The following is a 54,535-nucleotide window of genomic DNA, read 5'->3' as shown; positions in this document are numbered from 1 at the left end:
ACCGTGGCCATTGCCAACGGCACGCTGGCGGCTGCCGTGGGGCTGGGTCTGCAATTGTGGATACCGGGCGTCGTGCTGTGGATCGTCGGCCACTCTCTGGCGGTCTGGGGCGCGCGGCTGGACCCGCAGTTCATGCAGGTGTTCGCGCGCCACATTAAGCACAAATCGTTGCTGGACGTATAAGAGGATACCGTCATGCTGAACCTTGCCGAATATCGCCAGCGTCCCGCCTTGCTGGCAGACTGGCTGCCCTGGGCCGGATTGGTTGCGCCGGGCATCGTGCTGAATAAGGATGGTTCCTTTCAGCGCACGACTCGTTTTCGCGGACCTGATCTGGATAGCGCGACCCAAAGCGAGCTGATCGCCACGACGGCGCGCTTGAACAATGCACTACGGCGCCTGGGGTCGGGCTGGGCGCTTTTCATTGAGGCCGAGCGCCGCCCGGCGGCGGGCTACCCCCATTCGGACTTTCCTGAAGCCCTGTCCTGGCTGGTCGATCAGGAGCGCCGCGCCGCCTTCGAAGAGGCTGGGAATCACTTCGAGAGTGCCTATTACTTGACGTTCGTGTTCCTCCCACCCGAGGAGTCTCGCGCCCGCGCAGCGGGGCTGCTCTATGAGAACCGTCCCGCCGAAGGCGTGGACTGGCGTGAGCGGCTGGCCGCATTCGTAGCGGAAACGGATCGCGTCTTTGATCTACTTGATAGCGTGATGCCAGAAATCGGCTGGCTGGATGACAGCCAGACGCTCGCGTACCTGCATTCCACCATCTCGACACGGCGTTACGGCATCGGTGTGCCGGAAGTGCCGTTCCATCTGGATGCGCTGCTGAGCGATTGCGCACTGGTGGGTGGGCTGGCACCGACACTGGGCGACGCACATCTGCGCGTGGTATCGGTGCGGGGCTTCCCGACGTCCACCTGGCCGGGCATTTTGGATGACCTTAACCGGCTTGGTTTTGCCTATCGCTGGAGTACGCGCTTCATCTGTATGGACAAAGCCGAGGCGGAAAAGGAGCTGCGCCGCCTACGTCGTCAGTGGTTCGCCAAGCGCAAAAATGTCGTGGCGCTGCTGCGGGAAACGATTTTCCAGCAGGAGTCGCCTCTGGTCGATACCGATGCCAGCAACAAGGCCGCCGATGCAGATGCTGCCTTGCAGGAGTTGGGCAGTGATCAAGTCGCCTTTGGCTACGTCACCACTACCGTGACGATGCTGGATGCCGAACCCGCTGCGGCCGATGAAAAGCTGCGCATGATTGAACGCGTCATCCAGGGCCGGGGTTTTGTGACGATTCCTGAGACGCTGAATGCTGTGGATGCCTGGCTCTCGTCCATCCCCGGCAACGCCTACGCAAATGTACGGCAACCGATTGTGTCTACATTGAATCTGGCGCACATGATGCCGGTATCAGCAGTGTGGGCTGGACCGGAGAAAAACAACCATCTGGACGGCCCCCCGCTGATTATCACGCGCACCGAAGGCGCCACACCATTCCGGCTGGTGACGCATATCGGCGACGTGGGCCACACCCTGGTCGCAGGACCGACCGGCATGGGCAAGTCGGTGCTGCTGGCCGTCCTGGCCAAGCAGTTTCGCCGCTATCGCGGTTCACGTATTTTCGCCTTCGACATGGGCCGTTCAATGCGCGCCACCATCTTGGGCCTGGGCGGGGAGCACTATGACCTTGGCAATGATGGTGAGATTGCCTTTCAGCCGTTGGCGCGCATTGACCACGACGGCTACCGCACTTGGGCCGCAGAATGGATCGAAGGTCGCTTGCTGCACGAAGGCATGGCCGTCAGCCCCGACGATAAAGTCGCCATCTGGTCGGCGCTGGGGAGCCTCGCAGGTGCGCCGGTGGAGCAGCGCACGTTGACGGGTTTTTCCGTGCTGCTGCAATCGAACACATTGCGCCAAGCGCTTGCGCCCTATGTCCTGGGCGGCTCACACGGCAAGCTGCTGGATGCCGACCATGACCGGCTGGGCATGGCCGACGTGCAGGGCTTCGAGATGGAAGAATTGATGCACAGTCCGGCCGCCGTGCAGGCGGTGCTGCGCTATCTGTTTGCCAGGTTTGATGAACGCTTCGATGGTGCTCCCACCCTCCTGATTCTAGATGAAGCATGGTTGTTTCTCGATGAACCGTCCTTTGCCGCTCGTATCCGGCAGTGGTTGAAGACCCTGCGCAAAAAGAATGTCAGCGTCATCTTTGCCACGCAAAGCTTGGCTGATATCAAGGATTCGAGCATCGCGCCAGCCATCATCGAAAGCTGCTCCAGCCGCATCTTCCTGCCCAATCCACAGGCGACCGAACCGCAGATTCGCACGATCTACGAAGGCTTTGGCCTGAATAGCCGACAGATCGAGATTGTCGCCACCGCCCAACCCAAGCGCGACTACTACTACCAATCGCGTCTGGGCAATCGTCTGTTCGACCTTGACCTGGGACCGGCGACGCTGGCCTTTGCGGGGGTGTCCACCCCGCAAGACCAGCGCGACATCGACCGAATCCTGCTAGACGCTGGGGTCCCCGGCTTTGCGGGCGCTTGGCTGCGCCATCGCGGTCTGGGCTGGGCTGCCGATCTGCTGCCCGATTTTCCCGGTCTCTCGCCCGTTCCCGAGCTTTCCCCTTCATCCCTGGAGAACCTGCCATGAAAACCCGCGCGCTATCCGTATCGCTTGCCGTCGTGCTTTCGATGTCGTTACTCGCTGTTTCGCCCGCCTGGGCCTGGAAAACGGTCTTTGATCCGTCCAACTATACGCAAAATACGCTGACTGCCGTCCGCACGTTGGAGCAGATCAATAACCAGATTAGCCAGCTTCAGAACGAGGCGCAGATGTTGATGAATCAGGCACGTAATCTGGCGAGCCTGGATTTCAACGTCGTGAACCGTCTGCGTACCGCGCTGGCCGCCACCGACCGTTTGATCGGCCAGGCGCAGGGGCTCAGTTACGAGGTGGCGCACATGGATCAGGAATTCGCCCGCCTGTATCCCGACCAGTACGCCGCAACTGTCAGCGGCGACAGTATGGCTCAGGATGCGCGGGCGCGCTGGCAGAACACGCTTAATGGCTTGTACACGGCCATGCGGGTGCAGGCGCAAGCCTCGCAGAACCTGCGCGACGATGAAAGCGCGCTGGCAGATCTGGTGAACCAAAGCCAGTCGGCGCAAGGCGCGTTGCAGGCCATGCAGGCGACCAACCAGCTTCTGGCTTTACAGGCCAAACAGAGCATTCAGGCGCAGCAGCTTCAGATTACCCAGGATCGGGCTGCCGCCTTGGAGCTGGCCCAGCAAGCCGCCGTGACCGAGCGCGCCCGTGAAGTACGGCGGCGCTTCCAGGGCAGCGGCACGCCATACACGCCACAGGCCGTGACCTTCTACGGCAACTGACCGGAGCGCTTGAGCCATGAACGACGTGGCGGTGATCGACCGTTTTCTCGCTACCTTTGCGCAGTACATCGACTCGGGGTTCGGGCTGCTGCAAGGCGACGTGGCGTTTCTCACCGCCACCCTAGTTGTCATCGACATGACGCTGGCCGGCCTGTATTGGGCAATGGGTCACGCCAGCGGCCAGGGCGATGACGTGATCGCCAAGCTGCTGCGCAAGGTGCTTTACGTCGGCGCCTTTGCCTACATTATCGGCAATTTCAACGCGCTGGCTGGGATCCTGTTCCGCTCGTTCGCGGGATTGGGGCTGATGGCCTCGGGCTCGTCGTTGAGCATGGGTAACTTTCTGCAGCCAGGGCGGCTGGCCAAGACCGGCATTGATGCCGCCGCGCCGATTCTGGAGCAAATCGGCGACATGGCGGGCTTTCCCCAAGTATTCGCCAACATCGACCCCATCGTGGTGCTGTTCCTGGCCTGGATGGTGGTGGTGCTGAGCTTCTTCGTGCTCGCCATCCAGCTTTTTGTGACGTTGATCGAGTTTAAGCTGACCACGCTTGCCGGCTTTGTGCTGGTGCCGTTTGCCCTCTGGAACAAAACCTCGTTCCTTGCTGAGAAGGTACTGGGCAATGTGGTGTCTTCAGGGGTAAAGGTGCTGGTGCTGGCCGTGATCGTCGGCATTGGCAGCGGCTTGTTTGCCGAGTTCCAGGTGCATCCCGATGAGCCGTCCATCGACTATGCGCTGGTCATCATGCTGGCCTCGCTCTCTTTGCTGGCGCTAGGAATATTCGGGCCGGGCATCGCTACGGGGCTTGTCTCCGGCGGGCCGCAGTTGGGCGCGGGCTCCATGGCCGGTGCCGCCGTGGGTGCTGTCGGGACTGCGGTTGCCATCGGTGCGGCCGCCACAGGGGTGGGTGGTGCGGTGGCGGCAGGCGCGCGCATGGTCCCGGGTGCCGTCCGCATGACATCCGGCGCAGCGCGCTCCATCGGTTCAAGTGTGGGCAGCATCCGGTCGGCCTCTCAGACAGGTCCTACAGCGGGTAGCGGCCTTAAAGGAGCGGCGGGGGTGACTTCCGCTTCTGGCGCCGGGATAGGTGCGTCCGGTGTTGCGTCATCTGAACCAGCCGGCACCGCACAACCGGCCTGGGCCAAGCGCCTGCACCGCAGACAACAACTGACGCAAGCCGCCACGACTGCCGCCCATGCTCTACGCGGTGGGGATGGAGGCGGCACGGGCCAAGGTCCGAGCCTTCGTGATGCCGATTCATAAGGAGAACAACCATGCGTTTCAAACGACCGCAGGTGCGCTATGCCGAGACACCGCAACCTGCAACCCCATATCAATCCGCCGCCCAGGTCTGGGATGACCGGATCGGTTCGGCTCGCGTACAGGCCAAAAACTGGCGGCTTATGGCCTTCGGCTGCCTGCTGCTCGCGCTATTCATGGCCGGTGGCCTGGTGTGGCGCTCGATGCAGTCCACGATCGTTCCCTATGTAGTGGAGGTCGATAGCCTGGGGAATACGCGGGCGGTCGGCAAAGCTACAGAACCCTACAGCCCGAAGGAGGCTGAGATCGTTACGCATCTTGAACGCTTCATCAAGCTTGTTCGCTCGCTTTCTATTGACCCCGTGGTCGTGAGGGAAAGCTGGCTTGAGGCCTACCGCTACACGACGGATCGCGGTGCCGCCGTGCTGAACGAATATGCACGGCAGAACAGTCCTTTCGCAAAAGTGGGTAAGGAGTCCACAACTGTGGAGGTCTATAGCGTGGTTCGAGCCAGCGACATGACCTTCAACATTCGCTGGATTGAACGGCACTACGCCAACGGCGCTCTTGCGTCCACGCAGCGCTGGTCTGCCGTCATCACGCTTGTCCATAAGGCGCCGAAAACAGAGGACGAACTGAGAAAGAATTCCTTGGGCCTGTATGTCCATGGATTGTCCTGGAGTCGAGATTTGAACGTGTCGGAAGGAGCACAGCCATGATTAATGTTGTCCGCATGTGGGTTGCCCCCTTAACCCTGATCATCCTCGCTGGGTGCGCTACGCACGGCAAGCCACCACCAGCCATTTCGCTCGATGAGCCGGTAGCCGCCGAGCTGCTGCCCGAACCACCCAGCCCGGTCGAAGTGATTGCCGTGCCCGAACCGCTGGCGCTGCCGGCGCAACTGAAACCCTTGCCGGACACGGATGCGGGCAAGTCCACGCCCGAACCCACCGATGAAACCGTCCGGGTGTCCCGCGCCAATGCCGAAGCGCGGATTGCGCCCACACGCGAAGGTTATGTCAATGCCATTCAGGTCTGGCCCTATAGCGATGGGGCGCTTTATCAGGTCTATACCGGCGTGGGCCGCGTAACGGTGATTGCGCTGCAGCCCGGCGAGGAGCTGGTGACGGTGGCAGCCGGCGACACCGTGCGCTGGATCGTGGGCGACACGTCCAGCGGCAGCGGCGCGGACTTGCGCGTGAATGTGCTGGTCAAGCCTATCCGCTCAGGCCTGAAAACGAACCTCGTCATTACCACCAATCGCCGAACCTATCTGCTGGAACTGACGTCCACCGAAAAGACATGGATGGCGTCGGTGTCTTGGGAGTACCCGAAGGATCGGATGCTAGCCTTGCACCGCCAGAACCGGGCCGCGCAGGCTGGCGCGTCCGTCGATACCGGGCTGGCGCTGGAGAGCCTGCGCTTTCGGTATGCAGTCAGCGGCAGCAATCCGCCCTGGAAGCCGCTGCGCGCCTTTGATGACGGACAGAAGGTCTATATCCAGTTTCCTGCAGGGATTGCTCAAGGGGAGCTGCCACCGCTCTTTGTGATCGGTGCTGAGGGCGACGGTCAACTGGTCAACTATCGCTTCCGTTCGCCGTACTACATCGTGGATCGACTCTTTGGCGCAGCCGAACTGCGCCTGGGTGGTGATCGAGGCGACGTGGTGCGCATAGAGCGTACCGATGGCGTGGCGCGGAGGAACTGAGTATGAGCGAGGAACACAGATCCGAACAAGCCACGCCACAGGCGACGGATAAGGTGGCCCCCGAAACCGTGGCGCTGCGCGCACGGCCACGGCCCGTCACGCGACTAAACCGTCGCATGCTCGCCCTCCTGGTGGCAGGGCTGTCGGCGGCGGTCTTGGGTGCCACCATCTGGTCACTGCAACCGCAGCGGCGCGGCGCGGGCGAGCACACCGAGCTGTACAACGTCGACCGGGTGTCCAAGTCGGAAGGGTTGGACATCTTGCCCGCTGACTATTCCATGCTGTCGGCCCCGGACGTGCCGTCCGATGTGCCGGAGCTCGGGCCGCCCCTGCCGGGCGATCTGGGGCCGGCCATCGTGAATAGTCAGCAGCCGGCGGTTGCCACCTATGCGCCGCCGGGGGTTGACGCGCAAGCTGCCGAACGCGAAGCGCGGCGTAAGGAAGCAGAAGCAGCAGCCGCTTCACCTGTATTCTTCCGCACCGGCCAGCCCACGGTAACGGCTGCGCAGGCGATGCCTGTCGCGCCCGGAATGGATGATTCCTTAGCTGCGTTCGACCCGTTGGCCGCAGGGCCAGCCTCGACGGAGGCGCAACCTACCGATCCCACTGCGGCACAGAACCGGCAAGACCAGAAAGAAGCCTTCCTGCAATCCGGTTCTACGCAAACCCGTAATTCTGGGGATTTGCAAATGCCGGCCTCGCCGTATCAGGTTATGGCGGGGACTGTAATCGCCGCTGCGCTGGTTACGGGCATCAAGTCTGACCTTCCGGGGGATGTGATCGGCACCGTGACTGAACCCGTCTATGATTCCGCGACCGGCAAGCACCTGTTGATTCCCCAAGGTTCGCGCATCCTGGGGCGCTACAACAGCCAAGTCAGCTATGGGCAAAGCCGGGTGCAGGTCGTATGGCATCGGGTCATCCTGCCTGATACGGCCTCATTGACGCTGGATAACCTAGTTGGTGCCGACCCGACCGGGTTCGCCGGCCTGGAAGACGATGTGGACTGGCATTGGAATCGCATCATAGGCGGTGCCGTGCTGACGACGCTCTTGGGCGTCGGAGCCGAGTTGGCCGCGCCGGAAAACCGGCAGGACGGCAACCGCGTCATCATCGCCGGACGCGACAGCGCCCAGGACAACATCAATCAGGTCGGCCAAGAGATGACCCGGCGCAACATGAACATCCAGCCGACACTGACTATCCGTGCAGGAATGCCGGTGCGCATCATCGTCAACCGCGACCTGGTGCTGCGACCGTACCAGCCGCTTTTCTTCAACAAGGGAGCGTCACACAATGACCACCACCCGAAAACTGCGGCTGGGACCGCTTCCCAAGACTGAAACTGTCAAGGTAACCTTCGTATGTCCGGCCAGCCTGAAAGCCGATCTCGACCGCTATGCAGCGTTACACACGCAGACTTACGGGAAAACCGTGAGTACAGTGACGTTGATCCCGCACATGCTGGAGGCGTTCATAGCGGGAGATCGTGGGTTTAGAAGAGGTGGCGAATGGAGCAGCAGGGAGAAAAATGGCTGATTTGATGCCTTTTGCGAGTGCAGTGCGCCAGTCACATAGAAACGTCGGAAAGCCAGGAGCGTGGTGATAAGATGCCTGGAGGCAGACGTATCTAGCCTAGCCGGCCACAGCCTTACGATTCCATGGCATACGCATCAACAGGCGGGCCATCCCGCAGAATCCAGATACACCAGCAAACACCAGGCCAGCGCCGATGGTTGCCGACAGCGCATGAAACCAGGGCGAGACTGTGGCGCCCAGCACAGCGCCCAACAGGACCAGCGAGCCTGCCGTAATCTGCACCTGGCGCTGCAACTCCATCGGCTGGGAAGTATCTGTCACCACGGGCAGCCCGGCCTTCTTCCAGGCATCGAGTCCCCCGTCCAGTACATAAGCCTCGCAGGCCGCACATGCGCTGAGTGTCTGAGCATTGATACGTGTGCGATTGCCGGAACGGCAGTGAAAGATGAGGCCCGCCGTGGCGTCGAGCGGTGCTGAGCTTTTCAGATCTTCCATGGGGACGTGGCGTGCGGCGGCGATGTGCTCGCGAGCATATTCGTTCGCTGCACGGATGTCGATCAGGATTGCGCCGTGATTCATAAGGTCTCGGGCTGCTTGGGGGGAAATAGGCTTTAAAGACATGAAAATTGACTCCGGACAGTCGGGTTCAGGGGCAGAAAATAGCCTTGAGTGTGGCAATGAGGGTGGCCACGTTTGGGTTGTCGATCCGATAATGCAGCGTTTGTGCCTCTCGGCGGAACGTCACTAGGCCCTCTTCGCGCATCTTGGCCAGATGCTGGGACAGCGCGGATTGGCTCAAGGGTACGTATTCATGCAGCGCACCTACCGTCATTTCCCCATGCTCGATCAGTAAACAGAGGGTCAACAGGCGGTGCTCATTGCCGACGGTTCGTAACATGGCAGCCGCCTGCTTCGCTCCGTCTTGTAGGAACTGCTTGTCTTTCATAGTCACAATCACAATTTATTTCGTATTTTTCTAATTTAGCATAAACTAATATATATTCAAGACTCCGTACCCCTGGATGGACAAGTTATGTTTCCTGCCGCTGACATTCAGTCCTTCTTCGATGAAGCCACCAATACGGTGAGCTATCTAGTTTCTGACCCATCCACCCGCCAAGCCGCCATCATTGATCCGGTGCTGGATTACGACCACCGCAGCGGCAAGGCTTCCACCACCTCTGCTGATCGCATGCTGGCCGCCGTCCATGCGCGTGAACTGCAGATTGCATGGATTCTTGAAACCCATGCGCATGCGGATCACCTGAGCGCAGCGCCTTACCTCAAAACTCGTACAGGTGCGCCTGTCGCTATCGGTGAGCATATTCGCGACGTACAGCGGATTTTCCGTCCAGTGTTTAACCTGGACGATGTTTTCTGCGACGGCAGCGAGTTCGACCGGCTGTTTCGCGATGGCGAAACCTTCCACATCGGTGCGCTGACCGTAGAGGTTATGCATACGCCAGGCCATACGCCCGCCTGCGTGTCGTACCGTATCGGTGACGCTGTGTTCGTGGGGGACACCTTGTTCATGCCTGATTACGGCACGGCTCGCGCTGACTTTCCAGGCGGTAGCGCATATATGCTGTACCTGTCGATTCGTCGGCTTCTGGCGTTGCCGCCAAAAACGCGTCTGTGCATGTGCCACGACTACAAGGCTCCGGGGCGCACCGAGTATGCGTGGGAATCGACCGTTGCCGAGCAGTGCCAGAGCAATGTGCATGTGCGCGATGGCGTGGGCGCCGAGGCATTCACCGAGATGCGCCAGTCTCGCGATGCCACACTTCCGGCTCCCACGCTGCTGCTGCCTTCCATTCAGGTCAACATCCGTGCGGGCCGCTTGCCGGAGTCTGAATCCAACGGCGTGCGCTACCTCAAGATCCCCGTCAGTTTGGCCGAGGCATAGGCCGGTTTGCTGCATCGGATGTGATCGAGTGAGGTAGAAAAGTGACGAGCGTGTGCGGGCACATGTAGCATAAGTCAGCGGCACTGCTATTGCAGACCTGACTTCGCCAACGGAGCAAGCTCGACCTTGACGTTAAGCTCCAATGCGTGGAGGTGCCAGTGATGTAGTCCTTCGCAACTGCTTGGGTGACCGTTTTAAGTCCAAATGCGGTCAGCCCGTCCATGACTGAGCTCGCTGCAAGGCAGACATCGCCCACAGAAACTAGAGCGATAGCAGCGGCTCGCAACATGAACATCCAACCTACGTTGACCACCCGCTCAGGGTTGCCAGTGCACATCATCGTCAACCGTGATCTGGTGCTGAGGCCTTACCAACCGCTTTTCTTCAACAAGGGGGTGTTCACAATGAGCGCGACTAAAAAAACAGCGGCTTGGGCCGCTGCCGAAGACCGAAACTGTTAAGTTAACCTTCCCGTGTCTGACTGGCCTGAAGGCCGATCTAGACCGCTACGCAGAGCTGCACGCACAAACCTATGGGGAATCGGTCGATGCCGTGACACTGATTCCACACATGCTGGAAGCGTTCATGGCGGGGACCGGGGGTTCACGAAGGGCGGAGGACGTCGTGTTGTGTTTGCATCAGAGGCATTGCCGCGAACGGCTTGGCCCCAGTTTCTGTCGGCCTTTCCGGCGTTTGCGTGAGGAGGGCTGGTTGGGTTAGAATAGTCTCAACACACCCGCCACACGTCCTATCTTCGGGTAGGGTTCTGCTAACGCAGACGTGCAAAAGGCGGGTTTTTTGCGCCCATATTACGCCCATGGCAATAAATCGCATTCCATTTAGCAAACCAGCGTCCTCGCCGGAGCAGCTTCTCCAGAAGCTGGAGCGGCAGGGGTTGGTCGTGGATGATTTTAAGCGTGGGCAAGCGCGTAATTACATGCGTTTCGTGGGCGGATATCGTCTCAAAGGGTACTGGCATCATCTGGTCGATCCAGTCACGAAAAACTTTCCCGCTGGATATCGGTTCGAACAGATTGTCAGCCGCTGCGAGTTTGATAGAGAGCTGCGAGCCCTGACCATGGCTGCCGTCGAGCGCCTGGAAATTGCGGTGCGGGTCGTGATGGCAAACCATCTGAGTCTGAAGCATTCTCCGCATTGGTTCCTGGATGGTAACTTGTTCAGGCAAGGGCGGCGGCAGGGCGCAGCTGAGCTTGTGGCGAAGATCGAGGCCGAGGTAGATCGAGCCCGCGACAAGACATTTGTGAAGCATTATTTCTCGCGGTACAGCGAACCGCATCTTCCGCCCAGTTGGTCAGTATGCGAGTGCGTAACCTTTGGGCTTTGGTCCAGAACCTATCAGTTGCTGAAGAATCCCGATGATCGCAAAGCAATCAGTCGGCGCTTCAATGTCGATGCGACTGAAGTATTTGAATCGTGGATTCATACTCTGACAGTTGTACGGAACATGGTGGCTCATAGCGGGCAACTGCTTCGCGTGACGCTTGGCGTTGCTCCCAGAGATTATCGTAAGGCAGACATTCGGTTTTCCGATTCAAAATCGTTCTATGCCGTGGCAACGGTTATCAATTACCTATTGCGACAAATAGGCCTACCGCTGGAATGGTCAGAACAGTTGAAAGCCCTGTTTGCCAAATACCCAGAGGTGCATTTGGCAGAAATAGGCTTCCCGATAGATTGGGGAAATCGACCAGGCTGGCTGTAATTAGCATCGGATTTTTCCGTTCAATAATTCTCCACTATGCGACGGATATGAGAAGCAGGCATTCCATACGGCAGGGCAATACAGCGTACCTCAGCGAAGCGCTGCAAAGTATGCCTGCATACCCTTGAATATGCTCCACGTTGATGACCAAATTCTTGGGACAAATTTGGGACAATTCAGTCGCTAAATCATGCCAATCGATGCCCATATCAAGCCAGAGACAAGTAAGGCGTAGTTTTATTAACTAATTGATTATAAAAGATAATTTCGCCTTTCTGTCCCCGACAGCAACTGCTCCTCCTCCACCATGGGGGTGTGTGTCGAGAGATCAGACTTTTGCATTGAAACCGATGGAATTCTGATTTTAAAAGTTGCACTTCTTGGCTTATGGGAGTGGCTACAGTCCCAGGTAGTGCGCAGGACTATTTAACCATGCCTGGTAAATGATGCGCATCCGGTCAGTTACCTCCCTTTACCTGTGCAAATTGTTGGCTGCACAGGTCTTTCAGTATCCGCGCGAATTTTTCTTCCGCCTCCAGAGGAACATCGCGTACGCGGCGTATCAGGCTTAGCGGCGGCAGTTCCCAATCCATCTTCCATGGCAGGACGCTTATGCCTCCGCGCCGCATCATATCCCGCGCGATGTCTTCGGGCACTACGGAAATGACGCCTTCGTTTTTGCTGAGCACCCCGTGCATGACATCGATGGAATAGGTTTCGATGATGGGTACGGGCACGGCGACTTGTGCTTGAGTGAACAGTTCGATCATTCTGGCTCCGACGGGGGTCGCCGGCATCCGGTCGGCGGCAGCAAGAATAAATCCGGTACCGCCTGGGGAAAACATGTGTTGCATGAGCGCCGGCTATTCATAGGCCAGGGCGAGGATGCTATTCGGCAATCCTTCGACGACCACACAACCATTCACGACCTGGGCCTGAGGTCGGTCATCAATGTGCCCGTCGTCGCGTGGGACACATGCTTGGGAACGTTCAACTTTCTGATGCGGGCCGATACCGTGGATGCACCCATGATCCAATGGGCGCAACTGGCGGGTCTCTTGGCCATCCCCGGTTTTCTGGCGCTGAACTCCGGCCGCTGAGAAGCCGCGGGCAAGTCTCCGGCATGGGGCATCGGCAGGCAGCGGCATGCTGCTTGCTGGCCAGCGGGCTGTCGTCCGCAGGGACGATACCTGTTCCCCCATCGTCAAGGAGGAAGCCGTAATGGCCGTCATCATTGAACCAAGATATTCCGAAGCGATTTATCCGCTGCATGCGCTGTTGCTGGCGGGAATCATCCCTCTATTCCTGGGCGCGGCGCTTAGCGATGCCGCCTATGCCTCGACCTATGAAATCCAGTGGAACAATTTTTCCTCATGGCTCATTGTCGGCGGCCTGGTTTTTTCCGGAATTTCGTTGATCTTCGCGATCGTGGACCTATGCCGCGCCCATCGCCGTGCACGGGGCATTGTCCTGTATTTCGCGATACTGCTGCTGACATGGGTGCTGGGTTTCTTCAATGCCCTGATGCACGCCCGGGACGCCTGGGCCAGCATGCCCACGGGCCTGGTCTTGTCGGTCATCGTCGCTGTACTCGCCTGCGTGGCGGCATGGTTCGGCTTTGGCACGCCGCGCGTCGGGAGAACGAGATGAAATACATTCGACTGCTTGCAAGCCTCGCGCTTTCGGCATTGTTGGCGGCCTGCGGAAGCGGCGATACGGAACCCGCGCAATATGGCGCCGCGCCGGAGCTCCCGCAGCCCGAACGCGGGCTCATGCCCGACATGGTCATAGCCAAGCCCGCACAGTGGGGCGATAAGCTGCCCACCGTGCCGCAGGGCTACACGGTCAGCGCCATCGCCAAGGACCTGAAAATTCCCCGTCAGACCCTGGTGCTGCCTAATGGAGATATCCTGGTGGCCGAGGGCCGAGGCGGCAGCGCGCCCAACCTAAAGCCCAAAGACGTTATCGCCGGCCAGATCAAGGCCCGGGGCACCAGTCCGGTAAAAGGCGGCAATCGCCTTACCCTGTTGCGCGATGCGGATGGCGACGGCGTCTATGAAATGAAGACAGTGTTTGCCGATAAGCTCAATGCGCCGTATGGACTGGCATTTGTCGATGGCAAGCTTTACGTCGCTGCTCAGGACGCCTTGCTGCGGTTTGACTACCAGGATGGCCAGACCGAGGCCAATGGGGCGCCGGAGAAGGTCACCGACCTGCCGTCGGCGATCAATCACCATTGGACCAAGTCCCTGGCCGCCAGCCCGGACGGCCAGACCTTGTACGTCGGTATCGGCTCGAACAGCAACATTACCGAGCGCGGCATGACGGCCGAGGTCGACCGTGCCTTGATATGGCAAGTGGATGCCCGCAGCGGGGCGCATAAGCCCTATGCCACGGGCCTGCGCAATCCCACCGCCTTGGCCATCCAGCCTGGCACCGGCCAATTGTGGGCGGTCGTGAACGAGCGCGACGAGATCGGCCCCAACCTGGTGCCCGATTACCTGACCGCTGTCCGCGAGGGCGGCTTCTATGGCTGGCCGTACAGCTATTGGGGCCAGAATGTGGATGATCGCGTTCGGCCGCAGAACCCGGACAAGGTCGCCTCGGCGATCAAGCCCGATTACAGCCTGGGATCGCATGTGGCGGCGTTGGGCGTTTCCTTCTCCGCCCCGTCGATGGGGCCGGAGTTTGCCGATGGCGTTTTCGTCGGCGAACACGGCAGCTGGAACCGGAAGGATCCCGTGGGCTACAAGGTTGTCTTTGTCCCGTTCAAGGATGGGCGTCCGGCTGGACCACCGGTGGATTTCGCCACCGGCTTTCGCGACAGCGACGGCACGACCCGGGGCCGCCCCGTTGGTGTGACCGTGGATCCGCGCGGGGCCCTCATCATTGCCGACGATCTGTCGAATACCATCTGGCGTGTGACGCCGGCCGCTGGCGGAAAGCCATAGCCGCCGCCGGCTGGAACAAGGCCGGTTTCCCTCGGGGCTTATGCAGGCGCTTGCTATTCAAGCGCCGCTTTTTCCCTCGGGCCAGTAATACTCGTCGCCGTAGATGCGGCCGCCGAATATGGCGGTGCCGATGCGCACTTCGGTGGAGCCTTCCTCGATGGCGATTTCAAAGTCGCCGCTCATGCCCATGGAAAGCCGGTTCATTTCGATGCCTTCGATGGCTTCGTCCTTCATGCGGTCGTGCAGCTGGCGCAGATTGCGGAAGCAGGCGCGCACGGCATCCTGATCGGGCGCATTGATGGCCAGGGTCATCAGGCCGCGCACCCGCAGCGTGGGGGTTTCGCGCACAAGGCGGCGCAGGAAGTCCGGCAGTTCGTCGGGGGGCAGGCCGTATTTGCTGGGCTCGGTGGACGTCTTGACTTGTACCAGGGCATCGATGGAACGGCCTTCCTGCTGCAGCCGCTTGTCCAGCGCGATGGCCAGTTCCATGCGGTCCAGCGATTGGATTTCGGACGCCATGCGGGCAACATCCTTGGCTTTATTGGTTTGCAGATGCCCTATCATGACCCAGTCTATGCCGCAGTCGGCCAAGGGTTCATACTTGCTGCGGATCTCTTGCGCCTTGTTTTCGCCGAAGCGCCGAACGCCGGCGGCCACCGCTTCCCGTATGGCGGATTCGCCGAAGGTTTTGCTTACGGGCAGCAGGGCGACGGAATCCGGCGGCCGTCCGGCGCGCAGGGCGGCGTCATCGATGCGCCGCCGCACCTGCACCAAGCGTGCTGCGATAGAGTTGTCTTCAGTCATGTGGACCATAGTCGGAGGTAAGGCCGCGAGGCACTGCTACAGCGAGTTTCGCAGGCCGGCGGTGATTTCATAGGAACGCAGCCGGGCCGCATGGTCGAACATGTTCGAAGTAATCATGAGCTCGTCCGCGCCGGTTTGATCGATGAAGGCCTTGAGCTGGCGCGCAACCGTGTCGGGTGCGCCGATGGCCGAGCACGACAGGACATGCTGCAGCAGATCTTGCGCGGCTGGTCCCAATTGCTGCATGTAGTTGCGCACGGGCGGCGGCAGGCGCGACGGCCGGCCGCTACGCAGGTTCACGAAGGACTGCTGCCAGGAAGTCGCCAGATACTGCGCTTCGTCGTCGGTATCGGCCGCGAACACATTGAATCCCAGCATGACATAGGGCTTATCCAGGCGGGCGGAAGGCTGGAATGTGTTGCGGTATAGCTGGATGGCCTGCATCAGCTGCTGAGGTGCAAAGTGCGAGGCGAAGGCGTAGGGCAGGCCCAGCGCGGCCGCCAATTGAGCGCCGAACAGGCTGGAGCCCAATATCCAGACGGGGACGTTCAACCCGCGGCCCGGAACTGCCTGGACCGTTTGCTGGGGTTCGTCCGACATATAGTCCATCAGCTCGAGGACATCGCGTGGGAACTCGTCGGCATCGGAGGCCAGGTTGCGCCGCAAGGCTCGCGCCGTGACCTGGTCGGAGCCCGGTGCGCGGCCCAGGCCCAGGTCGATCCGGCCCGGATACAGCGATTCCAGCGTGCCGAACTGCTCGGCAATGACCAGGGGTGAATGGTTGGGAAGCATGATGCCGCCGGCGCCCACCCGTATCGTGGATGTTCCGGCTGCGACATGCGAGATCAGGATGGCTGTCGCGGCGCTGGCGATGCCGGGCATGCCGTGATGTTCGGCCATCCAGTAGCGCTGATAACCCCAGCGTTCGCCGTGCTGGGCGATGTCCAGCGTATTGCGGAACGATATGGCGGCGCTGCTGCCTTCGGCGATGGGAGACAGGTCGAGTATGGAAAAAGGAGTCATGCGCCTCAGTGTATTCGAAACGCAGGGCTCATGAAATGCCCGGCCGGCTGCCCACCCGTGCGCCAACGACCATTTCGGTGATCCAGCCGACCAGGATCGAGGTATACGCCTGCTGGCTGGTTTTTTCGCTGAGGGCATGGTCGGCGCCGTCGACCACCCGGTGCGTCAGCGAATGCGAATTACGGAATGCCGCGCGGTAGCTCATGATGGTGGCATGGGGCACCAGGTGATCATGCTCGGATTCGATGATAAGCACATCGCCGGTAAAAGCGGCGCAAGCGGCCAGTGCGCGATTTTCTTCCGGCGTGACCGGCGCGCCGCGATATACGGCCAGGTCCTCGCGGTTCAACTGGCGCTTGGGTACGCTCCATTCCGCGTCCCGGTACAAGGAGGGTACGCGCAGCGACAGCCATTTCACCGGCCTTAGCGTGGTCAGGATGGTGGACAGATAAGCACCGTAGCTGGTGCCCACCACGGCGATGGCATTGGTGTCGATGGCGGGATGCTGCGCCAGCGTGTCGTACGCCGAAATGATGTCGCGCAGGTTTTCTTCCCGAGTCACCGTCTTTTGCCGTTCCGATCCTCTTTCGTGGCCGCGCAAGTCGAAGGTAAGGCATACGCAGCCCAGGCCGGCTATGCCCCGGGCCCGATCCAGGTCGCGCTCCTGGCTTCCGCCCCAGCCGTGAACGAACAATATGCCCGGCACTTTCGATTGCGGCGACAGGAAGGTGCCGGCGATGTGCTCATCGTCGATGACGATTTCAATGGTGGCGCTGCTAGTTCCCATAAGGTTCGACCCTTATGTATTTGCTGATCGGTCCGATTTGCGGGTCGACGCCGCGGTATATCTCCCTGGCTCCCGGGGGTGGGCGGGGACTGGAGCCGAACAGCTCAATGGTCGACGCGCGCACGGCCTGCAGCCCTTCGTCGGCATGGAAGGCTTCCAGCGCCGCGATTTCCGCCCCGCTGGCTCCACCGATACGCCATGACTGCTCAAGAACGCCGCAGCGCCGCGCCTTGCCCCGTCCGATTCCGATTGCAATGTCGTAATTGCGGCGCGATGCCAGCAAGCCGGGGTAGCAGGCGGTGGCGGCTGTATCGTAGATGCGAGCCTTGGCAATGGCCAGCCGCCATTCATCGCTCAGCTCAAGCTTGAGCAGTTGCTCGAAATCGCCGCGGACCACGATCAGTTCTGAGCCTCCGTATACCATTTCACCCAGATTGTCGGGGGTCAGGCATTGCGTTCCTACATAACTGGCGGTGAGGCCGCCGATGCGGACCTGGCCCACGCTGAAGGTCTCGACTTCGTCCAGGTTTTCTTCCAGCACCAGCCCGCACTCCGCTATGTGGCGGCTGTCCATTTGTTCCAAGAGCACCGTAAGCTCGTCCAGACTGGACACCAGCGCCTGGCCGCGCCCGGCCGTGGCCAGCACCGGTTTGATCCGGACTGGGCCTTGGCGCAGCAGCCGGATGCCGGCCCTTTGCGCATCTCCGATGGAAAAGGCGGTGATGCCATCCAGTACGCTGTCTTTGACACGCTGGCTGAATTCATGCGACCAGCCCTCTGGGGCAAAGGCATGCGGGTCGAGCAAGCCATGCGTGATGGCCTTGGTGGGAACGAAGGTATGGGGGGCGACGCCGCCAAACAGATCTTCTTCGCGGCGCACCCCCAAGCGTTGCGCCAGTTTCGCGCCGATGAGCGTATCGGTCGGGATGAGATAAACGGGGGCCTGGTACCCGATGCCGTCACGGTGCGCTCCGCCGAACGAGGCGCCCAATAGGCCGGCTATGCGCGTACCCAGTTCAAAATGCACCGCCCGTTCATGCTCGGGCTCCGCCTTGCGCGCCGCATAAACCAGCACGGTTCCGGGGGACGGAGGGTCGGGCATGCCCGCAAGCATAGTCATTCAGGCAGAACTGTCCGGCCTCTTGGTGGTGATGGAGACGGGGTCGCTGGCGGGGAAGGTTTCTTCCAGCCCCTCGTCCAGATCCTTTTCTTTCTGCTTGGAGGATTCTTTCCCTTTAGCACCCGGCGAGGCGGCTGCATCGGACGCCTCGATATCCGGCTTCTTGGTGGAGACCGAGACGGGATCGCTAGCCGGAAATGTTTCTTCCAGCCCGCTGTCCAACGCCTCCTCGCGTCCGGCCGGGTTGTCCTGCGTGGTCGGGAAAGGCGTTGGCGGCTCCTTGCCGGGTTTAGTCGTGTCGGACTTGTTCATGGCAGTGCTCCTGGTAGCGGGTGGAATGCGTTGGCGTAGCGGCGTTTGTACGCCGCTACGCGGGTTTCCCTTATTTGGCAATCTCGACTTTCGGCAAGGCCTTCAACTGCTCTTTTGTATAGCCTGACAATACGAGCTTGTCGCCGGTTTGCTTGATCTCGTCAAACGGAATCGCCACGCTGCGTTCCCCCATGCCCAGGAATCCGCCCGCGCCGACGATGAAATAAGCCGCCTTCCCGTCGCTCGCCAACACGACATCGTTGATGTCGCCGATTTTTTCATCTTTCTCGTTATATACCGCATTGCCCATGATTTTATCCTTGACGCTCCAGCCCGTAATGGCTTCGGTCATGGCTGCGCTGGCCGATGTGTCGGCGCCGCCCGCTGGCGCACCCGGGGGAGTCGTCGGGGCGGGGGCAGGCGTGCCTGGCGCGCCCGGCGTGGGAGCCTCGCCGCCTTGGGGCGGAGGTGTCTGCGCATAGGCGGATGCCGTAAATATCAAGGGAAGCGAGCATGCGGCAATGGCAATGGATTTTTTCATAGGGTTCTCCTGGTTAACGACCAACAGGGTCGTTTGGCATGCAGCAAGTATCGTGCCCTGAACGGCCCCGGAGCCGACGGGCATGGCGCTTGCTTGCTTCCGTTCAAGCAACAGGGCAGTCCGTTGCCGATCCAAAATTTATAAGGAGCGATTCCATGAGAACGATGAAGCGATTCGCGGTGGGTACCGTGACCTTGGTGCTGGCAATGGGCTTGGCCGGTTGCGGGGGTATGTCCCGGCAAGGCAAGAATACGGCGATAGGCGCAGGCGTGGGAGCGGTGGGCGGAGCGGTCCTGACCGGCGGCAGTACGCTGGGTACCCTGGGGGGCGCCGCCGTCGGCGGCGTCGTGGGGCACGAAGCAAGTAAATAATACAAACCTGTCCAAGTGACGAAGAGAGGGCTGATATGCTTTATACGATTGCGGTGATTCTTATCATCTTATGGTTGCTTGGGTTGGTTACCTCGTACACCATAGGAGGCTTTATCCATATATTGATTGTCGTGGCGATCGTCATGATACTGGTGCGCCTGATAAGCGGGCGATCACCTTGAACGACGCCGGCTGAATCAAGTCATCCACCGGCTGGCGCTTTTTTGCCGGCTTGTGGATGATTTTCATGCTGCTTGCTCAAGGGATTGATATTTCAAAACTATTTCAAGTAATCAAGCACTTTTCCCTGGCTTTGTCCACAGTTGGCGTGGATAACTCCGTCTGTTCCTGACGCCGCCAAAACACGGGTATCATTCGGCATACTATCCATCATTAGCGCCGCGGATATAGCCATGCTGGAAAAACTCAAGGACGTGTCGGCTTTCATGCCGGCTGTGGAATACCTGGCCCTGAACCTGGCGGTTACAGTGATTTTGCTGGTCGTCGGGTGGTCGGCATCTTCGCTGGCGGGCCGCAGCGTCAGGAAGCTGGCCGCCCGATCGTCTCGGGTCGACCCCACTATTGTCCCCATGGTCTATACCGTGACGGTATGGGCCATACGCATATTCGTGATTATTGCCGTGCTGGCGCGCTTCGGTGTGCAGACCGCCAGCATTATCGCCATGCTGGGCGCAGCCGGCTTGGCCGTCGGCCTTGCCCTGCAGGGGACTTTACAGAATATTGCCGCCGGCATCATGCTGTTGGCGCTGCGTCCTTTGCGCGCGGGCGAAGCGATTTCAGTCGTCGGCAAGGGCGATGGCACAGTGGCCGAGGTGGGGCTGTTCCTGACCCACCTGATCCAGGCCGACGGCATACATCTGACATTGCCGAACAGCACGGTGTGGGGCAGCACCATTATCAATTACAGCCGCAACGCAACGCGCCGGCTCGACGTGGAAGTGTCGGTGCGCTACGGCGACGATCTGGAACTCGCTTTGCGCGAGCTTATCCAACTGGTCGAGTCGCATCAATACGTCCTGGCCGAGCCTGCGCCGCAAGTGCTGGTCACCGGTTATCGCGAGAGCACTACCATCGTGACGATACGGGTATGGACCCCTTCCGAAAGCTATTGGGATCTGCGGTTCGACTTGTATCGCAACGCGTTGCAAGCCTTGTCCAGGGCCGGCTTGAAGGTGCCCATTCCCGTTAGCGAGGTTCATGCCAATCCGGTTCAGGCCGCCGCCCGTTAAGATAGACTTTCAGATTTTGTCGGCTATGGTTTTCAGGCCTTCCTGTATGAGGCCGGCAATTTCGCGCTGGCGCGTGGCGGGCATGCGTTCGGTGATGGCGGTGACGCTAATGGCCAGGTAAGGCTGGTTTTTGGTATCGCACAAGGCGCAGCCTACCCCCAGCGCGCCACGCACCGCATAGTTGCCCACGACGGAATAGCCCCGGGTACGGGTGTTCTGGACCAGTTGGCGCATTTCCCGGGTTGTCATGCCGCCGTATTGCTCTATCTGGTTACTGTTGTGCGCAATGATTTCGTCGACTGTATGGTCGTCTAGCTTTGCCAGCAGGGCCATGCCGCCCGACCCCACGCCCAACGGCTGGCGCTTTCCGGCGAAGGTTGCCAGGATCTGTACTGGGTAGGGGCCGATTTCCCGCCAGAGACTGACCGATTCATGCCCATCGCGTACGACCAGGAAGACGGCGTCGCCTGTCACGGTGGCCAGTTTCTGCATGACCGGGAAAGCCAGTTCGATGCGCGGATCGTGGTCGATGACAGAGGCCGCCGCGTTTTGGCTGGCAATGAAACGCTTGGTGCCGCCGACGTTTTTTACGAATCCACCCTCGACCAGGGCCGCCAGCAGGCGATAGACCGTGGGCCGTTGCAGGCCGGTGATCCGGGCCAGGCTGCTGACGTTCAGGCCGGACTCGGGGTTTTCCTGGAGGGTGCGCAGAATTTGCAGGCCGCGCCGTAGTGTGCGCGGGCCGGAGCCTGGCGTGTCAATATCAAAAGTGTCCACAGCGTGTACGTGTGTGTTTAAAAAATTGAAAATATGTCCGAGAATCTATCTGCAATTATAGAACTGTCCACAAGACGGACACTAATAGGAGGATACTACGTGTCAATTCGTACCAAATTTACCGTGAGCGCCAAGGCGCTCGCCGCAAGCATGCTGATTGCGGGCTCCTTGGGTTTTTCAAGCACGGCTTCGGCAGCCTACCCCGATCACGCCATTCGCCTGGTCGTTGGATTCTCCGCGGGCGGCACGACCGACGTGGTGGCGCGTATCGTCGGCAAGGAAATCGGCGACGCCCTGGGCCAGCCGGTGGTCGTTGAAAACCGTCCGGGCGCGGGCAGCAACATTGCCACAGAAATGGTTTCGCGCGCCGATCCCGACGGCTACACCTTGTATATGGTCGCCGTCACCAGCGCCATCAATCAGACCTTGTACAAGAACCTGCGTTTCGACCTGGTCAAGGATTTTGCTCCGATTGCGCTGGCCGTGCGCGTGCCCAATGTGCTGGTGGTCAACCCCAAGGTGCCGGTCAAGACCGTCAAGGAACTGGTCGACTATGCCAAGGCGAATCCGGGCACGCTCAATTTCGCCTCGTCGGGCAGCGGCACATCCATTCATATGGCCGGCGAGCTGTTCAAGCAAGTGGCGAATATCGATGTCGTGCACATCCCCTACAAGGGAAGCTCCCCGGCCATGACCGACCTGCTGGGCGGACAGGTGCAATTCATGTTCGACAATATGCCTTCGGCCTGGCCGCATGTGGAAGCCGGCAAGCTGCGCGCGCTGGCGGTGACGACGGCTGATCGTTCCAAAACGGCTCCGGACCTGCCCACCATGAAGGAATCGGGCTATCCGACTTTTGACGTGTCCTCGTGGTTCGGGGTGATCGCACCCAAGGGCACTCCGGATGACGTGGTCAACAAGCTCAACGCCACCATTCTGGCAGCCCTGGCCAAGCCCGATGTGCAGAAACGCTTGGCCGACCTGGGCGCGGTGCCGGCGAAAACCTCGCCCGCCGAATTCGGCGCGTTCATCAAGTCCGAAGTCGACAGCTGGGCCAAGGTGGTCAAGGCTTCCGGCGCAACGGTGGACTAAGCTGACGCAGCAACCCACGGTGGCCGGCTACTTCGGAAGCCGGCCATCTGGCATTTCATGGTCGTATTTACAAGCAGGAAAAGCATGATCTCCAAGATTTTCGACAATGCGCGGCAGGCTCTGGCCGATGTTCCCGATGGGGCTGTCGTCATGGTTGGCGGCTTTGGCCTTGCGGGCCAGCCCAAGGAACTGATCGACGCATTGCTCGACCAGGGGGCAAAAGACCTGGTCATTGTCAACAATAACGCGGGTAACGGAGACACCGGTCTGGCGGCATTGCTGGCGGCCGGACGGGTAAGGAAGATAGTGTGCTCGTTCCCGCGCCAGTCCGACTCGCATGTATTCGATGCCCTGTATCGGGCCGGCAAGATCGAGCTGGAACTCGTACCGCAAGGCAACCTGGCCGAACGCATCCGTGCGGCCGGTGCTGGAATCGGTGGGTTCTATACGCCCACGGGCGCAGGCACCCCGCTGTCCGAAGGCAAGGAGCAGCGTAGCATTAACGGGCGTGATTACATTCTGGAGTATCCGCTGCACGCCGACTACGCGCTCATCAAGGCCTTGCGGGCGGATCGCTGGGGCAATCTGGTGTATCGCAAGACTGCGCGCAATTTCGGACCCATCATGGCGACCGCGTCCCGTGTCGCGGTGGCTCAGGTGGACGAGGTCGTGGAGCTGGGCGCGCTCGACCCCGAGACCATCGTCACGCCCGGCCTTTTCGTGCAGCGCGTTGTCGCCGTGGGAGCATCAAAATGAATCGATTGAATCGTGAACAAATGGCGGCGCGCGTCGCGCAGGACATCCCGGAAGGCAGCGTGGTGAACCTGGGGATCGGCCTGCCGACCAAGGTCGCCAACTATCTTCCCGCGGATCGCGAGATCATGCTGCATAGCGAGAATGGCGTCATCGGGATGGGTCCGGCGCCTGAACCGGGCGCCGAAGACCCTGATCTCATCAACGCCGGCAAGCAGCCGGTCACTCTTTTGCCGGGCGGCGCCTATTTCCATCACGCCGATTCGTTCGGCATGATGCGCGGCGGCCATCTTGATATCTGCGTGCTCGGCGCATTCCAGGTGTCGCGTTTCGGCGATCTGGCCAATTGGCATACCGGTGCGCCAGATGCCATTCCGGCGGTGGGCGGGGCCATGGATCTGGCCATAGGCGCCAAGTCGGTCTACGTATTGATGGAACTCCTGACGCGTGAAGGGCAAAGCAAGCTGGTGGAGCGCTGCACGTATCCGCTGACCGGCGTGGGATGCGTCACGCGTGTCTATACCGACCTGGCGGTTTTCGACCTGAAGGACGGCAAGGTCGTCCTGGTCGATGATGTTTCGGGGCTGGGCCAGGCCGAGCTTTCCCGTCTGGCCGGCCTGCCTGTCGTATCGGGCTGAGGCTTAGCGCCTGGCCTTGGCGGCCGTCTTGATCATGGCCGTGCATAGGCCGCGCATCATGTCGACTTCGTCCTGGCTAAGGCCGTTGCGCCCGAACATGTGGCGCATGCGCGGCATGAGCTTCTTGGGGTGCTGGGGATCAAGAAACCCAACCTCGATCACCGCCTGTTCCCAATGGGCCATGAGCGCCTGAACTTTTTCGTTGGGGGCGGGCAGAGCCCCGGCTTCCGGGTGGCCCTCTGTCGTGGGCAACAGGGGCAGGCCGGCGGCGCTGGCCAGCGCATAACGCAGTTCCCAGGCGGCCAGCTGCAGGGCCTGGGCCACGTTAAGGGAACTGTATTCGGGATTGGCCGGTATATGGCAAACGCGCTGGCACAGGGCGATATCGTCGTTCGTGAGTCCGGAGCGCTCTGTTCCCAATACAATGGCCACAGGCCCCATGCCGCTTTGCAAATGGTTTCGGGTGGCAAGGGCGGCTTCGCGGATGTCGCATGAGGGTGGCCCCAGCATGCGTGCGCGCGCCGTCAGAGCAAAGGCCAGCGTCACCGGAGCCAAGGCCTGCGCCAGCGTCGGGAAGATGCTGACAGCCGCCAGGACATCGGTGGCGCCGCTGGCCAGCGATTGCGCTTCGGGAAGATCCAGGACGTCGGGAAAGCGCGGTGCGACCAGGCACAGATCGTGAAAACCCATGGTCTTGATGGCCCGGGCCGCCGCGCCGACATTTCCCGGGTGGCTGGGATGCACCATAATGAAGCGTACGCGTGAAAAAGCGTCGGCCTCGCCCTGGAAAGAGGACTGTGTTTCGGAAGAAAACATCTGTGTTTCGGGGGAAAGCGGCTGAGTCATTTAAAATACATGGTTTATCGTGTTGATGTCCGCCGATACCGCCTCGTGCAAGTACCGGATTTTGCAGCGGCTGGCTCTCGATATTTTTTGTTCAATTACGGAATTTTATGCACCCGATGCTCAATACCGCCATCAAGGCGGCACGCCGTGCTGGCACCATCATCAATCGTGCCAGCCTCGACCTGGAACGCCTGCAAGTGGCACGCAAAGGGCCTAAAGATTATGTCACGGAAGTGGATCACGCCGCGGAAGAAGCCATTATCGACGTGTTGCGCACCGCCTATCCGGACCATGGCTTCCTGGGCGAAGAGTCGGGCACGCACCTGGCCGCCGGCCAGTCCGGCGACGAGCAGGCCGAATTCCAGTGGATTATCGATCCCCTGGACGGCACCACCAATTTCATTCATGGCCTGCCCATTTATGCCATCTCGATCGCATTGGCGCAGCGGGGTCAGTTGACCCAGGCTGTGGTTTACGATCCTTCGCGCAACGAACTGTTTACCGCCAGCCGCGGCGGCGGCGCGTTTCTGAACGATCGGCGCGTCCGGGTGTCCGGGCAGTCGCGCTACCACGACGCCTTGCTGGGTGCGCATGTGCCGGGGTCCGCCTCGACCGTCGCCTCGGGTGCTCGCTTTGCGAGCATGCTTTCGGAATGCGCCGCGGCGCGCCGGCTCGGATCGACCGTGCTCGACCTTGCCTATGTTGCGGCGGGGCGGCTGGACGGCTTTTGCGGCTTGAACCTGAAGTCCTGGGACGTGGCCGCCGGCGGGCTGCTCATCCTCGAGGCCGGCGGCCTGGTCGCTGATTTCGAAGGCGAGCAGGGCTGGATGAAAAGCGGCAGCGTGTTGGCCGCAACGCCCAAGATCTTCCCGCAAATGCTGTCGCATCTACGGGATTGACCATCCATAACGGAGCCGCCTGATGGAGTGGATGCTGGACCCTTCCGCATGGGTCGGCCTGCTAACCCTTGTCATTCTCGAGATTGTCCTGGGCATAGACAATCTGATTTTCATCGCCATCCTGGTCGAGAAACTGCCCCCGGCGCTGCGCGACCGCGCGCGCGTGCTGGGCCTGTCGCTGGCATTGCTGATGCGCCTGGTGCTGCTGTCGGTCATGTCCTGGCTGATCAAGCTGACCGCGCCCTTGTTTTCGATTGGGCCGCTGGAGTTTTCGGGGCGCGATCTTATCCTGATCGTGGGCGGCTTCTTCCTGCTCTTCAAGGGGACGCTGGAACTGCACGAACGGGTGGAAGGCCGCAACGTGCATGCATCGAGTTCCCGCATGCATGCCAGTTTTTGGGTCATCGTCACCCAGATCGTCATTCTTGACGCGGTATTTTCGATAGATGCCGTCATCACCGCGGTCGGCATGGTCGATCACCTGGCCATCATGATGATAGCGGTGGTGATCGCCATCGGCCTGATGCTGGTTGCCTCGAAGCCGCTGACACACTTTGTGAACGCCCATCCCACGGTCGTCATCCTGTGCCTGGGCTTTTTGCTGACCATCGGCTTTTCGTTGCTGGCGGAAGGCTTCGGTTTTGCAGTGCCCAAGGGCTATCTGTACGCCGCGATCACTTTTTCTGTCCTGATCGAGGTGCTGAACCAACTGGCTCGCCGCAATATGCGCAAGATCGATTCCCGCCGGCCCTTGCGCGAGCGCACCGCCGAAGGGGTACTGCGCATGCTCGGCAAGCGCCCGGCGGCGGGCCCCGAGAAGGAAGCCGAAATCGAAGCGCCCGCGCAGGTATTCGGCGACGAGGAGCGCTACATGGTCAGCGGCGTACTGACGCTGGCCGACCGCAGCATTCATTCGATCATGACACCGCGCAATGATGTCTCCTGGATCGACCTGGACGACGATTCCGCCGCGCTGCGGGAACAGATCGCCAAGGCGCCGCACAGCTTTTTTCCGGTTTGCCGGGGATCGCTGGATGAGGTGATCGGCATAGGACGCGCCAAGGAAATGATTGCGGACCTCATTACGCATGGCACCATACGCCTGTCGCGCTTGCGCGATCCCATCATCGTGCATGAATCGATAGGCGTGCTGCGCCTGATGGATACGCTCAAGCGATCGCGCGGCCAATTGGTGCTGGTGACCGACGAGTTCGGCGCCATAGAAGGCGTGGTTACGCCCATCGATGTGTTCGAGGCCATAGCGGGCGAATTCCCGGACGAAGACGAGACGCCGGACATTGCGGCCGATGGCGAGAACCGCTGGCGCGCGGATGGGGCGGCCGACCTGCATCATCTTGAGCTGCTGCTCAATACCGATGGATTGGTCGACGAGGAAGAAGGCTATTCGACATTGGCCGGCTATCTGCTGGAGCGCTTCGGACATTTGCCGCAACCCGGCGATAGCTGCGAACTGCAACAGGAGCATGCTACCTTCCGGTTTACGGTGCTGCGCCTGGATGGACGCCGCATTGCGACGGTGCAAGTAGAGCGGCTGTATCATCAGGCCGACAACATCGACAACGAGAAAATATGACTGATAGTTTGTGGTTTATGTTTAAAGCCCTGTTCCTGGGCCTGATTGAAGGTTTTACCGAGTTCATCCCCGTATCCAGCACCGCCCATTTGCTGCTCATCGGCGACTGGATCAATTTTTCATCCGGCAACGACAAGGTGTTCGAAGTCGTCATCCAGTTCGGCTCCATCCTGGCTGTCATGTGGATATTCCGGGCGCGTCTATGGCAGTTGATACGCGGAACACTGTCGGGGGAGCGCAGCGAGGTCCTGTTCATGCGCAACCTTCTTATTGCCTTTCTGCCCGCGGCCGTCATAGGCGCACTCACGATCAAATATATCAAGATGCTGTTCCATAGTCCGGCTGTATTCGTGTTTACGCTGATAGCCGGCGGTTTGGTCATGCTTTGGGTTGAACGCAAACCCCAGTTTGCCAAGCAGACCGATACAACCGCAGATACAGTGCGAGACGATAGCGTGTCTTCGCAGCGCGCGACCGCCCATGCCCTCGAGGAAATCAGCTGGAAGCAGGCGCTGGTGGTTGGCTTTGCGCAATGCCTGGCCATGGTGCCCGGCACATCGCGCTCGGGGGCGACCATAATCAGCGGCATGATGGCGGGCATACAGCGCAAGACCGCCACTGAATTTTCATTTTTCCTGGCCATGCCCACTATGCTGGCGGCCACGGTTTACGATCTGTACCGCAACAGCGGCGCACTGGACGATACGCAGCTGACCGCCATTGTGGTGGGCTTTCTGGCCGCATTCGTAAGCGCCCTGGTGGTGGTGCGGGCCGTGTTGCGCTTTGTCTCGCGCCGCACTTACCGGCCTTTTGCCTGGTATCGCATCGCCCTGGGCATAGTGGTCATGGTGTGGCTGCTGGCACGCTGATAGCGCGGCAATTTGTGCATATTTCGGCGTCCCTGCAGCACGGACGTTTGCCGTTGGCCCGCATGACGATATAATTTGCGGCTAGAATTTGTTACCAATTTCATGGAACGAAACATCATGTCCGCTGACTGCTGCCAGAATAATCTCCGGGACATTTCGCATTTCGAGGCCGCGGTGCTTCGTTTCCGCAGCGAATACTACAAGCATTCGCCCGAACTCATGCATGCGCTGTCCACCAAAGGCCAGGCGCCGGCGACATTGATCATTGCCTGCAGCGATTCCCGCGTGGACACCGGCGTATTGCTGTCCGCCGAGCCCGGCGAATTGTTCACCGTGCGCAATGTGGCCAATCTCGTTCCTCCTTATCAGCAGGGCTCCGGTCTGCATGGCACGGGGGCGGCAATCGAATACGCGGTGCGCGACCTTAAAGTGGATCACATCATTGTCCTGGGCCACGCGCAATGCGGCGGCATCAAGGCTATGCTGGCGACGGCCGGCGGCCAACGCCTGGATCGCGAATTCATCGGCGAATGGGTATCGATGGCCATGAGCGCCACCGAGCTGTACTTGAACGCCGACAACCCCGATGAGCGCCACAAGGTTTCGCTGGAATTGCTGAAAGAAAATCCCGGCCTTGCCGAGCGCGCGGCGGTTACCGGTTCACTGCACAATCTGCTTAGCTACCCCTGGATCAAGGAGCGTGTCGAACAAGGCACGCTGGCCTTGCATGGCTGGTGGTTCGATCTTGAAACCGGCGACCTTTGGCGTACCGAGCCCGGCACGATGCAGCTCATGCCCGTCATTTGACGATTGCCGATGCGTAACGCCTTGCCTTTCATCGCAGGAAATCCGTTAGGAGCGACGCATGCGCAAGCCCGATAACATCGTCTACTGGATCAACGATCGCCTGCCCATTCCCACGGCGCTGGGCCTGGTGCTCCAGCAGATGGCATTTTTGGGCGCTTTGCTGGTGGTTCCCAATCTGTTTTTGCACGAGACCGGCTTCCATCTTGCGTCCGCCAGCTTCCTGGATGTCGCCGCCGCCTCGCTGATCGCAAGCGCTTTCTCGATACTCTTGCAGATATCGAAGCGCTGGGGCATAGGGTCGGGCTATTACTATCCGCTGCAAGCCACGCCCACCGTGTTCGCAGTCATGTTTCTGGCCAGCAGCCATCCGGGCGGCTTGCCGCTGGCCTACGGCATGGTATGCATAGCGGGATTGACCCAACTGGTTTTCAGCGTTTGCATTGTTCGTCTGCGCAGCATATTCACCGTCGAAATCGCCGGGCTCATGGTGATGCTGACTGGAGTCAGCATCGGTCAGATCGGCTTGAAGCTATTGTTTCATGCGACCGACGGCACGGGTGCGTCGAATGTCGACCTGACCGCGGCGGCCTTTACCCTGTTTGTCATGGTGTTCTGCCACATTTGGCTGAAGTCCCGCCTGCGCCTGTTCGCCGCATTGTTCGGCTTGCTTGCCGGCAGCATGCTGGCCGGCATGCTGGGTTTGATCCAGCCGGAGAGCCTGTCCTATATTTCCGCCGCGCCTTGGCTGCGCCTGCCGACGCTCCCGGCCTTCGGCTGGGATTTCAATATGGACATGGTGCTGCCCTACATGCTTATCGGGCTGACCTTTTCATTGATATCCGTCGGCACCCAGACGGTGGCCCAGCGCACCGCCGACGCGGACTGGCACAGGCCGGACTTGCACGCCTATGCCCGGGGATTGCGCGCGGAAGGACTGACGCACATATTGGCTTCTTTCATCAATGCGATGCCGCAATCGGCCAGCGGCGGCGCGGTCGGCCTGGCCGCAACCTCGGGCTCCGCCAGCCGCTACCTGGGCTATTGGGTGGCGGCTTTCCTTGTAATCACCGCGTTTTGCTCCAAACTGATCGTCTTGTGGCTGGTCGTTCCAGGGTCGGTCATTTCAGCCCTGCTGCTGTACTTGGCCGCCTTCCTGTTGATGGCGGGGCTGAAGCTGGTGGCTTCGCGCATGCTGGACGACAGGCGCTCGCTGGCCTTGGGCGTGGGCCTGATCGTAGGCGTATCGCATCGCTACATCGTGGCCGGCGTGGAAAATGCGCCGCTGGCCGGTTTCATGGATTTGGCTGGCGTGACCAACGGTACGCTGGTGGCGCTGGCCTTGACCATGGTGTTCCGCCTGGGCGCCTCGCGCCGGACGGTGCAGCGATTCAAGGTGGATGCCACCACGGCCGACGATTTGAACCTGTTCATGGAAAACCAGGGACGCCTATGGGGTGCAAGGCGCGATGCCGTTCAGCGCGCCGAGCAGGCGGCATGGCAGGCCTTCGACCTGTTGGCGCATAGCAACCGGATAGCCCCGGGGCAGGCTGAACTGGAAGTCAGGACGCGCTTCGATGAATATACCCTGCGGGTCAGGTTTTCGTACAAAGGCCTGGCTCTGCCAGCCCCCCGCGAGATGCCGCCGACCGCCGAGGCCTTGATCGACGATCCCGAAGCCACGATGCACATGACATCGTATTTGCTAAGCCGACTTGCGCGCCGCGTCCAGGTGCGCCAGCGCGGCGACACCGCTGGGCTTCAGCTGGATTTCGACGCCTGATTCAAATGCAAGCCGTCGGCATCGATGGCCAGCCACCCGCCGCGGACGGCGTCGCCGTGATCGTAATCCCAGTCAGGCAATACATAACGTTTGCGCGTCCTGCCGTCGACGGTCAGGCGGTGGACCTGCGGACGGTGGGTGTGGCCGTGAACCATGATGTCGGCATCGGCCCCTGAAAACGCCTTTTCTATGGCCGACTGACTGACATCCATGATGTCCATGGGTTTATGGCGATTGGACGCCATGCTGCGTTCGCGCGCCAGATCGGCAATGCCGCGCCGGGCCGAGAGGCTTAAACGCAGGAAAAGCCATTGCACGGCGGGGCAGCGCACAACGCGCCGGAAGCGCTGGTAAGCTCGGTCGGCGGTACAGTATTCGTCTCCGTGCGACAGCAGAATCTTGCCTGCATCGGTTTCCAGGCATACACGGTCGGGCAATACCTGGGCGCCGACATGTCCGGCCAGCACGCGCCCTATCAGAAAATCGCGATTGCCGCGGCCCAGCCACAATGGGATTTTTTCAGAGACCTGCCTGAGTTTTTCCACTGTTTCGGCCAGCCAGGCGGGAGGTGCCGATAGCGCCAGGTCGTCGCCTATCCATGCGTCGAATATATCGCCGCATAAAATCAAGGCATCCGCCTGGGCGCATGCCTTGTCCAAGAATTCGTGGAAAGCGCGGGCAGTGCCGGGCGTATGCGACCCCAGATGAATATCCGAGGCGATCCATACGGTGCCGGCGAGCCGGAGCTTATTCAACGACTGTGGCTTTCTCGATAAGGACATCTTCCGCCGGAACGTCTTGGTGAAATCCTTTGTTGCCCGTTTTCACGGCCTTGATCTTGTCCACGACCTCGGTGCCTTCCACGACCTTCGCGAATACGGCGTAACCCCAGCCGTTGGGCGTGGGCGAGGTGAAGTTCAGGAAGTCGTTGTCGGCCACATTGATGAAGAATTGGGCGGTGGCCGAATGGGGATCGGCCGTGCGCGCCATGGCCAGGGTGTAGCGGTCGTTCTTCAGGCCGTTGTTGGCTTCATTTTCGATGGGAGCATGGGTCTGCTTCTGTTTCATGCCGGCATCGAAGCCGCCGCCCTGAACCATGAAGTTATTGATGACCCGGTGGAAAATAGTGCCGTCATAGAAGCCTTCGTTGACGTAGGTCAGGAAGTTCTCGACAGTCTTGGGCGCTTTTTCGGCATCCAATTCGATAAGGATATCGCCCTGGCTGGTTTGCAGTTTGACGCGGGGAGTTGAGCTCATAGATTTACCTTGAGTAGGGGATGGTGAGACCGCTTGCGCAACACTGCCCAGGCACAGGGCGAGCGATGCCGCGCAGGCAAGGCCGAAAACGCGCAGCGATGGGCCGAGCGAGGGGATAAGTATTGAAGAAAAACGCATTCTAGTATCGCCTGGACGGTTGCAGAGAAAGATAGGTTTATTTTTTCAGGACTTCGGCGGTCTGTTCGGCCTTGGACCGGGCGCTGTCTACGCCCAGCCTTGCGGCATTGCGAAAGGATTCCTGTGCAAGCATAAGCTGTACCTGACCCAGATTGGCCTTGGCGGTTCCGTAGTTGGGATTGGCCGCCAGCGACATCGACAAGGCGTCGCGCGCCATGTCCAGCTTGCCCTGCTTGACGTATTCCGCCGCCAGGTTGTTCCAGGGCTCGGGCAGTTCAGGGTAGAGCGTGGTCATCTTAAGATAAAGGTCGATTGCCTGGGCATCGCGGCCCAGTGCAGCCAACGCGCGGCCATGCAGGAACATCAGTTGCACATCGGTGCCGATACCGCCTTGCTGTTCCAGTTGGGCGGTCCGCTTCTGGATGACTTCCAGGGCTTCTTCATTGCGGCCCTGGTCCAGCATCTGGCTGATGCGGCTGGTGATTTCGGAGGCGGTCAGGGGAACGGAGGTATCGACGCTGGGCGTGAGCGCTTCCAGCAGCTTGGCCAGGCCTTTCCAGCCGCCCTCGGGCGGAGGCGGGTCGTTGAATAGCTTGCCCTCGAAAGCGGGCTTGCCTGGACCATCTTCCAGTGACGCGTTAAGATCGACATGCGGCGCGAGGCCGGGCACCACCGCCTGCGCCATGGCGGCTTGGACCGAAAGTCCGCCCAGAACAAGGACGATCGCTACTGCAGGGCTCAAAATTCGAAACACAGGTTATGCACCTATATGTAAGGGTTGTGTTGCTGGCATGGCATCGGCATAGAATAAAAAGCGGGCCGCGCAGGGCAGCGTCGGTTCCGTCCGCTTGCTATACTTATCGACCGCCATTTTAGCCTTGCTTGCCGGCTCGCGCCGAGTTTACCGCAACCGGGCCTGTACCGATCAGGCCCGCAATCGTATTTACCGACAGACATTTACCTGTACATGCTGCACATTTATAACACCCTTTCGCGCACCAAAGAGCCATTGAAAACCGCAGAGCCGGGCAAGGTCAGCATGTATGTATGCGGCATGACGGTCTACGATTTCTGCCACCTGGGCCATGCGCGCATGCTCGTCAGCTTCGACGTGGTGCAGCGCTGGCTGCGCCATAGCGGCTATCAGGTCAGGTATGTGCGCAACATCACCGATATCGATGACAAGATCATCCGCCGCGCGGTGGACAGCGGTCGAAAAATGAGCGAGGTCACCTCCTTCTATATCGACGCGATGCATGCCGATGAGCGCGCGCTGGGTGTGCAGACCCCCGATTTCGAGCCTCGCGCCACGGCGCATGTGGGCGACATGCTGGGCATCATCAAACGCCTGGAAGACAAGGGCCTGGCCTATCAGTCCGAGGACGGCGACGTCAACTACGCCGTGCGCGATTTCCCCGGCTATGGCAAGCTGTCGGGCAAGTCGCTGGACGATCTGCGGGCCGGTGAACGGGTCGCCGTGGCGTCCGCCAAGCGCGATCCACTGGATTTCGTCTTATGGAAGGCGGCCAAGGCCGGGGAACCGCCTGAATCCAAGTGGGAATCGCCCTATGGCCTGGGCCGGCCCGGCTGGCATATTGAATGCTCGGCCATGAGCCGCGCCCTGCTGGGTCAGCCCCTGGATATTCATGGGGGCGGGCCGGACCTTAAGTTTCCCCACCACGAAAATGAAATCGCCCAAAGCGAAGGCGCCTTCGGCGGTACGCTGTCCAAGGTGTGGATGCATTGCGGTCCCCTTATGGTCGATGCCGACAAGATGTCCAAGTCGCTGGGCAACTTTCGCACCATACGCGCCACCATTGCCGCCGACCCGGGCTTGCCGGACGGCCAGGCCTCATATGACGTGAATCCGCGCGAGGCGGAAATGCTGCGCTTTTTCATTGTGCGCAATCATTACCGCAGCCCGCAGAACTACGCGCCGGACAATCTGTTCGATGCGCAGAGTTCCCTGGATCGCCTGTACCAGACTTTGCAGAATGTGCCGGCCCAGCAGGCCGACATCGACTGGACACATCCCGCGGCGCAATCATTCCGCGCCGCCATGGACGACGACTTCAATACCTCGGGGGCCGTTGCGGCCCTGTTTGAACTGGCCGGCGAAGCCAATCGCGATGAGTCCGGGCCGGCATCTGGCCTGATGCGCGCGCTGGGTGGCATACTGGGGCTGCTGCAAACCGATCCGGCCAGCTACCTGCAGTCGCCCAGTCGATATCATGGCGGCGCGGCGGCCGCCGCATCCCTGCCGGGCGAACGAATTCAGGAGCTGATTGATTTGCGTGCCGCCGCGAAGAAGGATCGCAATTTTGCCGAAGCGGACCGCATCCGCGACGAGCTCCAGGCGGGCGGCATCGAACTCGAAGACAAAGCGGGCGGCGTCACCCAATGGCGTCGGGCTTGAGAAAGGGGAGGGTCATGTCAGAAAGCCTAGACGCAGGGCGTGAAAAGCCGGATTTTTGGGACGAGGCGTCCACGCAGCTCATGGGGCGCGATCGCATTCTTAAAAAGCTGATCCCCCGCCATAAGTCCGAATGGCTGGCGCCGGCGGCCTCGCCGTTCGTTACCCTGGCGCGTGCCATCGTGGGCCATCAGATATCGGTCAAGGCGGCGGACGCAATGTGGGAACGCTTTACCGAAGCCTGCGGAAGAGACCCCTCGCCGCGCTGCGTCATCCGGCTGGCCGAAACCGATATCGGCCTGTCTGGCTTGTCCAAGCGTAAAGCCGAATACATCCTCGACCTAGCCACGCACTTTTCCGAGAAAAAGATAAAGCCCGCCTCCTGGAGCGCCATGGATGACGAGGCGGTCATTGCGGATTTGTGCGCCATACGCGGCATTGGACGATGGACCGCCGAAATGTTTCTCATCTTCAATTTGCAGCGGCCCGATGTCCTTCCGCTGGACGATGCGAGTCTGCTGAAGGCAATTTCGTTACACTACTTTAGTGGTGAGCCCGTTTCGCGTTTCGAGGCACGAGAAGTTGCCCAGGCGTGGGCGCCTTGGCGCACCGTGGCGACCTGGTACCTATGGCGCAGCCTCGATCCCGCTTCGGTGCAGTATTGAACAACGCGAACGCTCTAATCTGGAAAACTAGCCCTTATGCGTAATACCTTCCTGGAATTTGAACAGCCCCTGGCCGAACTCGAGAACAAGATCGAAGAGCTGCGTTTCGTTCAAACCGATTCCGCCGTCGATATCTCGGAAGAGGTCGGGCGTTTGCAGCAAAAAAACCAGGCGCTCGCCAAAAGCATTTATGCCAAGCTCACGCCCTGGCAGACGGCACTGGTGGCGCGCCATCCGCAAAGGCCCTACACCCTGGACTACGTGCGTGAAATCTTCACCGATTTCCACGAACTGCACGGCGACCGCATGTATGCCGACGACCTGTCCATCGTGGGCGGCCTGGCCCGCTTCAACGGAACGCCCTGCATGGTGGTGGGCCATCAGAAAGGGCGCGACACCAAAGAACGCGCCATGCGCAATTTCGGCATGCCGCGTCCCGAGGGCTATCGCAAGGCCCTGCGTTTGATGCGCCTGGCCGAAAAATTCCAGTTGCCGGTTTTTACCTTTGTCGATACACCGGGGGCTTATCCAGGCATTGGCGCCGAAGAGCGCGGCCAGTCCGAAGCCATCGGCCACAATCTGTATGCCATGGCCGAGCTCAAGGTGCCCATCATTTCCACCATCATCGGCGAAGGCGGCTCCGGCGGAGCGCTGGCCATCGCGGTGGGCGACGTGGTCATGATGCTCCAGTATTCCACCTACGCCGTCATTTCGCCCGAAGGCTGCGCATCTATTTTGTGGCGCAGCGCCGACAAGGCGTCCACGGCCGCCGAAGCCCTGGCGATTACCGCGCCCCGCCTTAAAGAGCTGGGCCTGATCGACCGCATCGTCAACGAACCGGTGGGCGGCGCCCATCGCGATCCGGTGGTCATGGCGCGCCAGCTCGGCCGCGCCTTGTCCGATTCCCTGCGCCAACTGTCGGGCATGTCGGCCGAGCAGCTCATCGATCAGCGCCTGCAACGCCTGATGTCCTACGGCCGCTTCCAGGAAGCGCGTTAGGGCGGACATGCTTACCGGGGCCTTCTGGCGGACCTTCGGGTCTGCCGCCATGACCCAGGCGGTAAGCCAGGCCCTTGCCGCCTTGCCGGAACATCCTCGCCGTATCGCCGTCGGCTTGAGCGGCGGAGCCGACTCCGCCATGCTGGCCGTGCATGCCGCCTTGCATGCGCGACGCCACGGCATTGAACTGCATTGTTTCCACATACACCATGGCTTGCAGGCGCCGGCCGATCGCTGGCAGGCCCATGCGCACGATCTGGCGCAGATGCTGGGCTTGCCATGCCATAGCCTTACGGTATCGGTCGATCTGGGTACGGGCAGCGGCATCGAGTCGGCGGCGCGCGATGCCCGCTACCAGGCATTCGACCGATTGGCGGCGCTGGCCAGTGTCGAGCATGTGCTGCTGGCCCATCACCGCAACGACCAGGCTGAAACGGTCTTGCTGCGCTTGCTGCGCGGCGCCGGTCCTACCGGCTTGGCCGCCATGGGGCCGCTGATCCGGCGCGGCGGCTTGACCTACCTGCGGCCATGGCTGGACATCGAGCGGGCCGCCATACTGGAGCAAGCTCGGGCATTCCACGAAATCAGCGGTTGGGAGCCGGTGCAGGACCCCACCAATGCCGACGATAAATACACGCGCGCCGCCGTTCGCGAACGCCTGGCTCCCGAGCTGGACCAGCGCTGGCCGGGCTGGCAGGGCGCCTTGGCGCGCCATGCCCGGCAGGGCGCCGAAATTCGGGAAGTCCTTGATGAAGTGGCTGGCCTGGATTTCAACGGGCTGGATCCAGGCGCCGACGGACGGGATTTCTCGCTGGCCGCCTGGCGCCGGCTTTCCGTCGCCCGGCAAGCCCTGGTCTTGCGATACTGGCTCGCGCGGATGGGGCAGCGCATGCCGACCGATGCCCGCCTGCAAGACCTGATGCGGCAGTTGCGCGGCCTGCATGCCCTGGGACACGACAGGCAGATGCAGGTCAAGCATGGGCAGGCCTGGATACGTTGCGCCAAAGGCCGCGTATTCCTGGATGCGGGGCCTTCGCGTTAAAAACAGCCCCCGCGAAACACGCTAAAATAGTCCGTTTTGCTTGTCCGGCGCGTTAGCGTCCGTGCATAAATGGTCCGGCACTCATCCAGATTAGTGTCTCTTTAACGCAGAGTAGAAGATGTCCCTGATTGTTCACAAATATGGCGGCACGTCCATGGGCTCGGTGGAGCGCATCCAGAACGTGGCGCGGCGCGTGGCCAAATGGCATGCGGCCGGCCATCAGGTGGTCGTGGTTCCTTCCGCCATGTCGGGCGAAACCAACCGCCTGCTGAGCCTTGCCAAGGAAATTTCCCCGCAGCCCGATACGCGCGAACTCGATATGCTGGCCGCCACCGGCGAACAAGCCAGCAGTTCCCTGCTGGCCATGGCCCTGCTGTCGCAAGGCGTGGCTGCCCGCAGCTATACTGGTTGGCAGGTTCCTGTCCGCACCGATTCGTCTTATACCAAGGCGCGCATCCGCTCCATCGATGACACCCGCATACGCGGCGACCTGGATTCCGGACGAGTGGTCATCGTGACCGGTTTTCAGGGGATAGACGACGAGGGCAACATCACCACGCTGGGCCGTGGCGGTTCGGATACCTCTGCCGTCGCGGTCGCCGCCGCCCTGAAGGCCGACGAGTGCCTAATCTTTACCGACGTCGATGGCGTGTACACCACCGACCCCCGTGTCGTGCCTGAAGCCCGCCGCATGAATGTGGTGTCCTTCGAGGAAATGCTGGAAATGGCCTCGCTGGGCTCCAAGGTATTGCAGATACGTTCGGTGGAATTCGCCGGCAAATACCATGTTCCGGTGCGTGTCCTGTCCTCGCTGACGGACCCCCTGATACCGCTCGAAGAAGAAATGGTTTCGGGCACCCTTATTACTTTCGAGGAAGATCAAAAAATGGAAGCTGCCGTCGTTTCGGGCATCGCCTTCAGCCGTGACGAAGCCAAGGTCACTTTGCTAGCCGTACCCGACACCCCGGGCGTAGCCTATTCGATCCTGGGCCCCGTCGCCGCCGCCAATATCGACGTCGACATGATTCTGCAGAACCAGTCGGTGCAAGGCACGACCGACTTTTCATTCACTGTCAACCGCAACGACTTCGCTCGCACGCTGGATCTGCTCAAGAACCAGATCGGCCCCGCCGTGGGCGCCGGTGAAATCGTCTCCGACGACAAGGTCTGCAAGGTGTCCATCGTGGGCATAGGCATGCGCAGCCACGTGGGCGTCGCCAGCCTGATGTTCCGCACGCTGTCGGAAGAGGGCATCAATATCCAGATGATCAGCACCAGCGAAATCAAGACGTCGGTCATCATCAACGACAAATACATGGAACTGGCCGTGCGCGCCCTGCACAAGGCTTTCGGTCTGGATCAGGATAAAAGCCAAGCCTGATCATTGTTGTTCGGCCGTTGTTCGTGCATCTGGGCGCTTTTGAATTGTCCGCCTTCCGGGGCATCAAACAGAATCGCTTTTTATCGTGCTAGAATAGCGGCCTATTTCCGGAGACGTGGCCGAGAGGTTGAAGGTACTCCCCTGCTAAGGGAGCATACGGCTTATACCCGTATCGAGGGTTCGAATCCCTCCGTCTCCGCCAATTTGGCATCTACAGTAGTACACCGTAGTATAAGAAGCCCGCATAGCTAAACGCTCTGCGGGTTTTTTGTTGTCCCGAGTAGTCCATGATGGTCTATAGCCATATACCCCCAACTAGGGGTACATTTGGGGGTATGTCTCGCACTACCTGAAAAAAGTACCCCCAATGGCACTCACAAACATCCAATGCAAGCAGGCTATATCCAAGGCAAAGCCCTATAAGCTGGCGGCCGGGGGCGGCCTGTATCTGCTGATCAACCCCAATGGCTCCAAGTATTGGCGATACAAGTACCGGTTTTGCGGCAAAGAGAAAACCATGGCGCTCGGGGTATATCCAGAAGTCACCCTGGCCAAGGCAACAGCGGCCCACCAGGTAGCGCGAGATATGCTGGCGGCCGGTACTGACCCCATGGACGCCCGTAAGGAGCAGAGCCAAGATAACGCTCTGACGTTCAAGGCGGTGGCCGAAAGGTGGCGAGAGCACTGGAAGGTCGGCAAGACAGAAAAGCATGACATTGATGTATGGCGCCGCCTAGAAATGGATGTGTTTCCGGCTATTGGCAATAAGCCTGTATCAGACCTGACAGCGACTATGGTCCGAAAGCTTGTCAAAGCAATTGAAGCGCGGGGGGCGTTGGATATGGCTAAGCGTCAGCTGCAAAAGTGCAATCAGATCATGCGGTACGCTGTGGCCCACGATCTAGCCGAGCGTAACCCGGTAGCTGATATACAACCATCTGACATTCTGCCTGCACGCAAAAAGCGCAACTATGCCCGCATTGACGCCAAAGAGCTACCGCAGCTCCTACGCGACATAGACGGCTACGTGGGAGGCGAGCATACTCGGCTGGCCATGCAACTGATGGTGTTGACCTTCGTTCGTACCGGCGAGTTGATTCGCGCCAAGTGGGACGAGTTCGACCTGACCGCGTCGCGTTGGAATATTCCTGCCGAACGCATGAAAATGCGCAGCCCTCACATTGTGCCCTTGAGCAAACAGGCATTGGCCGTGCTGCGCAAGCTGCAAGCGGTCTCTTACAGCCGCGAATTTGTTTTCCCAGCAGATACTGGCAGACCCACTCACATGAGCAATAACACCATCCTGGGTGCATTGCACCGCATGGGTTACCGAGGCCGAATGACTGGACATGGGTTCAGGGGTGTGGCATCTACCATATTGCATGAGCAGGGCTGGCCTCATGAACACATCGAGCTGCAGCTGGCACACCAAGAGCGTGACGAGGTATCAGCGGCTTATAACCATGCCCTGTACGTTCCTCAGCGAGCGAAGATGATGCAGGCCTGGGCCGATCACCTGGATGCCATACAGGTCGATAACGTGGTATCGCTGGGGGTGGCCAGGGCTGGTTAAAGCGAAATCCCGGGCGCTTCCTTTTTTGACGGGTAACACAGGTAACAGGGTAACAACCGCATAAACAAAGGGCTAGAGCGTTACCTATATAGTTTCTTTAGAGGTAACACAGGTAACAGGTAATAGGCCCTCTACATTGCCTATTTCATTGGCGTTGGCTTTTTTGGGAAATAACAATATGAGAATAAGCATCCTTTTCTTGGCGCTCATCTTCGGGGCTCCTGTCGCAGCAAATGAGGCTGAGGTCTACGTGTCGCTCACGAGCGGGAACCATGTTTATCCGATGTGCCAGTCAACCGCGAGCGCAGCAAACAAGAATAGCTGTGCTTGGTATGTGAAGGGGGTTATTGAAGGCGTGCAGGTCCATGCGCAGCCATCGCAACCAGGCTATTCATTGTTATGCATGCCTGATAACCTGCCTGGCGCCCAATTGACGGGCGTCTTTGGTAAATATCTGGAAGATCACCCCGAGCAGAGACATGAGCCGGCCCTGGCCTTGGTGGTTCGGGCGATGACGGCGGCGTTTCCATGCCCCTAGCAGGCTGTGGATAACTTTCCATAATTATTTTTCAGGACCAAACGCCCATTTGGCTATTTATTGCCCACTGTGGATAGATCACGCAAACCCGCGTCGTTGCTGTGTTTCTCGTTATGTGTACAAGAGTTGTTCACATAGGCGCATTCTCATAACGGGTCTTATGTCAACTATATGCGTACAAATAAAATAAAAACGTTTGCATTAAGAGAAATTTAAGTCTATTATGAAGCCTCGTTCTCGCACACGCGAGGGCACCAACGGACACAGTAGGCAGCATGACACCAGATGAATTTACCGCAGCGCTCACCGCGTTGAGTTGGAAGCAAAACGACTTCTGCCGTATGGCCGGCGTGAATAAGAGTACCCCCAGCCGCTGGGTGACGGGCGATGTACCGATACCTGATTGGGTGCCCAAGTTCCTGGGCATGGCGCAAGAGGTCAAGCGCCTGCATGACACCTATGTAATACCACCCAAACCGGGAAAGAATACCGACGCCTGACGGTATCAGGCAAAGCGGGGGCAGATGGTATTGCAGTACCAGGCGCCCCCTGACCATCAATCACTATTGAGGAGTAAACGATGGCTACGACGACTATAACCCCTAGAGCCAGCGGGATGGTGCGCGGTATCGATGCCGAGACCGATTTCACGCAATGCTTGAAAGCCCGGTCCGCACGTATCATTACTGGCACGCGTGATGACACCACGATTCACCTGGAACACCTCCAGTACCGAGAGTTGGCAGCAATGTGTAAGGTGCATGCTGGCAAACCGCTGAACCTGGCATCAGTCAGAGATATGGAAGGCGACTGGGGGCGAATCAACTATTGGGCCCTCCCGGTTTTGGACGATGTGACCCAGGCAGAGCAGCAATATCGGGAGCAGGCTTACATATTCCTCGTCAATCGTTTGAAAACTGGCGCAGTGCGAGCTGCTGGCGTGCGGCGCCCAGAGTGCGACTGGTCGCAGCTTAAAAATAGTGAGATTTATCAATTCATCGTCTGGCATGAGATTGGGCACGTTCGAGACAATTTCCATCCGATGCAGTTCCTGTTCAGGCAGGACTTGCCGCCGGAGGCTGTGCAAGCAAGTAGAAAAGCCGCCTACATCAACGAAGTCCTGGCTGACCGTTATGCTTGGGAGCGCGTCAGGCCCGGTCAATCAATGCCGCTGACGGAGCAAGGCAAGCGCGATGCAGACCAGATTGAGCGTGATATCGATGAGTTGAGTCGCTACTTTACCCGGGATAAATTCCCTCACACGCCCCTGGAGGCTGACCAGTACAGAAGCGTGCCGGCCTACATGCTTTCGTCCAAGCGCAAGGCCGCCTATGTCGGCCCGGACATTAACCCCGAGCTACTGAAGCGAGAAATTGATTACTACCGAGCGGCTTCCGAAAGGCGCGGCGGTCGCATGAGCGGGGTGACGCTATAAGCCACTTGGCCTTCATTGAGTGCGACGGAGCCCCTAAAGCAAACGATATATTGGAGTTGTCCATGATGAAAGATGATTGTTCGATACTACGCCACCCGAATGCAGGTGGCTCGCCTGTTATTAACCCGCGCATTCGAGGGCGAAAAAAGGGAGTGCCGACATTGGCGATGGCGAGGCGGAAAAAGGTTGCTGATGCGCTAAAAAGAGAGTCCGGCAGTCTGTATGGGCGTCGATACGACGAGGCCAAGGAAAAGGCCTTGCAAAGCCCGGATGCTGGATTACTGACCCAATTGAAAGAATTGCAGGCTGCGGCGATGGGCTTATTCACAAGAGCCTGTGACCTAGAACATAGCATTGTTCGTCGTCACGATTCCACGCTTCTGGACCGGGCCCACAAGACCAATTAATCCCTTACGCCAGCGCCTAGCCCGACGGGGCGAAAAGTCGGAAAGTCCACCGGTCGGCGCTGGCTCCTTTGTTTTTATGGACGACATAGAGTAATCGCGCATGGACGAGCATAGTAAACGAGACGGTAACCGCCTATATCCGGAGAAGGAGCGGATATCAATACGACAGCTAGCAAAACGGCTCGCTCAGCGCGAGGCTGAAATCGAGGCGGAAATGTTGGACGAGTATGGCGAAACTAGCGATCTGCGTACAACCATTAGAGCCACCATTGCGGAATTGGGGTGCGACAGTGGGGTCCCTATGGTATCTCGCATTGCTCAGATGTTCGAGGATAAAGTAATGGATGTGTACAGCTATGCGCACGGGGCTGAGCCATCAGATTGCTCTGATATTGCCTCGGCTCCTGATGAGTGGTGGGTTTCGATGGCTGACGCTAATAAACTGGTCGCTTTAACCGCTGAGTACATCGAGGAAGCGGTTCGATTTGATGCTGAGGAAGATCTCAAGCGGCGTGAAGGTAGGCATAGCTTGCGAGAAGCTGCTGATGTCATCGCGGGCCCGTTGGGTATTTATGATTTGATTTTGGCAAGGTTGGAAAGCGCGGCTTTAAATGGCGAGCTGCCTGTCTATAGCCCTGGCCAGCTCGTTCGCCACGAATACCCGCCTGATGGTGTCGTGCGTGGGTTTTACGAGGAGGCGTATTGGAACGATCTTAATGCATGGCTAGCTAAGCATGAGCCGCGCGTTAAGCACCGATTTGAGGCGCCACATGGGCTCCCCATTGAGGCAATACCTCTCTCATCGTCTCCCCAGGATGCCATTCCTTTGGAAGACGAGACACATACCGTTTCAATGAAAGCGGCAGCACACTCTTTAACGAGTAAAGCGATGCAACAACCACAGGAGCCTGATGTAATCGCTTGGGACTTACGCCGGCCGAATCGGATGGATACATTACAGGCGATGATTTACAGGGTAATAAAGACAGCACATGATGCGGGCCGACCCAAGCCTCGGGCTCGCGAAGTAATGGATGAGATCGCAGCTGCAAAACCGAGTGATTTTATTCAAATCATCGGCGGGGATCTTGAGTATTACGATTCAGACGGCAATTCCAAAACAGCAACGGCCCAGGCAATAGAAAAACGAATAGGTCGATTGACAGCGTCTTAGAGTCGCTAACGCGCCGCTAAGGCCGCTAATTCGCCGATAGTGCCGCTTTCATTCACGTAGCGGCCTGTGAGCAAGACACTCTCATTGTGTTCAACCACATGAGAGTACAGCAGAATGCACACAGCCCTACACAAGCCGGTATGTACCGCACCGTCTATTAAGCCGGTAAACGCCCCCACCGTAACTGAGACCTTCGCTGCAACGCTACCAGGAACTGGCTATGTTCGTTTGCCGACCGTGGCCGGTGTTTGCGGCTTGGCTAAGTCCACCGTCTGGAAGTGGTGCGCCGATGGCAGATTCCCCAAGCCCGTGAAGCTTTCCCCGCGCGTTAGTGCGTGGCATGTGGTTGAGGTTCGCACTTGGTTGGCCGATCCTGTCGGCTGGCAAGCTGCCAATGTGAGGGGTGTGCAATGACTATTTGCATTCATTCTTCCGAAAGCCTGCAATGCGCACGGGCTACCTACGAGCATCCAGGCGGCTCAAGCATCATATTCAATGCTGACCAACTGCTGATGACAGCACAGGATGGCACAACAGCCGTTAACGTCGAGATCGGGCCACTTGGGATGATCAAGCTTGGCCAAGCGCTGATTCGGCTAGGCAACTCGTGGCAGGAGGATCAACAATGACTCACTCCACAAAAGCCAACGCCCTGCGGGAACAGGGCGTAGAGGCAGTACGACAAAACAGCAAGCAGCCTCATTTTAGCCCCAAAACCTCCATGGCGCATACTGCATCGGTGGGCTTGCAGCATGTTAGCGGCGAGGCACGCATCGATAGTCGTGTGCTTGCGGGGCACCTGGGCAATAAGCATCAGACAGTGCGCGAGCTACTCACTGACTACGCTGATGACTTTCGCCAGCTTGGAATACTCCGGTTTCAAACCGGAGAAATCCGGGGACGGGGGCAGCCTGAGCGCTACGCCTTGCTTAATGAGGATCAAGCCTATCTACTGCTGACCTATAGCCGCAACACGGCCAAGGTTCGTCAGTTGAAGGTGCGTTTGGTTCAAGCCTTCAGGCAGGCACGCCAAGCGCAGGATCTGACGCAAACCGAATACCTTCCCACTTACCATGCTCTGCATGAGGAAATCAGCGCCTTAGCAGCTGGGTCGACCAATGAGCGCTTTGTTCACGTGAACGTGAACAAGCTGGTTAACAAGGCGGTTGGTATCGAGGCAGGGCAGCGCGATCGTCTGGATCTTCCCCGGCGCTCTCTAGTGGTGGCAGCGCAGTTTCTGGCGAGTATGGCCATGCGCGGCGCCACAGATCGCAAAGACGGTTACTCCAAGGTCAAGATCGCCCTGGAGCGTCTCGGTGTGACATTGCTGGAGGGCGGTCCTCATGCGTAACAGCAAATCTACAGCTAGTGAAGCGCAGCGTCAGCGAATTTTGGACGCTTTGCGCGTTGGCCCCAAAACCAGCTACGACCTTCGTCGCATCGGATGCTATCAAACACCCACACGCATCCTCGAGCTACGTCGTATGGGTTATGCCATCAGAACGGAGTTTGTCACGCTGTACGACCGTGATGGTTATATGCATCCTCGTTGCGCACGGTATCACCTGGCGGGGGAGCAGCCATGACGTACGACCCAATGCAAAAGCATGAGCAGTTCATCATGGATATGTTGCTGCCAGCCATCGTAGATCATGCCCGCAATATAGGTGTCAACACCGACGAGGCCGCGCTGGCGGCATTCCTGAGCTTGGGAACAGTACTGCAGTCGACAGGGCTTAGCACTGATGACTTGATGGCTGCAGTTAAGGCCAGCGCTCCCACAACACACGACGCGCCGGAGGCCCTGCAATGAAAACTCAGCAGATAGTCCCGCCTTGCTCATGGCCCTTGCACAAGGGGGCGCAATGAATGTCGAAATTCAAACGCAATCGCAGCGACGGGAGTCGTTTCCTGCTGTTGCCCTTCACAGTCTTGGAAAGCCCCGCCTACTTATCGCTAACAGGCCAGCAGCTACGCTTGCTGATCGATATAGCCCATCAGTACAAGGGCGACAACAACGGGCGCCTACTGGCCGCTTGGACGTATCTAAACGAGGAACGGGGGTGGGCGTCCAAGCAAACCATTGCAACGGCGCTAGAAGCACTTTTGAGCCGTGGCCTGATATTCAAGACGAGACAGGGACAACGCCCCAACAAGACGAGTTGGTACGCAGTCACCTGGCAACCGCTGGATTATCACCCCGGCATGGACGTGGGGCCGCAGAGCTTGGAAAGGGCGGCCTACAAGACTTGGAAGCCGCACACTGCAAAACAGATTCAGACCCCCGATTAATGGACACATACAGACCCCTACAGCCCCGATTATCGGGGGTCAAGAATCGCTATGTGTCCAATTATCAGGGCTATGCGGGCTGTTTTCCCCTTTCTATGTGTCCAGTTTTCGTACACCTATCTAGAAATACCATCTACAGAGGAACGAATGTAAACACAGAGCAGCGGTACAGGCACGGTTCTGGCATCGACTTTCTTTTGAAGGGGTGTGTATGAGCAACTACAACCCCTACGTGAATCTGGCCGCACTAGCAGCAATCAACGTGCTTAAAGATGAAGACCCTCATTCAGAAATATATGTGGTGCTTGAGGTCTGTGTGCATATCGGTGCGAGTCAGGCCGGCATGTGGCTGATCGCCGGCAAGCCGGGTACGCGTAATCAGCTAATCGACTTGGTTATGGCTGGCGTGATGCCAATGATCACAAGCCCGTCGTTGCCGCAGGAGCTTGTCAGCAAAGCTCTGCCGCTAGACCGGGTACGACTTCTCATTGAGAAGGGCTTTGACTGGCTTGTGAAGTTTGAGATTGACGATATCACGCCGACCCTTGTGGATGGCCGACTTACTGTGGAGGCTATATGAGCGACAAGATTAACGATCAGATCCCCGATCTGAATATAGAGCGCATTGTGGATGGAACGGGAGAGGGCTTGATTCTGCTTGAGCAGGAGAGCACCGGCAACATTGACCGTGTCGCTATCCACCCGATTCACCTGCGGTACATGGCGGAAAAATTCGGCCTGGTTGCGTCGAGCGATCCACAGGCGCAAAGAACCATTGCCACATTGCAGCGCCGCTTACTGATGCTCAATGATCGGGTGGCGCATTTGGCTGATTACCTAGCGAATCACTCTGATCACAAGCATGCCGACCTCATGTACGAGACGACGTACGCACGGGCAACGGCAGATCTTGGCGCTGAATATTGCATTGAATTTGAACAGGAGGAGGCCGTTAGTGGCACAGAAACGCACACCTAAATCGTCTGACGGGGTTGATAGGCCAGCAGATAGCAGCTTACCTACCCCTGAGCGTGACAGGCGCCTTCCCTTAAAGACAGCTCAGCACGTCCGGTCAGAGCTTGCCCGCGTTTATCGGAGCATGAAGCATGGTGACATCGATCCATCCATTGGAACGAAGCTCACTTATGTGCTGGTGGCGCTGGGCAAGATGATTGAAGTGGGCGATCTGGAAAAACGTATCGAGGCGCTTGAGGACCAAAGGAGGCAAACATGAGCGCACTAGAAAGAAGGGTCATGAAACTTGAGCAGGTACATACGGGTGTTAAAGACCGGCTCTTTGTTTTCATCGTGCCTTTGGCATCAGAGCCGAATGGACTTATTGGGCATGAGCCGATAGGTCTGTCCCCAATGAGTCGGTCTGGCCCTTTCTTTCCTCGGTTGCCTGGCGAGTCAACTGAAGATATGCAGGCCCGCGCAGTGCGTGAGCGTCCAGATGTCCCCGCGTGGGTCTCCCGTTATGAAGAAGCCGAAAACCAAACCCCCGGCGTTAGCCAATCCAAAGCGGTCCCAAATCCGGTATCGCTTAGCGGTTCCTGTTTTGGGACTGCTTCACCCCCGAACGAGGTTCACCCCCGCACACAGTTCACCCCCCACGATAAAGGAATGCTATGAACACGACTTTCACGGAACCCGTGCTCGCGCCGGATATTCAAAAGAAGCGGATGCAGCTTATGCACAATCAGGCACTAGCCCAACGGCTTATGCAATCCGAGATGCCACAAGGCCAGATGGTCAGCGGACACTACGTAGCGCCGAACATCACCCAATATCTCGCGCATGGACTCAAGCAGTACATGGGAAACAAAGCTCTGCGCGATCTGCCGGAGCAGGCCGCCAAGTTACAGCGGGACGAAAGCAACTGGTGGGCCGGACAGTTCGGCCTTGGTAAGCCAACGCCGCAGGATTACGCCGCAGGCCTTTCCTCTGATAGCCCACCGCGATTATCAGGGGCTCAGGCCTCCCCCACAGATGCGGGGGGACCATCTCCGCAACAATTGGGGCAAGCATTGGCACAAGATGGTGTTCAGCAGCCCCTCGCGCATCAGCCCATGCCACAGGGACAGCCACAAGCACAGCAACCACAGCGGCCGCAAATGCCGCTATTGCCCGGACGATCCGCTCAGGAGTCATTACGGGCGTTCCAGTACCTTGGCCCGAAAGACTACATGAGGCTCGTTGTCCAGCAAGGCGCCCCCACTGACACTCAGCGCGATCTAATTGCTCAAGGCATCCAGCCAGGCACGCCCGAATGGAATGAAGCCATGACGCGGGTCAACTTCAAGGGTGGGTATGTTGCGCCGGTGTCGGCAGCGCCCGGTACCACGCTTATTGATCCGCAGACCAACAAACCCACGTTCGCAGCGCCACAAAATGGCATACAGACGCAATACGGCCCGAATGGCCCGCAATCGTCAGTCGTGCCTGGTTATGCAGATGCGAACGCAGCTGTGCAAGGTGCGGAGGCCAAAGCCCTGGAAAAAGCCAAGGCAGAGGCAGATCTGGCGGAAGTTGTAGACGAAAACGGCGGCAAGCGATTCGTTCCGAGGGCGCAGGTGCTTGAAGGTGGCTACAAATCAGCACCGAGTAGCGCCAACGCCGCCTACGATGAAGCGCAAGCCAAGCAGTATTCAACGCTTAGTGATCAACTCACCAAGATGGGGATGGAGGCTCCCATGACGCTAGCTAAGCTTGATCGGGTTGAGCAGCTCATCGGTGACTTTGATGGCGGCAAACTGACGGGCATTGCAATGTCAGCGGCAGAGATTGGCAATTCCCTAGGAATCAAGCTCGATCCGAAGTTGGGCGATAAACAGGCCGCCTCTGCACTCATGAACGAAATGGCGCTCAAGCTCAAGAATGCAGGAGGAGCAAACCAGATGCCCGGTGCAATGTCAGATGCTGATAGGCAGTTCCTGCTTACGATGTCGCCACAGCTGAGCCAAAGCTCCGAGGGTCGAAAAACGATCATCGAGACGTATCGGGCGCTGGCGCATCGCGAGCAACAGGTTGCCCGGATGGCTGATGCATATCGTGAGCGCAACAATGGCCGCCTGGATGCTGGCTTTACACGGCGATTGTCAGGGTGGTCTTCCAAATACCCTTTATTCGGGAGTAATAAATAATGACAACGGCAAAAGAGCTATACGCATATGCACAAGACCCCAAAGTCCGGAAGTTCCTGGATGTCATTGCTCAGGCAGAAGGCACGACAGGCTACGACACGGCTTTCGGGGGCGGCACAATCCCCTCATTGGCAGATCACCCTCGTCAATTGCACAGCTTCACGCAAACCGATGGCAAAGCCAACAAAACCAGCGCGGCAGGCCGGTACCAATTCCTGCAAGGGACTTGGGACGATGTGGCGGGCAAGCTTGGATTAACTGACTTCGGGCCGGAAAGCCAGGACTTGGCAGCCATCGAACTAATGCGCAGAAACGGCGCGTTAGATGCCGTGCTCGCTGGTGACTTTGATACGGCTATACAGAAATCTGGTTCTACTTGGGCCAGCCTACCAAGTAGCCCTTACGCACAACCCAAACGCCCCGATGGGTTTATCTCCAATGCATTAGATAAGGCGGCAACCATGGTATTTCCAGCAGCGCAGGCCGGGGAGGTTTCTGCAGATCCTTTCGCTGACATCTTCCAAGCACCTGCTGAACCTGGCGCCATGGCAGCGCAGAGTAATGCAGCGCAGGACGCTTACGCGGACATCTTCGCAGCGCCCCCACCCATACCAACGTCGAATGCGCCAGCATCGAAACCGGAAGGCTCCCTTGTTGATAGCGCGGTAGACGCTGCCGCAGGCTTTGGCGTAGGCCTGGCTCAAGGTGCGGGCAACATCATGATGGGTGGACAGCACTGGGTTGGCAAAGGCGCCAAGGCCTTGGGCTTTGATGAGTTTGGAGACTTCTCCATAAACAGCGCTCAGCAAGGGCGCGATAGTATTGATCAATGGGCTGCACCGTATGCCGAGGCCGCGCCTACCGCCTCATCTATCGGCGAGCTTGGCGGGGAGATTGCCGCAACACTTCCGGTAGGCGGCCCGCTGGGTGCGGGAGTCAAGGCACTTGCGCCCTTGCTGGGTAGATCCGCACCATATGCGCAAGCCCTCGGCAATGCGCTTCGTACTGGCGGCATGCGAGCCGGGGCAGGCGGGGGCGCTACCAACATGGGAATACGGATGGCAGGGGGAGGGATTACCGGAGGGGTTGCCGCAGGATTGGTTGATCAGGATAAAGCAACGACGGGGGCGGTTTACGGGGCGCTCTTTCCGCTTGGAGCAAGTGCTATTGCTGGGCCCGGTAAGGCGCTGCTCGAGCCGCTCTACCAAAGCGGGAGAAACCAGATCCTTGGCAGGCTCTTGCAGGAATCTGCAGGCGGCCAGGGTGATGATGTGGTGCGCAATCTGCGGCAAGGACAGACCCTGGTTCCCGGCACACAGCCCACAGCGGCGGAGCTGGCTCAGAACCCCGGCATAGCAGCGCTTCAAAAGACCGCGACACAGGTCGAGCCTGGCGCTATGAACGAAATGACTGCCCGACAAGCCTCAAATAACGCAGCCCGGGTTGCAGTGCTGGACGATATGGCAGGCACACAAGGCCAGCGCGAGTTTTACGATCAGGCACGGCGAACGGCGGCAAACGAGCTATACGATGATGCGTTCAGGGTTAGCATGGATAGCCTGGCGCCGCCCCAGCTTGAGGAAATAAACAAACTGATGGGCATGCCAGCCATTCAGGACGCATTAAAGCAAGCCCGAATCAACGCAGCTAACGCCGGGGTAGATATCGCCAGCCCGTCAGGCAGCTTGCGAGGGCTGCACGAGGCCAAGCTTGCCATGGACGATCAGATCAGCAAGTTGCTAGGCGGCACGGCTGCCGAGGCGAATAAGGCGCGGGGCATCACCACGGCGCGTGATCGCCTGGTCTCCTTTATGGAGGGTGTATCACCTGCTTACCGGGAGGCGCGTGCAACGTTCTCGGAAATGAGCAAGCCCATTAACCAAATGGACGCCATCCAGGATATTGCCAAGCGAAGTATCAACCCTTTGCGGGAAACGCTTTACCCGAACGCGCTTGCCCGGGCGCTCAGGGACCACGACCTTGCGGGCGTCCTTACCAGCGAGCAATTGTCCAAGCTCAACGCAATCAAAGACGACCTGGCCAGGCTAGATTTCGCCAATAGTTCAAATCGGGTAGGCTCTGACACGGTGCAGAAACTGGCCTTCAGCAACATGCTCAATCAGGCGGGTATCCCGAGCGCTATACGAAACTTCGGGCCGGCAGGAGTTGTCGGGAGCTTGCTTGAGCGAGGCGGCCAGGCCGTATATGGAGGCGCTAATAAGCAGATGACTGCACAGCTTGCCGAGGCGTTGATGAACCCTAGGAGCGCGGCTGACCTTATGGCGCCGTCCACGATGGCCACACCTAAGATGCAGGCACTGGCGGCCGCCTTGAGGGCATTGGAAACTACAGGGTATCGTGCAGCGCCGGTGATGGGGGCGCAGTAGTGGTTGTGCTGGCGCTTCAGGAAGGGATGCCCTGCAGTTCAAGGGCATCTTCCTTTAATCTAGTGAGGCCGTCGATCAGCGATGATGAATTTGCAAGCCGCACGAGGATGCGATTAGTTCAATAGGGCAAAAGAAAACCCGGCGCGGGTCCGGGTTGGGGGATGGGGGAAGTTGTGGTTATGCAATATCAGATATATGCAACCTGACCACGTTTCCGTCAGTATCGACCTCTGGCTTGGCATCGAATGAAATAGACGATAATTGGCTCATTGAAACGACATATGGATTGCCGGGCCTTTTGCCAATAGGGTCGGTGATGGTAGCCAATGTGCGGCGGCCTGTATCAGAGCCATCCAAGAGGACTTTGCATGTGCCGCTCTCCATATCCATTTCGGAAATCACGCCTGTAAATTTTCTGCTCGGCTCAATGGTGTTTATTGAGTTATCAGAGAATCGCGCTTTTGCGGCCTTGTCTAAAGTGACATATTCCTCGGAATCTCTAAATACGGAAATGGTCGCGCAGCTTTCGTCAATAGGTGCCAGCGCCTGGCGGCCAGAGGGACGCAGGGAGTCCATCATCTTCTGTATCGTTGCAAGTAATTGCTGAGTCGTTTCCTTGTTCTGCCCCATGGCGAGCTGAAGGGCGTCATTTAGGTATTTCAATTCCTCTGCCCTCCTTTTTCCGAAAAAATAATTCATTAGAGCAACAAGCAAAGCCCCGCCTGTTCCAGACCAGAGGTATTCGGAGCTGGCAACTCTAGCAATCCATGCGCTAACCTCATAACAGTGGTGATCTTTGGTCGGGGTGGCAAAGACCTTCACCGATAGGGCATCGTACTGCTTATTATAGTTCCCGGTGTAGGCGAAATGGGCGAAAACAGCAAGGACTCGCGCGAACCCCTGCAAAGAAATGCCCAACTGGCTCAAGTCGATTTTATGCGCTTCCGCATCCAAGCCATCGTACCGAATCGAATACTCCGAGCCTTTTTCAGACTCCACTAAATCATTCAAATCCAATCCTCCTCACATCCCCACATCAAACTAAAATAATTGTTGGTTGAGCCTATAGGGTCGGTTCCGATCTTTCTTGCCTTGCATTAGAGAAGGTTGTCCAGTCAGCGTAGTACGTGTTTTTTACTCGTCTTGATAATTTAAGGTATGCCGTCCAAATTCCGGCATACACAAGGCCGCCCATCATGCCGCCGATAATTTCAGTGGAAAAATATTCGGATGCTTCCATCTCCAGGAAGGTTATGGTCGCGTACATGTCTATGGCGAGCAGGGCTATAGGGCAAATCCACATAACTGCTATTGCCGCGCTGACTGATGAGGGGATAAAGTGCCGCATCAATGACCATCCGGCCCAAACTAGGGCAATGCTATAAGCTAGCACTGCCATCCAGATCGCAGTTTTGTAGTTCCCCCATTGGGCCAGATCCACTATGGTGGGGTACGCTCGCTCGGCATCAGAAATATTCCGTGCGGTTTCCCCTAGTGTGCGAAGTGGACTGAACACCATCAGCGTCAGGACAAAAAAGAAAAGCCATCCGTGTACACCCTTGAGGTCGGCGTTTTTTGCTACTTGTCTAGATGCCTTGCCCGGAGCTGCTAGCTTTTTCGCCCGCAAAGCTTTCCGCTTGTATGGCCACAAAAAATTGCGGCCCATGTCCTTGTTGCCAATAAAGCCATCAACCACCCATACGACGCTCTGCATTAGAGCAAAGATGACTGTGACTACAGCTAAAAGCCCAAACAATGCACCCCATTCTGGGCGCGCCTCAAAAAGAGCGACATAAGCAAAAATCACAATGCCAATTAGCAAAATGACCCAAGCAGTCCCAGAGATTAATTTGGCGATGCGGCTTACCCCTTCCGTGGCATCCATTCCAGCACCTTTTTATATTTTTAAATCAAAATACACTTTTTGAGACATTCTAATCCACTTGGCCCGGAGTTTCGGTACCAATACGCACACGCGCATGATGGGGGAAATTTAGCAGTCCATAAAAAGGGCGACGGGACAGCCCCAATATCGAAAACAATCAAAGTAAATCAATTCCCTCTGCGTGTTACCCCGGTTACCTGTTACCTGCGGGCCTGGGTAACGCGCAAACCCGCATGGATAAAGGCTGTTACCCCTGTTTCCCATGTTTCCCAGGAAAAACAGGGGCAGGCTAAAGTAGCCCGAAGTAGCCAGGCAGGCCCTACGGTTCATAGCTTTATGAATGGTCGTGCCACTAAAGTACTGCGCTTTAGTGGCGATGGCGGCAACCGTCCCTAACCGCTTCTTACCAACGAGAGATTGTGTGGGCATTTTCTGTGTACAGTTTGGGGTACCCGTTATCGCTTAATAGACTGTACAGTTTGGGGTAGGGGTTATCGATCCACAAAACTGTGGAGCGAACCAATCCAGCGCCAACCGTCTGGGGGTACATTTGGGGGTATCTTTATGAGCGAATATTGCTAAGTCGTTTGTTTATGCGGCTTATAAGCAACGATGTGAATGTCTCCGTCCCGCCAGTGATATAGCAAAACGCGCCTTTCGGGGCGCGTTTTTGTTGGTGTTCTATTAATTAACGGTGGGATCGGATTTCTTCACCATGAACGGTAAAGAGACGCTCATTAAATCCGGTTAATCACATCGGCTCTTCCCCATAAACGGGGGATGGGCACTCATCAAACACGGTTAATGACACCGTTCCAACCGCACAGGGCCAAGACCCGCAGGCGGTAATTCTCAAAATTCCTGAACCCAAACGCCCGGCGCGAGATCATCTCCATCTTCGTGTGGAACCCTTCGGTAATCCCATTGGATTTGGAGAAGCGCCACATGCCGACAATGGGTTCCAACCACGATGTTAACGTAGCGGCCAAGGTTTTGGCCGGACTGTTGGCAAACTGCTCGATGAGCGCCAGAAACCGTGGCAACAGTTTCTTGGCCCGTTTGGCCT

General features: G+C 58.7%; 64 protein-coding genes, 1 tRNA gene and 1 pseudogene (1 of these 66 cut by a window edge). 49 read left to right on the top strand and 17 right to left on the bottom strand.

Features of this window, described 5'->3' with window-relative positions; genetic code table 11:
* The 8 genes in view from V0R37_RS15515 to V0R37_RS15480 are tightly spaced (at most 16 nt apart) and all read left to right on the top strand, a layout consistent with a single transcriptional unit that may run on beyond the window.
* Positions 1-183: the 3' portion of a VirB3 family type IV secretion system protein gene (locus V0R37_RS15515; RefSeq protein ID WP_118994239.1), read on the top strand. The gene continues 102 nt to the left of window position 1, outside the view; only the last 183 of its 285 coding nucleotides appear in the window; its start codon lies beyond the left edge, outside the window; its stop codon occupies positions 181-183.
* Between the two features lie 12 nt (positions 184-195).
* Entirely contained in the window at positions 196-2,652 is a 2,457-nt protein-coding gene (gene trbE / locus V0R37_RS15510; RefSeq protein WP_118994240.1) for a conjugal transfer protein TrbE, read from the top strand.
* Positions 2,649-3,389 (top strand): P-type conjugative transfer protein TrbJ, encoded by a 741-nt coding sequence (gene trbJ, locus V0R37_RS15505; protein WP_118994241.1) that lies wholly within the window; start codon positions 2,649-2,651, stop codon positions 3,387-3,389. The genes trbE and trbJ overlap by 4 nt, the downstream gene beginning before the upstream one ends.
* Positions 3,390-3,405: 16 nt before the next feature.
* Positions 3,406-4,653, top strand: coding sequence for a P-type conjugative transfer protein TrbL (trbL, locus tag V0R37_RS15500; RefSeq protein ID WP_118994242.1), 1,248 nt, complete (start codon positions 3,406-3,408; stop codon positions 4,651-4,653).
* An 11-nt stretch (positions 4,654-4,664) separates the two neighbouring features.
* Positions 4,665-5,369, top strand: a complete 705-nt coding sequence (gene trbF, locus V0R37_RS15495) for a conjugal transfer protein TrbF (protein WP_118994243.1) — start codon at positions 4,665-4,667, stop codon at positions 5,367-5,369.
* Positions 5,366-6,358: a P-type conjugative transfer protein TrbG gene (gene trbG, locus V0R37_RS15490; protein ID WP_118994244.1), complete on the top strand. Its 993-nt coding sequence runs from the start codon at positions 5,366-5,368 to the stop codon at positions 6,356-6,358. The genes trbF and trbG overlap by 4 nt, the downstream gene beginning before the upstream one ends.
* Positions 6,359-6,360: 2 nt before the next feature.
* Positions 6,361-7,701, top strand: a complete 1,341-nt coding sequence (locus tag V0R37_RS15485; RefSeq protein WP_254499622.1) for a TraB/TrbI/VirB10 family type IV secretion system protein — start codon at positions 6,361-6,363, stop codon at positions 7,699-7,701.
* Positions 7,655-7,897, top strand: coding sequence for a DUF2274 domain-containing protein (locus V0R37_RS15480; RefSeq protein ID WP_118994246.1), 243 nt, complete (start codon positions 7,655-7,657; stop codon positions 7,895-7,897). The genes V0R37_RS15485 and V0R37_RS15480 overlap by 47 nt, the downstream gene beginning before the upstream one ends.
* Before the next feature lie 96 nt (positions 7,898-7,993).
* Here the strand turns inward: V0R37_RS15480 and V0R37_RS15475 are convergent, their stop codons facing one another.
* Positions 7,994-8,518 carry a rhodanese family protein gene (locus tag V0R37_RS15475; protein WP_118994247.1) on the bottom strand — a complete coding sequence of 175 codons (525 nt, stop codon included), beginning with the start codon at positions 8,516-8,518 and terminating at the stop codon, positions 7,994-7,996.
* A gap of 25 nt (positions 8,519-8,543) precedes the next feature.
* Complete coding sequence (locus tag V0R37_RS15470) at positions 8,544-8,843, bottom strand: ArsR/SmtB family transcription factor (protein WP_228255684.1); 300 nt, start codon at positions 8,841-8,843, stop codon at positions 8,544-8,546.
* Between the two features lie 87 nt (positions 8,844-8,930).
* Here V0R37_RS15470 and V0R37_RS15465 point away from each other — a divergent pair, with 87 nt between their 5' ends.
* From V0R37_RS15465 to V0R37_RS15450, 4 genes and pseudogenes are all read left to right on the top strand, one after another.
* Entirely contained in the window at positions 8,931-9,803 is an 873-nt protein-coding gene (locus V0R37_RS15465; protein ID WP_420375392.1) for an MBL fold metallo-hydrolase, read from the top strand.
* Positions 9,804-10,084: 281 nt separating this feature from the next.
* Positions 10,085-10,264: pseudogene (locus V0R37_RS15460) on the top strand (hypothetical protein); the annotation flags it as partial.
* Complete coding sequence (locus V0R37_RS15455; protein ID WP_118994250.1) at positions 10,242-10,523, top strand: DUF2274 domain-containing protein; 282 nt, start codon at positions 10,242-10,244, stop codon at positions 10,521-10,523. The pseudogene V0R37_RS15460 and the gene V0R37_RS15455, both read left to right, overlap by 23 nt.
* 97 nt (positions 10,524-10,620) lie before the next feature.
* A complete protein-coding gene (locus V0R37_RS15450) occupies positions 10,621-11,526 on the top strand; it encodes an Abi family protein (protein WP_118994251.1) in 906 nt (301 codons plus the stop codon).
* 458 nt (positions 11,527-11,984) lie between these two features.
* Here V0R37_RS15450 and V0R37_RS15445 read toward each other — a convergent pair whose 3' ends face one another.
* The gene (locus V0R37_RS15445; RefSeq protein ID WP_420375391.1) at positions 11,985-12,296 is read right to left on the bottom strand and encodes a type 2 periplasmic-binding domain-containing protein; all 312 of its coding nucleotides are present in this window, start codon (positions 12,294-12,296) and stop codon (positions 11,985-11,987) included.
* Here V0R37_RS15445 and V0R37_RS15440 point away from each other — a divergent pair.
* Genes V0R37_RS15440 through V0R37_RS15430 form a run of 3 tightly spaced genes read left to right on the top strand, consistent with a single transcriptional unit; the run spans position 12,276 to position 14,477 of the window.
* A complete protein-coding gene (locus tag V0R37_RS15440; protein ID WP_420375390.1) occupies positions 12,276-12,626 on the top strand; it encodes a hypothetical protein in 351 nt (116 codons plus the stop codon). The genes V0R37_RS15445 and V0R37_RS15440 overlap by 21 nt on opposite strands.
* 46 nt (positions 12,627-12,672) lie before the next feature.
* Positions 12,673-13,176 (top strand): DUF2231 domain-containing protein, encoded by a 504-nt coding sequence (locus tag V0R37_RS15435; RefSeq protein WP_420375389.1) that lies wholly within the window; start codon positions 12,673-12,675, stop codon positions 13,174-13,176.
* The gene (locus V0R37_RS15430) at positions 13,173-14,477 is read left to right on the top strand and encodes a PQQ-dependent sugar dehydrogenase (protein WP_420375388.1); all 1,305 of its coding nucleotides are present in this window, start codon (positions 13,173-13,175) and stop codon (positions 14,475-14,477) included. Before V0R37_RS15435 ends, V0R37_RS15430 begins: the two co-directional genes overlap by 4 nt.
* Positions 14,478-14,534: 57 nt before the next feature.
* Here V0R37_RS15430 and V0R37_RS15425 read toward each other — a convergent pair whose 3' ends face one another.
* The 6 genes from V0R37_RS15425 to V0R37_RS15400 form a co-directional block, all read right to left on the bottom strand.
* Complete coding sequence (locus V0R37_RS15425; RefSeq protein WP_420375387.1) at positions 14,535-15,281, bottom strand: YggS family pyridoxal phosphate-dependent enzyme; 747 nt, start codon at positions 15,279-15,281, stop codon at positions 14,535-14,537.
* Between the two features lie 36 nt (positions 15,282-15,317).
* Positions 15,318-16,304: an LLM class flavin-dependent oxidoreductase gene (locus V0R37_RS15420; protein WP_420375386.1), complete on the bottom strand. Its 987-nt coding sequence runs from the start codon at positions 16,302-16,304 to the stop codon at positions 15,318-15,320.
* Between the two features lie 28 nt (positions 16,305-16,332).
* Positions 16,333-17,091, bottom strand: coding sequence for an alpha/beta hydrolase family protein (locus V0R37_RS15415; RefSeq protein WP_420375385.1), 759 nt, complete (start codon positions 17,089-17,091; stop codon positions 16,333-16,335).
* The gene (locus V0R37_RS15410) at positions 17,081-18,211 is read right to left on the bottom strand and encodes a DUF3182 family protein (protein ID WP_420375384.1); all 1,131 of its coding nucleotides are present in this window, start codon (positions 18,209-18,211) and stop codon (positions 17,081-17,083) included. Before V0R37_RS15410 ends, V0R37_RS15415 begins: the two co-directional genes overlap by 11 nt.
* A complete protein-coding gene (locus V0R37_RS15405; protein ID WP_420375383.1) occupies positions 18,212-18,523 on the bottom strand; it encodes a hypothetical protein in 312 nt (103 codons plus the stop codon).
* A 70-nt stretch (positions 18,524-18,593) separates the two neighbouring features.
* Positions 18,594-19,064 (bottom strand): PRC-barrel domain-containing protein, encoded by a 471-nt coding sequence (locus V0R37_RS15400; RefSeq protein ID WP_420375382.1) that lies wholly within the window; start codon positions 19,062-19,064, stop codon positions 18,594-18,596.
* A 155-nt stretch (positions 19,065-19,219) separates the two neighbouring features.
* On the opposite strand from V0R37_RS15400, the gene V0R37_RS15395 reads away from it, so the two are divergent.
* The 3 genes from V0R37_RS15395 to V0R37_RS15385 all read left to right on the top strand — a co-directional run bounded on the left by V0R37_RS15395 (position 19,220) and on the right by V0R37_RS15385 (position 20,685).
* Entirely contained in the window at positions 19,220-19,435 is a 216-nt protein-coding gene (locus tag V0R37_RS15395; protein ID WP_420375381.1) for a YMGG-like glycine zipper-containing protein, read from the top strand.
* A 35-nt stretch (positions 19,436-19,470) separates the two neighbouring features.
* On the top strand, positions 19,471-19,617 hold the full coding sequence (locus V0R37_RS15390; protein WP_420375380.1) for a lmo0937 family membrane protein: 147 nt from the start codon (positions 19,471-19,473) through the stop codon (positions 19,615-19,617).
* 231 nt (positions 19,618-19,848) lie between these two features.
* Positions 19,849-20,685, top strand: a complete 837-nt coding sequence (locus tag V0R37_RS15385) for a mechanosensitive ion channel family protein (protein WP_420375379.1) — start codon at positions 19,849-19,851, stop codon at positions 20,683-20,685.
* 9 nt (positions 20,686-20,694) lie between these two features.
* Here V0R37_RS15385 and V0R37_RS15380 read toward each other — a convergent pair whose 3' ends face one another.
* Positions 20,695-21,462: an IclR family transcriptional regulator gene (locus tag V0R37_RS15380; protein ID WP_420375378.1), complete on the bottom strand. Its 768-nt coding sequence runs from the start codon at positions 21,460-21,462 to the stop codon at positions 20,695-20,697.
* Between the two features lie 150 nt (positions 21,463-21,612).
* Here V0R37_RS15380 and V0R37_RS15375 point away from each other — a divergent pair, with 150 nt between their 5' ends.
* The 3 genes from V0R37_RS15375 to V0R37_RS15365 all read left to right on the top strand — a co-directional run bounded on the left by V0R37_RS15375 (position 21,613) and on the right by V0R37_RS15365 (position 23,945).
* The gene (locus V0R37_RS15375) at positions 21,613-22,554 is read left to right on the top strand and encodes a Bug family tripartite tricarboxylate transporter substrate binding protein (protein WP_420375596.1); all 942 of its coding nucleotides are present in this window, start codon (positions 21,613-21,615) and stop codon (positions 22,552-22,554) included.
* Between the two features lie 84 nt (positions 22,555-22,638).
* A complete protein-coding gene (locus V0R37_RS15370; protein ID WP_420375377.1) occupies positions 22,639-23,310 on the top strand; it encodes a 3-oxoacid CoA-transferase subunit A in 672 nt (223 codons plus the stop codon).
* The gene (locus V0R37_RS15365) at positions 23,307-23,945 is read left to right on the top strand and encodes a 3-oxoacid CoA-transferase subunit B (RefSeq protein WP_420375376.1); all 639 of its coding nucleotides are present in this window, start codon (positions 23,307-23,309) and stop codon (positions 23,943-23,945) included. The genes V0R37_RS15370 and V0R37_RS15365 overlap by 4 nt, the downstream gene beginning before the upstream one ends.
* Positions 23,946-23,948: 3 nt before the next feature.
* Here V0R37_RS15365 and V0R37_RS15360 read toward each other — a convergent pair whose 3' ends face one another.
* A complete protein-coding gene (locus tag V0R37_RS15360) occupies positions 23,949-24,761 on the bottom strand; it encodes an RNA methyltransferase (protein WP_420375375.1) in 813 nt (270 codons plus the stop codon).
* Between the two features lie 137 nt (positions 24,762-24,898).
* On the opposite strand from V0R37_RS15360, the gene V0R37_RS15355 reads away from it, so the two are divergent.
* The 5 genes from V0R37_RS15355 to V0R37_RS15335 all read left to right on the top strand — a co-directional run bounded on the left by V0R37_RS15355 (position 24,899) and on the right by V0R37_RS15335 (position 30,740).
* Positions 24,899-25,690 carry an inositol monophosphatase family protein gene (locus V0R37_RS15355; protein ID WP_420375374.1) on the top strand — a complete coding sequence of 264 codons (792 nt, stop codon included), beginning with the start codon at positions 24,899-24,901 and terminating at the stop codon, positions 25,688-25,690.
* Between the two features lie 22 nt (positions 25,691-25,712).
* Positions 25,713-27,284, top strand: coding sequence for a TerC family protein (locus V0R37_RS15350; RefSeq protein WP_420375373.1), 1,572 nt, complete (start codon positions 25,713-25,715; stop codon positions 27,282-27,284).
* The gene (locus tag V0R37_RS15345; RefSeq protein WP_420375372.1) at positions 27,281-28,153 is read left to right on the top strand and encodes an undecaprenyl-diphosphate phosphatase; all 873 of its coding nucleotides are present in this window, start codon (positions 27,281-27,283) and stop codon (positions 28,151-28,153) included. Before V0R37_RS15350 ends, V0R37_RS15345 begins: the two co-directional genes overlap by 4 nt.
* Before the next feature lie 117 nt (positions 28,154-28,270).
* Complete coding sequence (locus tag V0R37_RS15340; protein WP_420375371.1) at positions 28,271-28,960, top strand: carbonic anhydrase; 690 nt, start codon at positions 28,271-28,273, stop codon at positions 28,958-28,960.
* A 58-nt stretch (positions 28,961-29,018) separates the two neighbouring features.
* Positions 29,019-30,740 carry a solute carrier family 23 protein gene (locus V0R37_RS15335; protein WP_420375370.1) on the top strand — a complete coding sequence of 574 codons (1,722 nt, stop codon included), beginning with the start codon at positions 29,019-29,021 and terminating at the stop codon, positions 30,738-30,740.
* On the opposite strand, the gene V0R37_RS15330 is transcribed toward V0R37_RS15335, so the two are convergent.
* The 3 genes from V0R37_RS15330 to V0R37_RS15320 form a co-directional block, all read right to left on the bottom strand.
* Positions 30,719-31,495 carry a UDP-2,3-diacylglucosamine diphosphatase gene (locus V0R37_RS15330; protein ID WP_420375369.1) on the bottom strand — a complete coding sequence of 259 codons (777 nt, stop codon included), beginning with the start codon at positions 31,493-31,495 and terminating at the stop codon, positions 30,719-30,721. The genes V0R37_RS15335 and V0R37_RS15330 overlap by 22 nt on opposite strands.
* Entirely contained in the window at positions 31,488-31,997 is a 510-nt protein-coding gene (locus V0R37_RS15325) for a peptidylprolyl isomerase (RefSeq protein WP_420375368.1), read from the bottom strand. The genes V0R37_RS15330 and V0R37_RS15325 overlap by 8 nt, the downstream gene beginning before the upstream one ends.
* Before the next feature lie 175 nt (positions 31,998-32,172).
* On the bottom strand, positions 32,173-32,877 hold the full coding sequence (locus V0R37_RS15320; protein WP_420375367.1) for a tetratricopeptide repeat protein: 705 nt from the start codon (positions 32,875-32,877) through the stop codon (positions 32,173-32,175).
* 225 nt (positions 32,878-33,102) lie between these two features.
* On the opposite strand from V0R37_RS15320, the gene cysS reads away from it, so the two are divergent.
* From cysS to V0R37_RS15205, 23 genes are all read left to right on the top strand, one after another.
* On the top strand, positions 33,103-34,551 hold the full coding sequence (gene cysS / locus V0R37_RS15315; protein WP_420375366.1) for a cysteine--tRNA ligase: 1,449 nt from the start codon (positions 33,103-33,105) through the stop codon (positions 34,549-34,551).
* A gap of 14 nt (positions 34,552-34,565) precedes the next feature.
* Positions 34,566-35,213 carry a DNA-3-methyladenine glycosylase family protein gene (locus V0R37_RS15310; RefSeq protein WP_420375365.1) on the top strand — a complete coding sequence of 216 codons (648 nt, stop codon included), beginning with the start codon at positions 34,566-34,568 and terminating at the stop codon, positions 35,211-35,213.
* Between the two features lie 36 nt (positions 35,214-35,249).
* Positions 35,250-36,212: an acetyl-CoA carboxylase carboxyltransferase subunit alpha gene (locus V0R37_RS15305; protein WP_420375364.1), complete on the top strand. Its 963-nt coding sequence runs from the start codon at positions 35,250-35,252 to the stop codon at positions 36,210-36,212.
* Between the two features lie 7 nt (positions 36,213-36,219).
* Positions 36,220-37,254, top strand: a complete 1,035-nt coding sequence (gene tilS / locus V0R37_RS15300) for a tRNA lysidine(34) synthetase TilS (protein WP_420375363.1) — start codon at positions 36,220-36,222, stop codon at positions 37,252-37,254.
* 118 nt (positions 37,255-37,372) lie between these two features.
* A complete protein-coding gene (locus tag V0R37_RS15295) occupies positions 37,373-38,635 on the top strand; it encodes an aspartate kinase (RefSeq protein ID WP_420375362.1) in 1,263 nt (420 codons plus the stop codon).
* 109 nt (positions 38,636-38,744) lie between these two features.
* Positions 38,745-38,837 (top strand) — tRNA-Ser (locus V0R37_RS15290).
* A 165-nt stretch (positions 38,838-39,002) separates the two neighbouring features.
* Positions 39,003-40,208 carry a tyrosine-type recombinase/integrase gene (locus V0R37_RS15285; RefSeq protein WP_420375361.1) on the top strand — a complete coding sequence of 402 codons (1,206 nt, stop codon included), beginning with the start codon at positions 39,003-39,005 and terminating at the stop codon, positions 40,206-40,208.
* Between the two features lie 178 nt (positions 40,209-40,386).
* Complete coding sequence (locus V0R37_RS15280) at positions 40,387-40,746, top strand: Rap1a/Tai family immunity protein (RefSeq protein WP_420375360.1); 360 nt, start codon at positions 40,387-40,389, stop codon at positions 40,744-40,746.
* Positions 40,747-41,021: 275 nt separating this feature from the next.
* Positions 41,022-41,246: a hypothetical protein gene (locus V0R37_RS15275; RefSeq protein WP_420375359.1), complete on the top strand. Its 225-nt coding sequence runs from the start codon at positions 41,022-41,024 to the stop codon at positions 41,244-41,246.
* A gap of 80 nt (positions 41,247-41,326) precedes the next feature.
* On the top strand, positions 41,327-42,181 hold the full coding sequence (locus V0R37_RS15270; RefSeq protein ID WP_420375358.1) for a hypothetical protein: 855 nt from the start codon (positions 41,327-41,329) through the stop codon (positions 42,179-42,181).
* 62 nt (positions 42,182-42,243) lie between these two features.
* On the top strand, positions 42,244-42,588 hold the full coding sequence (locus tag V0R37_RS15265; protein WP_420375357.1) for a hypothetical protein: 345 nt from the start codon (positions 42,244-42,246) through the stop codon (positions 42,586-42,588).
* 100 nt (positions 42,589-42,688) lie between these two features.
* Positions 42,689-43,762: a hypothetical protein gene (locus V0R37_RS15260; RefSeq protein WP_420375356.1), complete on the top strand. Its 1,074-nt coding sequence runs from the start codon at positions 42,689-42,691 to the stop codon at positions 43,760-43,762.
* Between the two features lie 114 nt (positions 43,763-43,876).
* Entirely contained in the window at positions 43,877-44,176 is a 300-nt protein-coding gene (locus V0R37_RS15255; protein ID WP_420375355.1) for a helix-turn-helix transcriptional regulator, read from the top strand.
* Positions 44,173-44,391 carry a hypothetical protein gene (locus V0R37_RS15250; protein WP_420375354.1) on the top strand — a complete coding sequence of 73 codons (219 nt, stop codon included), beginning with the start codon at positions 44,173-44,175 and terminating at the stop codon, positions 44,389-44,391. The genes V0R37_RS15255 and V0R37_RS15250 overlap by 4 nt, the downstream gene beginning before the upstream one ends.
* Positions 44,388-45,113, top strand: coding sequence for a Rha family transcriptional regulator (locus V0R37_RS15245; RefSeq protein ID WP_420375353.1), 726 nt, complete (start codon positions 44,388-44,390; stop codon positions 45,111-45,113). The genes V0R37_RS15250 and V0R37_RS15245 overlap by 4 nt, the downstream gene beginning before the upstream one ends.
* Positions 45,106-45,348 carry a helix-turn-helix domain-containing protein gene (locus V0R37_RS15240; protein ID WP_420375352.1) on the top strand — a complete coding sequence of 81 codons (243 nt, stop codon included), beginning with the start codon at positions 45,106-45,108 and terminating at the stop codon, positions 45,346-45,348. The genes V0R37_RS15245 and V0R37_RS15240 overlap by 8 nt, the downstream gene beginning before the upstream one ends.
* Positions 45,345-45,575 carry a hypothetical protein gene (locus V0R37_RS15235; RefSeq protein WP_420375351.1) on the top strand — a complete coding sequence of 77 codons (231 nt, stop codon included), beginning with the start codon at positions 45,345-45,347 and terminating at the stop codon, positions 45,573-45,575. The genes V0R37_RS15240 and V0R37_RS15235 overlap by 4 nt, the downstream gene beginning before the upstream one ends.
* Positions 45,576-45,631: 56 nt before the next feature.
* Positions 45,632-46,054, top strand: a complete 423-nt coding sequence (locus V0R37_RS15230) for a hypothetical protein (RefSeq protein WP_420375350.1) — start codon at positions 45,632-45,634, stop codon at positions 46,052-46,054.
* Positions 46,055-46,265: 211 nt separating this feature from the next.
* Positions 46,266-46,634, top strand: coding sequence for a hypothetical protein (locus V0R37_RS15225; RefSeq protein ID WP_420375349.1), 369 nt, complete (start codon positions 46,266-46,268; stop codon positions 46,632-46,634).
* Entirely contained in the window at positions 46,631-47,032 is a 402-nt protein-coding gene (locus tag V0R37_RS15220) for a hypothetical protein (protein ID WP_420375348.1), read from the top strand. The genes V0R37_RS15225 and V0R37_RS15220 overlap by 4 nt, the downstream gene beginning before the upstream one ends.
* Before the next feature lie 121 nt (positions 47,033-47,153).
* A complete protein-coding gene (locus tag V0R37_RS15215; protein ID WP_420375347.1) occupies positions 47,154-47,288 on the top strand; it encodes a hypothetical protein in 135 nt (44 codons plus the stop codon).
* A gap of 394 nt (positions 47,289-47,682) precedes the next feature.
* Positions 47,683-49,197, top strand: a complete 1,515-nt coding sequence (locus V0R37_RS15210; protein ID WP_420375346.1) for a hypothetical protein — start codon at positions 47,683-47,685, stop codon at positions 49,195-49,197.
* On the top strand, positions 49,197-51,584 hold the full coding sequence (locus V0R37_RS15205; protein ID WP_420375345.1) for a glycoside hydrolase family 24 protein: 2,388 nt from the start codon (positions 49,197-49,199) through the stop codon (positions 51,582-51,584). Before V0R37_RS15210 ends, V0R37_RS15205 begins: the two co-directional genes overlap by 1 nt.
* A gap of 177 nt (positions 51,585-51,761) precedes the next feature.
* On the opposite strand, the gene V0R37_RS15200 is transcribed toward V0R37_RS15205, so the two are convergent.
* From V0R37_RS15200 to V0R37_RS15190, 3 genes are all read right to left on the bottom strand, one after another.
* Complete coding sequence (locus V0R37_RS15200; protein WP_397474233.1) at positions 51,762-52,595, bottom strand: DUF7946 domain-containing protein; 834 nt, start codon at positions 52,593-52,595, stop codon at positions 51,762-51,764.
* A 52-nt stretch (positions 52,596-52,647) separates the two neighbouring features.
* On the bottom strand, positions 52,648-53,469 hold the full coding sequence (locus V0R37_RS15195; RefSeq protein ID WP_420375344.1) for a DUF2569 family protein: 822 nt from the start codon (positions 53,467-53,469) through the stop codon (positions 52,648-52,650).
* Between the two features lie 791 nt (positions 53,470-54,260).
* Positions 54,261-54,535, bottom strand: a 275-nt coding sequence (locus tag V0R37_RS15190; protein ID WP_420375343.1) for a transposase, incomplete at its 5' end; no start/stop codon positions are given.

It is taken from the genome of Pollutimonas rozaliensis (assembly GCF_048751585.1).
In the GTDB taxonomy this organism is placed as follows: Bacteria; Pseudomonadota; Gammaproteobacteria; order Burkholderiales; family Burkholderiaceae_B.
The sequence above is the reverse complement of the archived record's forward strand: the minus strand, read 5'-3'. Positions and strand labels throughout refer to the sequence as shown.

Bases quoted from the DNA above. Each gene is read 5' to 3' on its own strand.
- trbE (WP_118994240.1), top strand. From the start codon at position 196: ATGCTGAACCTTGCCGAATATCGCCAGCGTCCCGCCTTGCTGGCAGAC.
- trbJ (WP_118994241.1), top strand. From the start codon at position 2,649: ATGAAAACCCGCGCGCTATCCGTATCGCTTGCCGTCGTGCTTTCGATG.
- trbL (WP_118994242.1), top strand. From the start codon at position 3,406: ATGAACGACGTGGCGGTGATCGACCGTTTTCTCGCTACCTTTGCGCAG.
- trbF (WP_118994243.1), top strand. From the start codon at position 4,665: ATGCGTTTCAAACGACCGCAGGTGCGCTATGCCGAGACACCGCAACCT.
- trbG (WP_118994244.1), top strand. From the start codon at position 5,366: ATGATTAATGTTGTCCGCATGTGGGTTGCCCCCTTAACCCTGATCATC.
- V0R37_RS15485 (WP_254499622.1), top strand. From the start codon at position 6,361: ATGAGCGAGGAACACAGATCCGAACAAGCCACGCCACAGGCGACGGAT.
- V0R37_RS15480 (WP_118994246.1), top strand. From the start codon at position 7,655: ATGACCACCACCCGAAAACTGCGGCTGGGACCGCTTCCCAAGACTGAA.
- V0R37_RS15475 (WP_118994247.1), bottom strand. From the start codon at position 8,518: ATGTCTTTAAAGCCTATTTCCCCCCAAGCAGCCCGAGACCTTATGAAT.
- V0R37_RS15470 (WP_228255684.1), bottom strand. From the start codon at position 8,843: ATGAAAGACAAGCAGTTCCTACAAGACGGAGCGAAGCAGGCGGCTGCC.
- V0R37_RS15465 (WP_420375392.1), top strand. From the start codon at position 8,931: ATGTTTCCTGCCGCTGACATTCAGTCCTTCTTCGATGAAGCCACCAAT.
- V0R37_RS15450 (WP_118994251.1), top strand. From the start codon at position 10,621: ATGGCAATAAATCGCATTCCATTTAGCAAACCAGCGTCCTCGCCGGAG.
- V0R37_RS15445 (WP_420375391.1), bottom strand. From the start codon at position 12,296: ATGATCGAACTGTTCACTCAAGCACAAGTCGCCGTGCCCGTACCCATC.
- V0R37_RS15435 (WP_420375389.1), top strand. From the start codon at position 12,673: ATGCTGCTTGCTGGCCAGCGGGCTGTCGTCCGCAGGGACGATACCTGT.
- V0R37_RS15430 (WP_420375388.1), top strand. From the start codon at position 13,173: ATGAAATACATTCGACTGCTTGCAAGCCTCGCGCTTTCGGCATTGTTG.
- V0R37_RS15425 (WP_420375387.1), bottom strand. From the start codon at position 15,281: ATGACTGAAGACAACTCTATCGCAGCACGCTTGGTGCAGGTGCGGCGG.
- V0R37_RS15420 (WP_420375386.1), bottom strand. From the start codon at position 16,304: ATGACTCCTTTTTCCATACTCGACCTGTCTCCCATCGCCGAAGGCAGC.
- V0R37_RS15415 (WP_420375385.1), bottom strand. From the start codon at position 17,091: ATGGGAACTAGCAGCGCCACCATTGAAATCGTCATCGACGATGAGCAC.
- V0R37_RS15410 (WP_420375384.1), bottom strand. From the start codon at position 18,211: ATGACTATGCTTGCGGGCATGCCCGACCCTCCGTCCCCCGGAACCGTG.
- V0R37_RS15405 (WP_420375383.1), bottom strand. From the start codon at position 18,523: ATGAACAAGTCCGACACGACTAAACCCGGCAAGGAGCCGCCAACGCCT.
- V0R37_RS15400 (WP_420375382.1), bottom strand. From the start codon at position 19,064: ATGAAAAAATCCATTGCCATTGCCGCATGCTCGCTTCCCTTGATATTT.
- V0R37_RS15395 (WP_420375381.1), top strand. From the start codon at position 19,220: ATGAGAACGATGAAGCGATTCGCGGTGGGTACCGTGACCTTGGTGCTG.
- V0R37_RS15390 (WP_420375380.1), top strand. From the start codon at position 19,471: ATGCTTTATACGATTGCGGTGATTCTTATCATCTTATGGTTGCTTGGG.
- V0R37_RS15385 (WP_420375379.1), top strand. From the start codon at position 19,849: ATGCTGGAAAAACTCAAGGACGTGTCGGCTTTCATGCCGGCTGTGGAA.
- V0R37_RS15375 (WP_420375596.1), top strand. From the start codon at position 21,613: ATGCTGATTGCGGGCTCCTTGGGTTTTTCAAGCACGGCTTCGGCAGCC.
- V0R37_RS15370 (WP_420375377.1), top strand. From the start codon at position 22,639: ATGATCTCCAAGATTTTCGACAATGCGCGGCAGGCTCTGGCCGATGTT.
- V0R37_RS15365 (WP_420375376.1), top strand. From the start codon at position 23,307: ATGAATCGATTGAATCGTGAACAAATGGCGGCGCGCGTCGCGCAGGAC.
- V0R37_RS15360 (WP_420375375.1), bottom strand. From the start codon at position 24,761: ATGTTTTCTTCCGAAACACAGTCCTCTTTCCAGGGCGAGGCCGACGCT.
- V0R37_RS15355 (WP_420375374.1), top strand. From the start codon at position 24,899: ATGCACCCGATGCTCAATACCGCCATCAAGGCGGCACGCCGTGCTGGC.
- V0R37_RS15350 (WP_420375373.1), top strand. From the start codon at position 25,713: ATGGAGTGGATGCTGGACCCTTCCGCATGGGTCGGCCTGCTAACCCTT.
- V0R37_RS15345 (WP_420375372.1), top strand. From the start codon at position 27,281: ATGACTGATAGTTTGTGGTTTATGTTTAAAGCCCTGTTCCTGGGCCTG.
- V0R37_RS15340 (WP_420375371.1), top strand. From the start codon at position 28,271: ATGTCCGCTGACTGCTGCCAGAATAATCTCCGGGACATTTCGCATTTC.
- V0R37_RS15335 (WP_420375370.1), top strand. From the start codon at position 29,019: ATGCGCAAGCCCGATAACATCGTCTACTGGATCAACGATCGCCTGCCC.
- V0R37_RS15325 (WP_420375368.1), bottom strand. From the start codon at position 31,997: ATGAGCTCAACTCCCCGCGTCAAACTGCAAACCAGCCAGGGCGATATC.
- cysS (WP_420375366.1), top strand. From the start codon at position 33,103: ATGCTGCACATTTATAACACCCTTTCGCGCACCAAAGAGCCATTGAAA.
- V0R37_RS15310 (WP_420375365.1), top strand. From the start codon at position 34,566: ATGTCAGAAAGCCTAGACGCAGGGCGTGAAAAGCCGGATTTTTGGGAC.
- V0R37_RS15305 (WP_420375364.1), top strand. From the start codon at position 35,250: ATGCGTAATACCTTCCTGGAATTTGAACAGCCCCTGGCCGAACTCGAG.
- tilS (WP_420375363.1), top strand. From the start codon at position 36,220: ATGCTTACCGGGGCCTTCTGGCGGACCTTCGGGTCTGCCGCCATGACC.
- V0R37_RS15295 (WP_420375362.1), top strand. From the start codon at position 37,373: ATGTCCCTGATTGTTCACAAATATGGCGGCACGTCCATGGGCTCGGTG.
- V0R37_RS15285 (WP_420375361.1), top strand. From the start codon at position 39,003: ATGGCACTCACAAACATCCAATGCAAGCAGGCTATATCCAAGGCAAAG.
- V0R37_RS15280 (WP_420375360.1), top strand. From the start codon at position 40,387: ATGAGAATAAGCATCCTTTTCTTGGCGCTCATCTTCGGGGCTCCTGTC.
- V0R37_RS15275 (WP_420375359.1), top strand. From the start codon at position 41,022: ATGACACCAGATGAATTTACCGCAGCGCTCACCGCGTTGAGTTGGAAG.
- V0R37_RS15270 (WP_420375358.1), top strand. From the start codon at position 41,327: ATGGCTACGACGACTATAACCCCTAGAGCCAGCGGGATGGTGCGCGGT.
- V0R37_RS15265 (WP_420375357.1), top strand. From the start codon at position 42,244: ATGATGAAAGATGATTGTTCGATACTACGCCACCCGAATGCAGGTGGC.
- V0R37_RS15260 (WP_420375356.1), top strand. From the start codon at position 42,689: ATGGACGAGCATAGTAAACGAGACGGTAACCGCCTATATCCGGAGAAG.
- V0R37_RS15255 (WP_420375355.1), top strand. From the start codon at position 43,877: ATGCACACAGCCCTACACAAGCCGGTATGTACCGCACCGTCTATTAAG.
- V0R37_RS15250 (WP_420375354.1), top strand. From the start codon at position 44,173: ATGACTATTTGCATTCATTCTTCCGAAAGCCTGCAATGCGCACGGGCT.
- V0R37_RS15245 (WP_420375353.1), top strand. From the start codon at position 44,388: ATGACTCACTCCACAAAAGCCAACGCCCTGCGGGAACAGGGCGTAGAG.
- V0R37_RS15240 (WP_420375352.1), top strand. From the start codon at position 45,106: ATGCGTAACAGCAAATCTACAGCTAGTGAAGCGCAGCGTCAGCGAATT.
- V0R37_RS15235 (WP_420375351.1), top strand. From the start codon at position 45,345: ATGACGTACGACCCAATGCAAAAGCATGAGCAGTTCATCATGGATATG.
- V0R37_RS15230 (WP_420375350.1), top strand. From the start codon at position 45,632: ATGTCGAAATTCAAACGCAATCGCAGCGACGGGAGTCGTTTCCTGCTG.
- V0R37_RS15225 (WP_420375349.1), top strand. From the start codon at position 46,266: ATGAGCAACTACAACCCCTACGTGAATCTGGCCGCACTAGCAGCAATC.
- V0R37_RS15220 (WP_420375348.1), top strand. From the start codon at position 46,631: ATGAGCGACAAGATTAACGATCAGATCCCCGATCTGAATATAGAGCGC.
- V0R37_RS15215 (WP_420375347.1), top strand. From the start codon at position 47,154: ATGAAGCATGGTGACATCGATCCATCCATTGGAACGAAGCTCACTTAT.
- V0R37_RS15210 (WP_420375346.1), top strand. From the start codon at position 47,683: ATGAACACGACTTTCACGGAACCCGTGCTCGCGCCGGATATTCAAAAG.
- V0R37_RS15205 (WP_420375345.1), top strand. From the start codon at position 49,197: ATGACAACGGCAAAAGAGCTATACGCATATGCACAAGACCCCAAAGTC.
- V0R37_RS15195 (WP_420375344.1), bottom strand. From the start codon at position 53,469: ATGGATGCCACGGAAGGGGTAAGCCGCATCGCCAAATTAATCTCTGGG.